Here is a 55,813-nt window from a genome sequence, read left to right on the forward strand (position 1 = left end):
AGATAGACGACCTCGCTCGTCACCTTGCCGTCGACGACGCGCCGGTACGGGCTCTCGATGAAGCCGTACTTGTTGACGCGGGCAAAGGTCGCCAGCGAGTTGATGAGACCGATGTTCGGGCCTTCCGGCGTCTCGATCGGGCAGATGCGGCCGTAATGCGTCGGATGCACGTCGCGCACTTCGAAGCCGGCACGCTCGCGGGTCAGACCGCCCGGTCCAAGCGCCGAGAGACGGCGCTTGTGGGTGATCTCCGAGAGCGGGTTCGTCTGGTCCATGAACTGCGAGAGCTGCGAGGACCCGAAGAACTCACGCACGGCGGCTGCCGCAGGCTTGGCGTTGATCAGATCCTGCGGCATGACCGTGTCGATCTCGACGCTAGACATGCGCTCCTTGATCGCGCGTTCCATGCGAAGCAGGCCGACGCGGTACTGGTTCTCCATCAGCTCGCCGACCGAACGCACACGGCGGTTGCCGAGATTGTCGATGTCGTCGATCTCGCCGCGGCCGTCGCGCAGGTCCACCAGCGTCTTGACGACGGCGATGATATCTTCCTTGCGCAGAACGCGGACGGTGTCCTCGGCCTGAACGTCGAGACGCATGTTCATCTTCACGCGGCCAACGGCCGAAAGATCGTAGCGCTCGGCGTCGAAGAACAACGACTGGAACATGGCCTCGGCCGTTTCCATCGTCGGCGGCTCACCCGGACGCATCACGCGGTAGATGTCGAAGAGCGCGTCCTGACGGCTCTCGTTCTTGTCCACCGCCAGCGTGTTGCGGATGTAGGAGCCGATGTTGACGTGGTCGACATCGAGAACCTGGAAGCTCTCGTAGCCGGCGTCGATCAGCACCTGGAGCGTCTTCTCGTCCAGCTCGTCTCCGGCTTCGAGATAGACCTCGCCCGTCTCGAAGTTGACGATATCTTCAGCGAGATAGTTGCCGTAGATATCCTCTTCAGAGACGCGGAACGCCTTGACGCCCTGCTCGGCGAGCTTGCGGGCCTGACGCGCTGTGACCTTCTTGCCGGCCTCGACCAGGACTTCGCCGGAATCGGCGTCGACCAGATCGGTGATCATGCCCTGATTGCGCACGCGCTCGACCGAGAACGGCGCACGCCAGCCCTGCTTGTCCTTCTTGAACTCGACGAAGTTGTAGAAGGTCGAGAGAATTTCCTCGCCATCCATGCCGAGCGCCATCAAAAGGCTCGTCGCAGGGATCTTACGGCGCCGGTCGATACGCGCATGGACAACGTCCTTGGCGTCGAACTCGATGTCGAGCCAGGAGCCGCGATAGGGGATCACGCGACCGGCGAAGAGCAGCTTTCCGGACGAGTGGGTCTTTCCCTTGTCGTGGTCGAAGAAGACGCCCGGCGAGCGGTGCATCTGCGAGACGATCACACGCTCGGTGCCGTTCACGATGAACGTACCATTGCCGGTCATGACCGGCATGTCGCCCATGTAGACGTCCTGCTCCTTGATGTCCTTGATGGACTTGGAACCGGTGTCCTCGTCGACATCGAACACGATCAGGCGCAATGTCACCTTCAGCGGAACGGCATAGGTGAGGTCGCGCTGACGGCACTCTTCAACATCGAACTTCGGCGGTTCGAACTCGTATTTCACGAATTCGAGCATCGCCTGTCCGGAGAAATCCTGGATCGGGAAAACCGACTTGAAGACGGCCTGGAGGCCATCGTCGGTACGTCCGCCTTCCGGCTCCTCGATCATGAGAAACTGATCGTAGGAGGCCTTCTGGACCTCGATCAGGTTCGGCATCTCGGCAACTTCGGGAATGTGACCGAAAACCTTGCGTACGCGTCTGCGACCGCTGAACGTCGTCGTCTGTGACATCGTCGCTCCTCTCGTAACATATCGCCCTTGACCAGAGGGCTTTCAATTGCATCTCCCGTCGAAGGGAGAGACCCGCGCGCCGGCAAATCGCGCGGGGCAAACGTCAAGGCGAACCTCAATGCGCCCGAGGTTCCCGCGTTTCCTCACGGCTCATCGAAGAGACGTCAGGAAACGCGCCTGGAGCCCTGTATCGCCGGACCTTCACCCACGTTCGAAGCGCGCGACTTTCGCGAAACCTCTTTTCAGCACGGAAGGCGGAACGGCATTTTGCCGTCCCGCCCACGTTGAAACGCGATTGTTTCAGCGCGGCAAGAGCCGCACTTACTTGAGCTCGACCTTGGCACCAGCCTTTTCGAGCTGTTCCTTGATCTTGTTGGCCTCGTCCTTGTCGACGCCTTCCTTGATCGGCTTCGGCGCGTTGTCGACGAGATCCTTCGCCTCTTTCAGGCCGAGACCCGTAAGGGCACGGACTTCCTTGATGACGTTGATCTTCGAAGAGCCGGCGTCCGCGAGAACGACCGTGAACTCGGTCTGCTCTTCTTCGGCTTCGGCAGCAGCACCACCAGCAGCGGCACCGGCAACGGCGACCGGAGCAGCGGCGGAGACGCCCCACTTTTCTTCGAGCATCTTCGACAGCTCAGCCGCCTCGAGGACGGTCAGGGCCGACAGGTCTTCAACGATCTTGGCGAGATCAGCCATGTTTCTTTTCCTTTACGATTCGAACTTGAGTTGGAGCAGCGAGGAACCTGAACCTCACGCCGCTTCGTCCTTCGTGGCATACGCATTGAGAACCCGGGCGAGCTGGCCCGCCGGGGCCTGAACGACGCCTGCGATACGGGTAGCCGGGGTCTGGATCATACCCACAAGCTTGCCGCGCAGTTCGTCCAGCGACGGCAGGTCGGCCAAAGCCTTCACACCGTTCGCATCGAGCGTGGTGGCACCCAACGCGCCGCCGAGAATCACGAGCTTGTCGTTCTTCTTGGCGAAATCGTTGGAAACCTTGGCCGCCGCGACCGGATCGCTCGAATAAGCGATCAGCGTCTGGCCCTCGAACAAGTTCGAGATGCCTTCGGCGTCCGTGCCCTGAAGAGCGATCTTGGCAAGGCGGTTCTTCGCGACTTTGACCGTCCCTCCGGCCGCGCGCATCTGTGAACGAAGATCGTTCATGTTCGCGACCGTGAGACCGGCATAGTGGGCCACGACAACGACGCCAGCGTCCTGGAACGACTGGTTGAGCTGCGTGACGAATTCGCGCTTTTCCGCTCTTTCCACTGCCTCTCTCCTGTTTGGCTTCAGGTCTTCATGCGAAGATTCCGAAAGCCGGTTGCCATACGCACCGCTTGCAAAGGCTGGACCTTCGAAGCCGTGCTCGGAGATCCTGTCCCCTTGCTTCGGACCACCGTGACATTCCGAATGGAACCGGCAGCCGGCGCAAGGCATTCAGAGGTTCGAACCGAAGCTGCAGGACCTTGCGGCCCTGAAAAATTCGGACATCACCCCGTCTCATGAAGGCTATCTGACGATTATGGGCACCCCGGAGGGGCCCGCCTCACAGTCTCGGACAGGCATTAAGGAGGCGATCGAAACCACCTCCCCTTGTCATCCGGGTCGCCCCGGAATTCGTTGTGACGGGTGAGCACCGCATATGGGCGCGAAATTCACCCGCTTAAAGATCAGGCGCTCGCCGGGGCCGACATGGTCGACGGATCGACCTTCACGCCCGGACCCATGGTCGAGGTGAGAGCGATGCGCTTCACGTAGTTACCCTTGGCACCCGAGGGCTTGGCCTTATTCACCGCATCCGCGAAGGCGCGAATGTTCTCGGTGATCTTGTCGGCACCGAAGCTCGCCTTGCCAACGCCGGCATGAACGATACCGGCTTTCTCCACGCGGAACTCCACGGCACCGCCCTTGGATGCCTTGACGGCGGCCGTAACGTCCGGTGTCACGGTTCCGACGCGCGGGTTCGGCATCAGGCCGCGGGGACCAAGCACCTTACCGAGACGACCGACGAGGGCCATCATATCTGGCGTCGCGATCGCACGATCGAAATCGATCTGACCGCCCTGGACCTGCTCGACGAGGTCTTCCGCGCCGACGATATCGGCACCGGCTGCCTTCGCCTCTTCAGCCTTGTCACCACGGGCGAAGACAGCGACGCGAACGTCGCGGCCCGTGCCGTTCGGCAGGTTGACGACGCCGCGAACCATCTGGTCCGCGTGGCGCGGATCGACGCCGAGATTGATCGCGATCTCGACCGTTTCGTCGAACTTGGTGTTCGACGCACGATCCTTGATCATGCCGACGGCCTCTTCGAGACCGTAGAGCTTGGTGCGGTCGATGCCCTCGCGGGCTGCGCGGATGCGCTTTCCTTGCTTCTTGGCCATCGTATTAACCCGTCACCTCGAGACCCATGGACCGCGCCGAACCCTCGACCATCGCCATTGCGGCGTCGACGTCGTTCGCGTTCAGGTCCTGCAACTTCTTCTCAGCAATCTCGCGCACCTGATCGCGCGTGATCTTGCCGGCGCTTTCCTTGCCCGGGAGCTTGGAGCCGCTCTTCAGATTCGCTGCCTTCTTGAGGAAGTAGCTGACCGGAGGGGTCTTCATCGCGAAGGTGAAGGACTTGTCCTGGTAGTAAGTGATGACCACCGGGATCGGGGAGCCCTTTTCCTGCTCCTGGGTCTGCGCGTTGAACGACTTGCAGAACTCCATGATATTGATACCACGCTGACCGAGCGCCGGACCGATCGGCGGCGACGGGGTCGCCGAACCGGCCGGGACCTGCAGCTTCAGCTGGCCCGCAACTTTCTTAGCCATTCTCTCTGCCTTCTATTCGTGATCCCGAAGACTTCGAGCTTCGGGGTTTCGCAGTTCGCGGTGCGGTCCAAGGGGCTTGGCTTGAGTATCCCCTTTCGCCTCCCGCGAGAATACGGAAGCGTCTGGCGCTTCCTATTCCGATCAGACCTTTTCGACCTGACCGAATTCCAGATCGACGGGCGTTGCGCGCCCGAAGATCGAAACTTCCACCTTGAGCCGTGAGCGCTCGTCGTCGACTTCCTGGACGATCCCGTTGAAAGAGGCGAACGGGCCGTCCGAAACGCGGATCTGCTCGCCAATGTCGAAGGAGATCGTCGGCTTCGGACGATCGACACCTTCCTGAATGTGATTCAGGATCTGATCGGCTTCCTTCTCGGTGATCGGCACAGGGCGATTGTCGGGCCCAAGAAAGCCCGTCACCTTCGGCGTGTTCTTGATCATCGAGAACACCTTGTCGGTGAGCTCGGCCTTCACCAGCACATAACCGGGGAAGAACTTGCGCTCGGCATTCACCTTGCGCCCGCGCCGCACCTCAACGACGTTCTCGGTCGGCACAAGAATCTTCTCGAACTTATCGGACAGACCCTTCTGCCGGGCCTGCTCCTCGATCGATTCGGCGACCTTCTTCTCGAAGTTCGAATATGCGTGGACGATGTACCAGCGAGCGGCCATTAAATTCCAGAAACTCCCGATGTCGCTTTTTCAAAAAGCGCGCGCTTGAAAAGACGAAACCCTTAAGCGCCCGCGTTCATGATCAGGCCGACGACGTAGCCGAGGACCTGATCTGCCGCGAACAGAAAGATCGAGGCCAGCGTGACCATGATGAAGACCATGATGGTCGAAATCATCGTCTCGCGCCGCGACGGCCAGGTGACCTTCGAGGTTTCGCTGCGCACCTGCTGAAGGAACGTGAAAGGATTGGTTTTGGCCATGCTCACTCGACTTGGTGTTCGTCCGACAATTAGTCACGAACAAAGCGCGTGCCGGCCACAATCGGCCTCACGCGCAATCAGTTTCAAAATCATTTAAACCCCTTGACTGTGATTCACAAGGGGGAAATCCGCGTTCATGGAACTCTCGTGCGGGCGTGAAGTCAGTCCCGCCTGTCCCAAACGCTTTATGGCAGGGGCAGAGGGGCTCGAACCCCCGACCTGCGGTTTTGGAGACCGCCGCTCTACCAACTGAGCTATACCCCTGTATGCGCGATGCTCTTTATGTCAGCAAAAGCGGGAAATCAACACATCTCCCCGTCTCGGCAATCATTATCCTTCAGGCGGGCGCGCGACGCCCCTCACCTCTTCAGGGTTCGCGCGAGACATAAGCTTTGCACGAGCCGCGGGTTTGCGCGATGCCGGTCGTAGCCTGTCGATCAAGCGCGACATCGCCAGCGACGGCTTGATCGACCGCAGCACCAGATCGACCATTCGGTTCGTCGCATCAAGCCGCCAGGATAAAACTTGCGCCGACGCTTTGGCGAAATCGCTATCTCCGATTTCCGGAAATTCCGAGCGAAAACGTGCCAGCGGCCAAGAGCTGCGCTCGGAGCTGATGTGCGCTGTATCGAGCAGGCCCGCGGTCGTCAGCATGTGGAGAACGGTCTGCTCCCATGTCCAGTCGTGCACCGCGAGCACCCGCTGCGAGATCGAGCGGGTTCCGGTGAAGCCAAGGAGATAGATCGGGATACCCGGCCGCGCCTGAGCGAGCCAGACAGCGAGAGCAAAACCCGAACTTGGAAGGCGGTCCGCTGAATAGAGGCTCTTCAGGCGTGATGTGAGATCGAGCGCGGCGCTGTCGCTCAAACCGAAGTCCGAATCTGGGTTTAGAAGCTCATCTGGCCCAGCCTTCAGATTGACGATGCCGTGGAAGCCCCGGCCGTCAAGACTGTCGATTGCACGGCCGATCTCGCCCTTGTAGACAAGGCCAGAGCCTGTCGGAGTAGCGCGGGTGACAAGGATGCAGTCGCGCTCAAACCGGGTTTTGAGGATCGAAAAGACCCGGTTGAAGAAAACGAAGAGCGGCTTTCTCCCGAAGCGATCGGATTCTAGCGCTGCGGCGGCCTCCTGGCTGTTGGCGACGAGGACGACACTTGTGTAATCCCCGAGATAATCCTTCGGATTCTCGACGAATTGCTTCAGCGAATGGCCGTCGGAGGGCACATCGTGACTGACCATGCGAATGCGCACTCCTTTCGGCGAACCACCGGCGACTTCTGGATCTCCCAGTATGCCCAGAACGATCGGTCAGTCGCCGAGACGATGTGGACAGGGACCGGAGGCTCTCGTATTGCCACCGAAGAAAGTTTTGATGCAAGTCTGCAGCGCGCCCGGTTTCGAGCTTTGAATCCGGCGGCTGAGGCGAGGCTTGCAGTACCATCCGGCACGGACTGTGGCGGCCCGCATTTCGAGAACCGGCGCAGCGCGGTGCCCGCAAATTGAGCTCATCCGGGCCGATCCGCCACGAAGGACCTGTATGCGCTTCGTTCTTGCGATATCCGAACTCTCGGGCAACGGGCCCTCCGGCAGCCGGCTGAGAATTGCCGCAGGCTTGGCCGAGCGTGGGCATGAAGTCGAGGTCCTATCGCTTACCCGGCGGTGCGACCGCGAAATCCCTCCATCCGTCCGCGTCACCCGCCTTCCCGGTGCGCCGTCCGTCTATCCTGCTCATTACGCGACGAGACTGCAGCTAGCCCTGAAACTGCGCCGCTGGTTCGCTCGCGAGAACGACCGCAAGCGCATCGATTTCGTGTCGTCGTCCTTGACGACGACCGATCGTATCGTGCGCATGGCCGGGATCGAGGGTGCCCATCACTGGATCCACATCGCGACCTCACAAGTTCTTGCAGACTCGCGATCGGAGAGGCGGCGAAAGAGACGAGCACGCTTCTTCCGCAATCTGTATGATGGCCGGAAGGTCATCGGCGTTTCACAGGGCGTCGTCGACGACCTCGCGCTGCTCGGCGCAGTGCCCGAGCAATCTCGAATAATCTATAATGCCTACGACATCGAAGCAATTCGGTCGAAGCGGGCGGATATACCGTCCGATCTGCCGAACGGGCCGTTCATCCTGCATGTCGGCAGATTTGCGCCGGCGAAGCGCTACGACGTCCTTTTCGACGCATATCGGCGTTCCGGCCGGCCGGAAAAACTCGTACTCCTTACGCCGCCATCGCCCGAACTCCAGAAGATGATCGCCGACCGTACGAGCGAATCGCGGGTCGTTGTCGCAGGTTTCCGGGAGAACCCGTTCCCGTTCATGGCCGCTGCGTCGGCCCTCATTCTCAGCTCGGACCGCGAGGGGTTTCCGAACGTCCTCCCAGAAGCACTCATCTGCGGAACGCCGGTCGTTTCGACCGATTGCCCGGCGGGCCCCAGCGAAATTCTTACCGGCCCCTATGCGCGCTGGCTCTCTCGGACTGGCGATGCGGAAGCCCTCGCAAAAAACCTCAAAGACGTCCTCGAAACACCCTACGAAACGGCACCCCTCGTGGACGAACGCTTTACCCTCAGCTACGCTCTTGAGGGGATCGAGGAGATCGCGGCGTCATCGGGGGCTCCCTTCCTTGGAAAACCGCGGTTTTTCGTCTGAATGTCCAACGCTCCCTTCCTCACCCTCTTCACACCGACCTTCAATCGCTCGGATTTGTTGCCGCGCACCTACGAGAGCATACGGCGGCAGAGATTCCGCGACTTCGAATGGATCATCGTCGACGATGGCTCGACCGATGATACACCGCATCTGATCGCGCGATGGAAGAAGGAGGCGAACTTCGAAATTCGAGCGTTCAGTCAACCCAACAGCGGACGGCACATCGCCATTGATCGCGGTGTCGCGGAAGCTAGAGCACCGCTCTTCATGATCCTTGATTCCGACGATTGGCTCGTCGAAGATGCTCTGCTTGCCGCGCACGATCTGTGGCAAGCTGTTCCCGAAGACAAAATGAGCAATACTGCCGGTCTCTGGGCCTTGTGCGCCAAACCCGACGGGAGCTTAGCCTGCACGCCCTATCCGAGCGACGTCTTCGACGGCAACACGATCGAGATCAAATCCAAGCACGGCTTTGCCGGTGAGTCCTGCCACCTTATTCGGACCGATGTTCGACGGCTCTTTCCGTTTGCCGATTTCGGCGAGAAGTATTGCCCTCCGAGCCTCGTCTGGAACCGGATCGCCCAGGAGTACGAAATGCGCTTCGTCAATCGCGTGTTGCAGTACAAGGAATATCAGGCATCCGGCCTTACGCTCGCGGGCGACCGGAAGATGCGGACTAGTCCACTCGGCATCCGGCAGATGAACCTCGAACTGACCGAAACGAAAGTTCGCTTCGTATCCGAAGATATGAGGCGGAAGGCCATGCGGCGATACGTGCAAGCCTCACTTCACGCAGGCATAGGACTGGGGAAGCAATTTCGTGAAGTGAAAGAAAAGCTGCTCTGGCTTCGTTGCGTCAACCATGGCTTCCGGCGATACCGACAGAACACGCAGTGACCAGCATGGACGAGACGGCAGTGAACCGGCGAGATATCCCTTGAAGATCATCCATCTCATGATCGATGGCGGGCTTGGCGGCGCCGAGACGTTTCTGCTGCGCCTCGCGAACGCCTTGCAGAGGCGTGGACACCCGCAGCTCGTCGTCCTCACACCGAAAGCAGAACACGAGGCCTATCTTGCGGAACATGGTATACCGTTCCGAACAATGCGCTTCGACACCATCTCGAAGCTCCTGACGCTTCCCCGCCTCAGATATCTATTCATGAGGGAAAAACCTGACGCAGCGGTGGCGTGGATGAACCGAGCCGGCCGCAATTTGCCTGGCGGCAGGCATCTGACCGTCGGCCGGATTGGCAATCCCTATAACCTGAAGAACTTCCGCCGGTGCGACATGGTTATCGCCAATTCGCCGGACCTCGTCGAACACGCCGTCAAGGCGAACCGGCCGGACGCGCGCATGATCGCGAACTTCATCGACCTGCCGGAATTCCGTCCTGTCGACCGCAGTGCGATAACCCGGCCTCTGCTCTTCGCATCGGGACGACTCAATCCGATCAAGGGTTTCGACGTCCTGATCCGCAGCCTGAAAGCTGTCGATGCGCATCTCTGGATCGCTGGTGTAGGACCGGAGCTTTCCTCGCTCCAGGACCTCGCGCGAACGGAAGGCGTAGCGGATCGCGTCGAATTTCTCGGCTGGCGACGCGATATTCCGGCACTTCTCGCCGCCTCCGATATCTTCGTCTTACCGTCCCGCGGCGAGGGCACGAGTAATTCACTTTTGGAAGCAGCAGCGGCCGGGAAACCAATCGTCACCACCGACGGCCGAAGCGTCAGCTGGTTCCTGACCGACGATGTCGATTCCCTCATTGTGCCGGTCAATGATGTTGCCGCTCTATCCGATGCGGTCGGTCGTCTTGTATCGAACCGCAGCGACGCTGAGCGCATCGGGTCAGCCGCCCAGCGCCTCTATCAGGAGCTTTTTTCGGAGGACGCTATCTGCGATCAGTGGCTGACCGCGCTCCGTGAGGGAATTACCGAAAAAACCGGCCGCTCACCCACCTGATTCAGGGTTAGGCGGAACGCCCTCCGCTATAATATCCGCGATACCATTCGACGAATTTGGCGATCCCGTCCTCGATTGACGTACGTGGCCGAAAGCCGGTCAATCTTTCGAGACGCCGGATATCGGCAAAGGTCGCAGGCACGTCGCCGGGCTGCATGGGAAGGTAATTACGCTCCGCCTTCACCGACAATGCGGTTTCAATCGCCTCGACGAAGCGTGAAAGTTCTACCGGCTTATTGTTACCGATATTGTAGATAGCATGAGGTGCCCCACCGCTATCGAGAGGTGCAGCCTCGTTGCTTCCCGGCGGATATTCGACGAGCCGCAGGATGCCCTCGATCACGTCGTCGACATACGTGAAATCGCGCAGCATCTGGCCGTTGTTGAAGAGGTTTATTGGCCGTCCTTCGGTAATCGCCTTCGTGAAGCCGAAATATGCCATATCGGGACGGCCAAAAGGTCCGTACACCGTGAAGAACCGCAGTCCCGAAATCGGAATCCGATAGAGATGCGCGTATGTGCGTGCCATCATCTCGTTGGCGCGCTTGGTCGCCGCATAGAGCGAGACGGGCTCGAGAACCGGGTCATCCTCGCTGAAGGGCACCTTCTTGTTCGTGCCGTAGACGGAACTGGAGGAGGCATAGACCAAGTGTTGAACGGGCGTAGCGCGACAGGCTTCCAGTACCGACAAAAAGCCGACTAGGTTCGACTGTGCATAGACGCCAGGATTGTCGATGGAATAGCGAACGCCCGCCTGAGCGGCGAGATGGATGACGACTTCCGGCTTCGTCTTTGCAACAAGCGCCGCAACGGCATCGGCGTTGGCAAGATCGAGCCGTTCGAACCGGAAACTTTCGAACTGTAAGAGTTCGCTCAGCCGGGCTTCCTTGAGGCCGACATCGTAATAGTCGTTCAGATTGTCTAGGCCGACGACGCTTCCGCCGCTTTGGATTATCGCTTTTGCGAGATGGAAGCCGACGAACCCAGCAACACCAGTTACAACGGTGGGTTTGAGCTGCATCTAATAACTCTCCCGCGCTCTAATACGCTTGTACAAGCGAGGCCAGACTCAACGCATTCGCAGGAATGTTTGCGGTCGGTCAATGCAGAAAGCGGGTCGCAAAGGACCCGCTCTCGCCTAACTGGATGTTTGCCGAAAGCTGTCGGCACCGACCGCACAACGGGTTTTAAGACCCGTTGTGATCATGTCTATTTGCTGCTGACAGCTTCAGGCGTCTCTCGATCGTCTTACTCGACGATGCTCGCGACGATGCCTGCGCCGACGGTGCGGCCGCCTTCGCGGATCGCGAAGCGCAGCTTTTCTTCCATCGCGATCGGAACGATCAGCGTCACGTCCATCGTCACATTGTCGCCCGGCATCACCATCTCGGTGCCTTCAGGCAGCGTGCACACGCCCGTCACGTCCGTCGTGCGGAAGTAGAACTGCGGACGGTAGTTCGTGAAGAACGGCGTATGACGGCCGCCCTCGTCCTTGGTGAGGATGTAGGCCTCGGCCTTGAACTTCGTGTGCGGCTTCACCGAACCCGGCTTGCACAGAACCTGACCACGCTCGACGCCCTCACGGTCGATACCGCGGATGAGAGCACCGATGTTGTCGCCAGCCTGGCCCTGATCGAGCAGCTTGCGGAACATCTCGACGCCGGTCACCGTCGTCTTGCGCGTGTCCTTGATGCCGACGATCTCGACTTCCTCGCCGACCTTCACGACACCGCGCTCGACGCGGCCCGTCACAACCGTGCCGCGGCCCGAGATCGAGAACACGTCCTCGATCGGCATCAGGAACGGCTGGTCGATCGGACGCGCAGGCGTCGGGATGTAGGCGTCGACCTCCTTCATCAGCTCGCGAACCGCGTTCTCACCGATCTCCTTATTGGAGTCTTCGAGAGCCGCGAGAGCCGAACCCTTGACGATCGGAATGTCGTCGCCCGGGAATTCGTAGGACGACAGAAGCTCGCGAACCTCGAGCTCGACCAGCTCCAGAAGCTCCTCGTCGTCGACCTGGTCGACCTTGTTGAGGAAGACCACGATCGCCGGAACGCCGACCTGGCGGGCGAGAAGGATGTGCTCGCGGGTCTGCGGCATCGGGCCGTCGGCCGCCGAGCAGACGAGGATCGCGCCGTCCATCTGGGCAGCGCCCGTGATCATGTTCTTCACGTAGTCGGCGTGGCCCGGGCAGTCGACGTGGGCATAGTGACGGCTCTCCGTCTCGTACTCAACGTGCGCCGTCGAGATCGTGATGCCGCGCGCCTTCTCCTCGGGAGCCGCGTCGATCTGGTCATAGGCGCGGTAGTCGCCGAAGTACTTCGTGATCGCTGCCGTCAGGGACGTCTTGCCATGGTCAACGTGACCAATCGTGCCGATGTTAACATGCGGCTTGTTGCGCTCGAATTTGCTCTTGGCCATTAGCCTCTCCGCTGCCTTCTTTCCTGATTGGCGGGATCAAAGTTCCGGCGCGATTTAAGGCCACGGCGCCAAAAGGGCAAGGGGATCGACGAAGCTTGCGGTCAGACGCGCGGCCGTCGCCGACGAGTGGGCACGCCCACCGGCACGCGCACCCACGAACGGTGTTGCCGGAGCTTGTCAGACGGCCGACAAGCCGTCCGAGCCGATATAGGCGATCCGCAGCATGTTCGTCGCCCCGGGCTGGCGTAGCGGGACGCCGGCTGTGACGATCAGTTTCTCGCCGGCCACGGCATAATCCTGCTCGACCGCGATACGGCAGGCCTTGTCGACCATGTCGTCGAGATCCTGGGCATCTTCCGTCACCACGCAATGCAGCCCCCAAGCCAGCGAGAGCCGCCGGGCGGTACGGGTGATCGGCGAAAGAGCGAGCAGCGGGATACGCGGGCGTTCGCGGGCGGCTCGCAGACCGGTCGTACCGGTCGCGGTGTAGGTAACGATGACGGCTACATCGAGCGTTTCGGCCATCTGCCGCGCCGCGAGTGAGACGGCGTCGGCCCCCGTCGCCTCCGGCTCCGGCCGCTGGGCGAAGATGATGCCCGGATAGAGCGGGTCCTTTTCAACCTGAACCGCGATCCGGTCCATGGTCGCGACCGCCTCGGTCGGATACTTGCCGGCAGCCGATTCGGCTGAGAGCATCACCGCGTCTGCGCCCTCGAAGACCGCGATCGAAACGTCGGATACCTCGGCGCGGGTCGGCACCGGGGCCGAAATCATCGATTCGAGCATCTGCGTCGCGACGACCACGGGCTTGCCGGCGCGGCGGCAGGCGCGCGTGATGCGCTTCTGGATGCCGGGCACTTCTTCGAGCGGCAGCTCGACGCCGAGATCGCCCCGCGCGACCATGATCGCGTCGGAGAGTTCGATGATCTCGTCGAGCCGCTCCACCGCCTGAGGTTTCTCGATCTTCGCCATCAGGAGCGCGCGGCCACGAGCGATCTTGCGAGCCTCGGCGACATCGCTCGGGCGCTGGATGAACGAGAGAGCGACCCAGTCCACATCGGCTTCGAGCACTGCGTCGAGGTCCGAGCGATCCTTCTCGGTCAATGCACCGGTCTTCAGCGTCGTATCGGGAAGCGAGACGCCCTTTCGGTCGGAAATCTTTGTGCCGGCAACGACCCGTGTCTTCACCATCCGCCCGTCGGTCTCGATGCATTCGAGAAAGAGACGGCCGTCGTCGATCAGCAGGCGATGGCCCACCTCGACCGCTTCGAGAATTTCCGGATGCGGAAGATGGACACGCGTGTTGTCGCCCGGCTCGTCGTTGTCGTCGAGGGTGAATTCCTGGCCGATGTCGAGCTCGACCGAACCGTCCTTGAACTTGCCGACGCGCAGTTTCGGGCCCTGAATATCGGCAAGAATGCCGATCGGGCGGCCGAGATCGGATTCCACCTTACGGATCCGCGCCACCAACTCGCGCATCAGATCATGGCTCGAATGGCTCATATTGATGCGGAAGACATCCGCGCCGGCCTTGTGCAGCTCGGCGATCTGGTGCTCTTCCGAGGAGGCCGGCCCGAGGGTCGCGAGGATCTTTACGCTTCGGTTCCGTCTCATTCAGTCTCCGTATTATTGCGCGGCGGTTCGGTCAGCTGGACCATCCAGCTTTCCTGTTCGCCCGTGTCGAATTCGCGAAAGCCCATGCGCTGATAGCCGCGCTTGAGGCATTCGCTGACCCCGGCGATCCTGAACTCGTTTTCCGCCACGCACAGATTGATCTCACCGGCCCAGCGAGCTTCGCCGTTCGCATCTTCGGCGTAGAGATAGTAGTAGCGCGACTTCAGTTGTCCGGTGATCAGCGGCTTGCAGCTCTCGGCCGGGATACGCCACCAGCCCTCGCTGGTCCACCCGGCCTCGGCGCGATAACCGATGGCGACGCCGACGAGGTTCGACGTCCCGTTGCAGACGCGAAAATCGGCCTTCGCCTCGCCTGCTCCCAGGAATGCGGAGGCGCCAAGCGTCAGCGCGCCCAAAAGAAGCGCCCGCGTCGCGCCGAAGGTTTTCGGCACAGCGTCAGCGGTCGAGGCCTCTGGCATATGGTTTGCGCCTTCATCCGGTGTGGTCGTGGTATGCGACGTTGGCATAGCGTGGAATCCTGTCAAAACGATCACAGGGCGAACGAATCCCATCCTTTCCTAGCCGCGGCCTGACCCTTCGGCGCGGCGCGGCTCGCCGCAAACCTTGAAGCCGCAGCGTCCGAAAGCGATATGGCGCGATAGAGAGCCAGCACGCAAGGGGTACACGCCAATGTCCGCCACCGAAAATCAATCTGATGACGCCCGCCGCATCGAACTGGAGGCCGCCGCCTTCCGCGCACTTCGCGATCATCTGCGCGAACGCACCGATGTCCAGAACATCGATCTGATGAATATGGCTGGCTTCTGCCGAAATTGCATGTCGCGCTGGTATCAGGAGGCGGCCAACGCCCGCGGCGACGACCTCACGAAGGACGAGGCCCGAGAGATCGTCTACGGCATGCCCTACGACGAATGGCGCGAAAAGCACCAGCGCGAGGCGTCGGCCGAGAGCCAGACCACATTCGAAACCAGCAAGCCGCAGCACTGACGCCGCAGCCGCGAATTGCTCCGCCAGCGGTTTGAGGCTAATCGCTTGTTAACCCTGTGATGCCACCTGTTGGCAGGAACCGGCCGCGCGGCTAGACCTCGCGGCAAGTTTCCTCGCGCGGCATGCCCAGCGCTCACCCGTGTCCCTATTGCTCACTTTTTTCTGGAGATTTTTTCAGATGTCCGACGTTACCGCCGTTGCCGGCGACCACCTCCGCTCCTTCGTCGAGCGCATCGAGCGGCTGGAGGAAGAAAAGAAGACAATCGCTGACGACATCAAGGACGTCTATGCCGAAGCAAAAGGCACCGGCTTCGATACCAAGGTGCTGCGCAAGATCATCTCGATCCGCAAGCAGGATCAGAACGAGCGGCAGGAGCAGGAGGCGATCCTCGACCTCTATCTGCAGGCCCTCGGCATGCAGCCCGGCGATTCCGGCGAATAAGCCCCGCCCGAACTCTTCCAGCCTTCGAAATGTTGACCCGCCGTTGATTGCGCTGCATTGAGCGCGTCAACCAGCGTGGGTGCGCCCTCCCCCTTTCCGCGCCCGAAACATGATTTCGAAGGATCGACCCCATGGGTTTCAGATGCGGCATCGTCGGCCTGCCGAATGTCGGCAAGTCGACGCTTTTCAACGCGCTTACCAAGACCGCAGCCGCACAGGCCGCGAACTATCCGTTCTGCACCATCGAGCCGAACACCGGCGACGTCGCGGTACCCGATCCGCGCCTTAGGAACATCGCCGGCGTTGCGAAGTCGGCAAATATCATCCCGACGCGCATCACCTTCGTCGACATCGCCGGCCTTGTGCGCGGTGCGTCCAAGGGGGAAGGCCTCGGCAACCAGTTCCTCGCCAATATCCGCGAGGTCGACGCCATCGTCCACGTGCTGCGCTGTTTCGAGGACGAGGACATCACCCATGTGGAAGGCAAGATCGACCCCGTAGCCGACGCCGAGACGGTCGAGACCGAGTTGATGATCTCCGATCTCGAAAGCCTCGAACGCCGCGTCGTCAACACCCGCAAGAAGGCCACCGGCAAGGACAAGGAGGCGCTCGCCCAGCTTCCTGTGATGGAAAAGGCGCTTGAAGCCCTGAACGAGGGCAAACCCGTTCGTACGATCGTGGAAAACCTCGATCCGGAGGATCGGCGGACGCTTCGCGCCCTCAATCTCCTCACTTCGAAGCCCGTCCTCTATGTCTGCAACGTTGCTGAGAGCGACGCTGCCACCGGCAATCACCACGCCGCCGACGTCGCCAAGATGGCCGAATCCCAGGGTGCGGGTGCGGTCGTCATCTCGGCCGCCATCGAGGCCGAGATCGCCCAGCTCGACGAGGCGGAGACCGGCGAATTCCTAGAGACCATGGGCCTCACCGAACCCGGCCTCGACCGTCTCATCCGCGCCGGCTACGATCTCCTCGACCTCATCACCTATTTCACCGCGGGCCCGAAGGAAACACGCGCCTGGACGGTCCACAAGGGCGCGAAAGCCCCGCAGGCGGCCGGCGTGATCCATACGGACTTCGAAAAAGGCTTCATCCGCGCCCAGACCATTGCTTATGACGACTACGTCACCCTCGGCGGCGAAGTCCCCGCCAAGGACGCCGGCAAGGCCCGCGACGAAGGCAAGGAATATGTGGTGGCCGACGGCGACGTGATGCTGTTCAAGTTCAACGTCTGAGCGGAGAAAAGCGGCGCGTCGAGATTGCGCCCGGTTTCGGCCGGACGCAGGATGCGCGCGGACAAGACCGGAACCAGTCAGGAACCACGCGATGCCTGGTTCGTCGGCTTGGGCAATATCCTGACGCTCGGCGTCTGCGTGGGGAACGACCAAGGCTCGCCCATGAAGGGCGAAACCGGTAGCTCCCTGCCAGCGAAGATTAGGCGGGCTTTCATGTTGGACGCGGGTAAGGCGGAGGGAGAGCGACTCGGATACCGTCGCGGCCATGCCCTCAACTATGAAAACTTATCCCCACTCTGACGCGATCCCCCATACTCCCCTCACCGCGGCCCCGAACGGGCTGGAACGATCGCCGGGATCGCTCTGGGGCTGTGGACGGCGTCCGCGGCGCGTGCCTCTTCCGGAGAGGTGTGGCGACTCGGACGGCCCGTGGCTCCGTTGGCTCCTCGCCCACTATGAGGCGGGCGCGGATTGGTCCGCTTGAACGCTGGTCTCCGGCGTGAAACGCCAACAGCCACCGCGAAAGAATGGACGAAGCGCTGTCCGCGCCGTTCCGCAATCCCGCCTCGTCCGCTTTGGACGCGTCGCGGGTTTCGTTGCGGGGCGATGCCGGTCGGATCTTCGAGAGCCGATGGCGATTATTGGCGCAAGCCGGCTTCCCATCGCGCCCGCCCCGCAATCGGGGTTCCGCTCTTTCAGGTGAAACGGGTTCCGCAAAACGCCGTGCGGCTGCGCCGGAGGCGAGCCAGACTATACTACCTTTTCGGAGGTTCGCCTCCGGCGCAGCGCAAGCCCGTCACCGAAGACGGCGCGCGATGACGAGGATCCGACACCGCGAGGCCCGGCCGCGAAACGTGGCGCGGGAGCGTCGGCGCGCGCCCGACAGAGAGCTGCAAATCGAGTTTGTCGGCCGGCATTCTCGCATCGCCTCGCGCCGAAAGCGCCTGCCCGCCCTTGATAAATTCCCACCATACGACTTTTACAGGACCCGTCTGAATCGGGGAGCTGAGGGCGATGGCCGATATCATCATCGAGGAAACCGTCTGGATCGCCATGCGCGACGGTATACGCCTTGCCGCGAAGATCTGGCGGCCGGAAGAGAGCGGGCGCGTTCCGGCGATCCTCGAAATGATCCCCTATCGCCGGCGCGACAACAAGCGGGTGCGCGATCACGAGATGCACGCCCATTTTGCAGCGCATGGCTATGCTGGCATCCGGGTCGATCTGCGCGGCTCGGGTGACAGCGAAGGCGTCCTCACCGACGAATATCTTCCTCAGGAGATGACCGACGGGCTCGACGTTCTCGCCTGGATCGAGGCGCAGGACTGGTCGAATGGCAAGGTCGGCATGTACGGGCTTTCCTGGGGCGGATTCAACGGACTCCAGCTCGCCGCGCTCCGCCCGCCGCAGATCGGGGCCGTCGTCACCGTCTGCTCCTCAGACGACCGCTATTCCGACGACGTCCACTACATGGGCGGATGTCTTTTGACGGACAATCTGTCCTGGGCCTCGAACATGTTCGCCTTCAACTCCTGCCCGCCGGACCCGGAGATCGTCGGCGAAAAGTGGCGCGAGATGTGGCTTCAACGGCTGGAGGGCTCGGGCCTCTGGCTGAAGGAATGGATGAGCCATCCGCACCGCGATGCCTATTGGAAATCCGGTTCGGTCTGCGAGGACTATTCGCGAATCGACGTGCCGGTCATGGCCGTCTCCGGCTGGCGCGACGGCTACACCAATCCGGTGTTCCGCCTGATGCAGAAACTCGATGTGCCGCGCCGGGCGATTGTCGGATCCTGGGGGCACAAATATCCGCATCAGGGCGGACCCGGCCCGGCGATCGATTTCCTCGGCGAAACCATGCGCTGGTTCGACCGCTGGCTGAAGGGCGACGAGAACGGCATCGAGGACGAACCGATGCTGCGCGCCTGGATGGCGGAGCCTTCCTCGCCCATGACGCCGTCCGCCCCAGGCCGCTGGGTCGGCGAGGACGTCTGGCCCTCGCCGCTCGTCGAGGAGCGCGCCTTCCATCCCACCGGCAATGGCTGGCTCTTCCAGAGCCGCGAGGACCGACGCAACCTCGAAACCCTCTCGATCTCCTCGCCGCTCTCGGTCGGGCTCTTCGCCGGCAAATGGTGCTCTTACGCCGAAGACACCGATCTTCCCTGGGACCAGCGCATGGAGGATGGCGGCGCGATCCTCTTCGACACCGAGCCGCTGGAGGACGATCTGGAAATCCTCGGCGCGCCGCGCGCCGAACTGGAGATTGTGGTCGATCGCCCGGTAGCGCAGGTCGCGGTGCGGCTTTGCGCCGTCGCGCCCGACGATCGCTCGGCCCGCGTCTCCTTCGGCATCCTCAATCTTTGCCATTACGAAAGCCACGAATACCCGACGCCGTTAGAGCCGGGTAAGCGTTATCGGGTTACCGTCGACCTCAACAACATCGCCCAGCGCTTTCCGAAGGGCCATCGTATTCGGCTCGCGGTCTCGACCTCCTATTGGCCGCTCGCCTGGCCTGCGCCCGAGCCGGCGCGTCTCACGCTCTATCCAGAGCACAGCCGGCTGGTCCTGCCCGTCCGCGAACCGAAGGAGGAGACTTTGCGCGATCTCGGCGAGCCGGCGAATGCGGAAGGACCGCCAGCCACGATGCTCGCGCCGGCGGACCGCAGTTGGAACGTCACGCTCGGAATGGGCACGAACCGCGTGGAAGCGGAGATCGTCAATATCGATCCGCTTCAGCGTTTCGAGGATATCGATCTGACGGTGCGCAGGGAGGCGCGCGAGACCTACACCTATACCGGGACCGACTATGCCTCCATTCGCGGAACGGTCGTTCAGAAGCGTGGCTTCGAACGGGGCAAATGGCAGATCGAGACCGTCACACGCACGACACTGACGGCAACGAAGGATGCTTTTCTCATCCGCGCTTCGCTAGACGCCTATGAGGGAGAGGCGCGTGTCTTCGCACGCTCCTGGGACGAGACAATCCCGCGCAAGCTGGTTTGACATGGTCTTCCTGCGCCGCAATTGAAAATAGAGGGAGGACTTCATGACCAAACGCCAAATCTTCCTCGTCGGTCTCGACGAGTTCAATCTGGAAACGCTGAAAGCACTGCCGCACGCGAGCGAGTTCGACTTCGTGCCGGCCCTGACTTATGGCGAGATGCGTGACGATCCCGACGCGGACATTTCGGCCCTGATCGAACTCGCCGCCTCCCGCATGGCGGAAGCCCCCGGCGGTCCGGCTGGTGTCACGTCCTTCTGGGACTTTCCCGGCACGATGATCGCAGCGATTCTTGCCGAGCGCTTCGAGCTTCCCGGCCCGCCGGTCGAGGCGATGTTCAAGTGCGAGCACAAATACTGGTCGCGCATGGAGCAGCAGAAGGTCGTGCCGGATGCAATTCCGAATTTTCACGCCTTCGACCCACACGACCCAGAGGCATATGGCAAGCTCGGTCTGATGCCGCCGTTCTGGATCAAGCCGGTCAAGTCGTTCCGCTCCTATCTCGCCTATCAGATCACCGACGAGCGCCAGTTCAACGAGACGATGGAGATCTGCCGCGAAAAGGGCCGCGCCATTACGGATCCGTTCGTCGAGACGATGCGCGCCTTCGACATGCCGGACGAACTGACGGGGATGCGTGAGAACTTCATCGCCGAAAGCTCGATCGGCGGGGCCCAGTGCACGCTGGAAGGTTATGCGTTCGATGGTCGGGTCGCGGTCTATGGCGTCGTCGATTCAGTGCGCGAGACGGGTTCGTCATCCTTCGCGCGCTACGAATATCCCTCGCAGTTGCCGCTCGAAATCCAGCATCGGATGATCGACGTGACGCGGCAGGTCATCCAGCAGATCGGCTATACGCATGGGCCATTCAACGTCGAATTCTTCTACGATCAATCGAACGACGTCGTCTGGCTTCTGGAGATCAATCCGCGCGCTTCGCAGTCCCATGCCGACCTCTTCCACAAGGTGCACGGGCGCTCCCACTTCGCCACGGTTCTCGATCTTGCGCTCGGCCGCAAGCCGAAGCCGCTGGAGCGCGGCGGTTCGTGGAACGTGGCCGGCCACTTCTTCAAGCGCGCCTTCGATCCCGGGCTCGTCACCTATGTGCCGGCCCGCAATGCGTTGGATCGCATCCAGTCCAGGCAGAAGGACACCCGTGTTCAGATCATGGTGAAGAAGGGCGACGACCTGGGCCAACTCGCCAATCAGGACAGCTACAGCTTCGAACTCGCCAACGTCTATATCGGCGGGCGGGATCGCATGGAGTTGCTCGACAAGTACGATCAGGTTCTCGATACGTTGCAATTCGAGATCGAGCGGCCGGCCGGGATGGAGTAAGGTCACGCATCGCGGTCGAATGTGAAACAAGGATCGCTGGCAACGCCTATTCGCGGCTTCCCCTCGTCGCAGCAATCCATTCCGCCGTTCGCGCCTCTGGATCGGCATTTCGCGTAATGTCGGTGACCACGGCTGCGATATCGGCGCCGTTGGCGAAGACCTGCGGCAGGCGTTCGACCGTGACGCCGCCGATGGCGACCAGCGGAATATCGCCCACCTCCCGGCGCCAGAGGTTGAGCTTTTCGGGCGTCTGTGGCGCCCACTTCATGGATTTCAGGATCGTCGGCCAGATCGGCCCGAGGGCGACGTAATCCGGATCTGCTGCGAGCGCCGTTGAAAGCTCGGTCTCGTCGTGGGTCGAGACGCCAAGTTTGAGACCGGCCTTTCGAATGGCAGATAGGTCCGCGCCGGCGAGGTCCTCCTGACCGAGATGGACGAAGTCGCAACCTTCGTCCATCGCGAGTTCCCAGTAGTCGTTGACGATCAGCTGGCAGCCGTAAGCGTCACATGTGGCTTTGGCCCGCCGGATGTGGGCCCGCAGGGTCGCTTCGGGTTCATCCTTCACGCGCAGCTGCACCAGCCGCACACCGAGAGGAACGAGCCGATCGATCCAGTCGGCGCTGTCGACGATGAGATAGAACGGATCGAGGCGCATCAGGCAAAACTCGCAAGGCCGAGAACCGGCGTCGAGGGCTCGGCCATGTCGCGCGGCTGGAGGGGATCGGCCTCGAAGGCGAGCCGGCCGGCCTCGACCGAAAGACGGAAGGCTCGGGCCATGGCGACCGGATCGCCGGCGAGCGCGACGGCCGAGGACAGAAGCACGCCATCATAGCCGAGTTCCATAGCCTGCGCGGCATGGGATGGAACGCCGATACCGGCATCGACGAGAAGCGTTGCCTCGGGAAAGCGCGCCCGCATCGCTCGCAGTCCATAGACATTGTTGAGCCCCCGCGCCGAGCCGATCGGCGACCCCCAAGGCATCAGTACGCGGCAACCGGCTTCGACCAGACGGTCGGCGGCAACAAGATCCTCGGTCGTATAGGCGAGCACCTGAAAGCCCTCGTCGCTGAGAATACGGGTCGCCTCGACGAGCCCGAAGAGATCCGGCTGAAGCGTATCGGCATCGCCGATCACCTCGAGCTTGACCCAATTCGTGCCGAAAACCTCGCGCGCCATCTGAGCGGTCATCACTGCCTCGCGAACCGAGTGGCAGCCGGCCGTGTTGGGAAGGACCCGGACGCCAGTTTCGCGGATCAGGTTCCAGAAGGCCTGCCCTGCCCGCTCGTTCGCGGATTCGCGGCGAAGGGAAACCGTGACGATCTCCGCACCCGAAGCGGTGATCGACTGCTTCAGGATGTCGGGCGAAGGATAGCGTGCCGTGCCGAGCATCAGTCGGCTGGCGAAGGTTTCTCCATAGATATCCATGGCGTCACCCTCCCTTCATCGGAGCGATGATCTCGATGCGGTCGTCTTCCGCGATGTGTGTCTCACTGCGCATGGGCTTGGGCACGAAGTCGCTGTTGAGTGCGGTCGCAACCACCGCATCGCCATAGCCCAGTTCGTCGAGCGCCCGGTCCAGGGTATCGGCTTGGATTTCGGCAGGCGCGCCGTTGAGAACGATCCTCATGCCGTATTCTCCTTCTGATCCATTCGATCGAAGATGAGGTCCGCCGCCTTCTGCGCGCAAGAGGGTGCTAGGAGAAAGCCGTGGCGGTAGAGGCCGTTGATCGAAACGATCCGACCAGATCGCGTGACCCGAGGCAGATTGTCAGAGAACGACGGCCGAAGTCCCGCGCTCATTTCTTCGACCTCAGCCTCGGCGAAAGCCGGATGGATCGCATAGGCCGCGTTCATGAGTTCCACCGCAGAGCGGAGCGTCATCCCTGCGATCGAACCGCTTTCCAACATCGTGGCTCCGACCATGAAGCGCCCCTCGGCCCGCGGCACGACATAGACCGGCATGCGCGGATGGAGCAGGCGGACAGGACGGGAAAGCGTGATCTCGCCTGTCCGCAAGATCAGCATTTCGCCGCGCACGGGGCGGAGTTCGTTTTGCTCAGACGCGATGCCCCGGGAGTCGATGACGACATCTCCTTCGGCGTCGGTCGGCTCGAGCTGCGAGGCGAACCGTATCTCGCCGCCAACATCGCGCAGCCGCACCGCCAATGCTTCCAGCGCAGAACGTGGATCGAGGTGGGCCTCGTCGCCATAGAACAGCCCTTGCCGGAAGCGCCCGGCTAGGTCCGGCTCCAGCGCATCGACCGCCTCGGCGTCGAGACGCGTGCCTTGATCGCCGATCCGTCGCGCGAAACGGCTGAGTTCGTTCGCATCGCGGGCCGGCGCGACAACGAGCGTGCCGGTGCGCCGCACGTCCGGCACACGCTCGGCCCACCAGTCGATCGCGGCAAGACCCGGATCGACGATGCCGCGGTCGGCGCTTTCGGTCTCGCACCAGGGCGCCAGCATGCCGCCGGCGAGCCAGGATGCCGCCTGAGCACCGAGCGCATCTGCCTTTTCGTGGACTGTCACGCGGGCCCCACGTTCGGCGAGGGTCACGGCGGCGCAGAGCCCCGCGACCCCTGCTCCGATGACGGATATCCGCATGAGACTACTCCGCAGGTTTCGTCTTCGCCGCGGCCTCGTCAGCCGGCATATAGAGGTCGCCGCCCTGGCGATATTTCTGCGCCATCTTCTCCATACCCTCCTTCTGGGCCTCTGAGCGGATGTCGTGGGAAATCCGCATGGAGCAGAATTTCGGGCCGCACATGGAGCAGAAGTGCGCCGTCTTGTGCGCCTCCTTCGGCAAGGTCTCGTCGTGATAGAGCCGCGCCGTGTCGGGATCGAGTGAAAGGTTGAACTGATCCTCCCAACGGAACTCGAAGCGGGCACGGGACAAGGCGTCGTCCCGCACCTGCGCCGCCGGATGGCCCTTGGCGAGGTCCGACGCATGCGCCGCGATCTTGTAGGTGATGACGCCGGTCTTCACGTCATCGCGGTCCGGCAGTCCCAGATGCTCCTTCGGGGTCACGTAGCAGAGCATCGCCGTGCCGAACCAGCCGATCATCGCCGCGCCGATGCCTGACGTGATGTGGTCGTATCCCGGTGCGATGTCGGTGACGAGCGGCCCGAGCGTATAGAACGGGGCATCGCCGCAGAGCTTCTGCTGTTTTTCGACGTTCACCTTGATCTTGTGCATCGGCACGTGGCCGGGGCCTTCGATCATCACCTGGCAGTCTTTCGCCCGGGCGATTTTCGTCAGTTCGCCGAGGGTTTCGAGTTCGGCGAACTGGGCGCGATCGTTGGCGTCTGCGATGGAGCCGGGGCGCAGGCCATCGCCGAGCGAGAACGAGACATCATAGGCGCGGCAGATGTCGCAGATCTCGTCGAAATGCTCGTAGAGGAACGACTCGCGGTGATGGTGCAGGCACCACTTCGCCATGATCGAGCCACCTCGGCTGACGATGCCGGTGACGCGATCGACGGTGAGCGGAATATGATGCAAGCGAACGCCGGCATGGATGGTGAAGTAGTCGACGCCCTGCTCGGCCTGCTCGATCAGCGTATCGCGGAAAACCTCCCAGGTGAGATTCTCGGCGATGCCGTCGACCTTCTCCAACGCCTGATAGATCGGCACTGTGCCGATAGGCACAGGGGCGTTGCGGATGATCCAGTCGCGGATGTTGTGGATGTTGCGGCCCGTCGACAGGTCCATCACCGTATCCGCGCCCCAGCGGATAGCCCAGACCATCTTCTCGACCTCTTCCGCCATGGAGGAGGTAACGGCCGAATTGCCGATATTGGCGTTGATCTTTGTCAGGAAGTTCCGGCCGATCGCCATCGGTTCGAGTTCCGGATGGTTAATGTTGGCGGGGATGATCGCGCGGCCCGACGCGACCTCGTCGCGCACCCATTCGGGCGTGATGAAATCAGGGATCTCGGCCTCGAAGGGCTCACCGTCGCGTGCCAGCGCCTCCTTCAACGAAGCACGGCCCAAATTCTCGCGTATTGCGACGAATTCCATTTCGGGCGTCACGACCCCGGCGCGGGCATAGGCGAGCTGCGTCACGGCCTTGCCGTCCTTGGCGCGCAGCGGTTTGTGAACAATGGGAAAGGCCGGTGTGATCTTGTCTTCAGGCAGATTACCGTTGTCTTCCGGCCGCAAGGCCCTGCCCTTGTATTCCTCCGTATCGCCGCTGCCTCTCGCCCATTCGGCGCGGTTGCGCGGCAGGCCCCTCGCGATATCGATCGCGGCATTCGGATCGGTGTAAGGGCCGGAAGAATCATAGACCGTCACGGGCGGCTCGCCAGCCGTCGGGTGGACGGCAATCTCACGAAGCGGAACGGCAATGTCCGGATAGGCTGTGCCGGACAGATAGATCTTGCGCGATGCCTGGAGCGGCCCCGCGGTGACCGTCGGCGTGATGGCATTCATGTAGTGGCTCTCCTTTTGCGGACCGGTGAGGGTCGAAGCGTTGGAGATCCAGTGCTGTCATCGGTGATCGAAAAGCTGCCGCGAAATGCCTTCGGAAACGAGGCTGAGACTTGACCCGCGGCCTTCTTCCATCCCTACGCCAGTACGAACTGGATCAGGTTCTACGGGTCGCCGCGCGTTGATAGCGGCCTCTCAGTTCCTCTGCCGGAACTCCCCTTGGACAATTCCAAAGATATCAGTCGGATGAGCCGGCTTCAAGCGCGGAAGCGGATCACGTTCGTCAGCCGACATCACATTCAGGTGGCCCGCTCGTCTTTAGGTGATCCCATCACGACATAAGAGGTGATGGCGCTGACATTCGCCTGTGTGCCGAGAATCTCGGTGTGGAAGCGCTTGTAGCTGGCGAGATCGGCGCTCTCGACCCGCATGAGATATTCGAAGGCACCGGCGATGTTGTGGCATTCGACCACACCGCGCGCACCAGCCATCGCGCGCTCGAACCCCTCCTGCGCCGCCTTGGTATGCAGCGACAGACCGACCGTGACATAGGCAACGAAGCCGCGACCCATACGCTCCGGGTCGAGGACGGCGCGATACCCGCGTATCACGCCCATGCGTTCGAGCTCCTGCACCCGGCGCAGACAGGCCGACGGCGAGAGGCCGATACGCTGGGCAAGCTGTACATTGCTCAGTCGGCCGTCGCGAACAAGTTCGCGCAATATTCGGTCGCTGATTGGATCGATTGTCGTCATTTATTGCGAATTTTGAAGCTTGATGAGCTCAATTGACGGCACATTGCGACTTTGCAGCTCTAGAATTGCGCCGAATTCCACAGAGAGGCAAGCCGAGATGATGAACCCGGCCGTTTTGATAGCTCTTCTGGGCTTTACGTTCGCCGCGACGATCACGCCGGGGCCAAACAATCTGATGCTGATGGCCTCGGGCGCCAATTTCGGCTTCCGACGCACAATCCCGCATATGATGGGCATCCTGATCGGATTCTCCGTGATGATCTTTCTGGTCGGAATGGGCTTGATGGCATTGTTCGATGCTGCGCCCATTCTCAATACTGTTCTGAAGATCGTATCAGTTGCCTATCTCCTCTGGCTCGCCTGGAAAATCGCCAACGCGTCGCCGCCGGAAAAGATGGACGTTGAAAGCCGACCGATGACATTCCTTCAGGCAGCGGCGTTCCAGTGGGTCAATCCCAAGGCATGGGCCATGGGCCTGTCGGCAATCACGCTCTATGCGCCCGACCGCTCACTCCTCTCGGTCGCAATCGTCGCGGCGGCCTTCGCCCTCGTCTGCTTCCCTGCGATCTCCCTTTGGGCCTGGGTCGGGACGGTGGTCCGGCGATGGTTGTCGAACGCCCGACGTCTGAAAATCTTCAACGTGACGATGGCGCTCTTTCTGATTGCCTCGCTCTACCCGGTCCTTGGCATCGGCTCCTGACGGGACCTTCGGCGGTCAGACTAGGCAGGGAAATCTGCGGACGCATCTGCCATCCTTCAGCAGGTTCACGTCCGTTGCCGCTACGGCCGCTATCCTTCGCCGTTTTAGCTGCCGAGCGATCGAGTGGTTGTTGGCGTTTTTCGCAGGCGATAGAAAATACGAGGGAAAAGCTGCGGCGACACTGGCACAACAAGAGAATTCGGGAGGACAGGCACGAATGTCGAAACTCTATCAGGAGTGCCACCGGCGCATCCAGGAAACGCAGGGAACCGAGCCGCTGGCAAACCGGCTGGACGAAATGATCGTCCATGACGCGCTGAACGAGGACGATATCGCCTTCATTCAGTCGCTGGATTACTTCTTCCTTTCAACCGTCGACCCGACCGGCCAACCGACCGTATCCTACAAGGCGGGTCCGAAGGGCTTCGTCCGCGAGAAGGACGGATTGCTGACATTCCCCTTCTACGATGGGAACGGCATGTTCCTCTCCGCAGGAAACATCGACGGGTCGGGCAAGATCGGCATGCTCTTCATCGATCTCGAAACCCCGCGGCGCTTGCGGATTAATGGCACAGCGCGCTTGCGGCCCGCGAATGCGGACGACGGATATCCGGGAGCGAAGCTTTTTGCAGAGGTCGAACCGAAGGCGATCTTCGTCAATTGCCCGCGTTATATCCACAAATTCCAAAGGGTCGAAACTGCAAGGCACGTGCCCGACGAGAAGGGCGAGGCTCCGCTCGCGCGATGGAAGCGTCTCGATGCGGTCAACGACGTCATCCCGGAGAAAGACAGGTCGAAAGTCGATGAGGCCGGTACGATCGGTCTGGAGGAGCTGCAAGAGGATTTCGAGGCCGGACGCGCCTGAGTTCGCAGAGGCGCCGGACCGGCAGTGGTTCGCTTTCCGGCGCGCGCTCCCATAATAGGGTCGGACCGATCCAGTGGGACGAGGAGCCGATGTCGAAATACGTTCTGGAAGATTTCACCGATGGCCGGGTCTTTGATCTCGACCCCTACGAGGTGACGAAGCAAGAGATTATCGAATTCGCGGGCGAATGGGATCCGCAGCCCTTCCATCTCGACGAGGAAGCAGGAACGGCATCGATGCTAGGCGGCCTTTCGGCCTCTGGCTGGCATCTTTGCGGCATGATGATGCGCATGATCTGCGACACCTATCTGCTCGACTCCACGTCGCAAGGCTCCGGTGGCGTCGAATATATGGACTGGAAGACACCTGTCCGGCCGGGCGATACGCTGACCGGCACGTCCACCGTGCTCTCCTCGCGCGCCTCGTCCAAGAAGCCGCATCTCGGCATCGTGACGATCAGAACCGAAGTCTCGAACCAGCACGGTAAAACGGCGGGGGTCTGCGAGCATCTGCTCCTCTGCCTCACCCGGAAGGGCTATGAAGAGGGAGCGGCGGCATGAGCTTCTGGGATACGATCGAAGAAGGCGTCACCTACGAGCTCGGCAGCCATCATTTTTCCGCGCGCGAGATTCTGGATTTCGCAGCGAAATACGATCCGCAGCGTTTCCACCTCGATCCGGACCTCGCCAAGAAGACGCTCTTTGGAGGTCATTGCGCCTCCGGCTGGCATACGACGGCGGCCTATATGAAGCTGAACGTTGCCTGGAGGAAGGAGATGCTCAAGGATTGGCTTGCTGACGGCAATCCGATGCCGAACTTCGGCCCTTCGCCCGGCGTGAAGAACATCCGCTGGACGCGGCCCGTCTACGCCGGAGACACGATCGCTTATCGGCATCAGATCACCGAGAAGCGGGTGTCCAAGTCGAAGCCCGGTTGGGGGATCATCGCCTTCGGTGTCGAAGCCACGAATCAGGACGGCGTTTCCGTGATGACCTTCGACGGGGCAGCCTTCATCGCAACCAGCGAATGAGGCGGAGAGTTCAGCGGCGCAGGATGGATTGCTCCTCGCGCCGCGCCTGCCAGCCAACGCGTTCGAGCTCGGGCACGTCGTCTTCCTGCTCGGGATAGCCGATGCAGAGATAGGCGACGAGAGTCCAGTTCGCTGGTACGTCGAGCGCCTTAGTCACGGTCTCCGGCTCCAGAATCGAAACCCAGCCGACGCCAATTCCATGGGCGCGGGCGAAAAGCAAAAACATGGCCACCGCTCCGGCAGCGGAATAAGCGAGCGTCTCCGGCATGGTACGCCGACCAAGACCGTGGCCCTGCTCCGGTTCGGCGTCGCAGAAAACGGCGAGCTGGATCGGCGCTTCTCTCAGCCCCTCGAGCTTCAGCCGCGCGTAGAGGTCCGCCTTCTCCGGCTCGGTCGCTTCGAGGGCGGCTGCATTGCACCGCGCGAAACTTGTGCGAACGACAGTGCGCGCCTTCTCACTTTCGACGAGCACGAGGCGCCAGGGCTGGCTGTTGCCGACCGACGGCGCGAGATCGAAGGCACGGAGTGCCGTCTCGAACGCTCCTTCGTCGACGGACTCCGTTCGAAAGCGCCGCACGTCCCGACGCCAGACGAGAAGCTGTTCGAGCCTTTCGCAGAACCCTTGGTCGAATGCGGGCGGCTGGTCCTTCACGCTCCGCGCTCAGTCGCCTTCGAACTCGCAAAGGCAGCGCACATCGACGCCCATCTCGCGAAGCTTCTTGGAGCCGCCGAGATCCGGCAGATCGACGAGGAAGCAGGCCGCGACGATTTCAGCTCCGAGATCACGGAGCAATTTCACGCCCCCGACCGCGGTACCGCCCGTGGCGATCAGGTCGTCGGTGAGGAGGATTCGCTCGCCCGGACGGATGGCATCCCGATGAAGTTCCATCTCATCCTCACCGTATTCCAGCTCATAGGTGACGGAGACTGTCTCGCGCGGCAGCTTGCCCTTCTTGCGAATGGGGATGAAACCTGCGGTGAGCTGATGGGCAAGAGCGCCGCCGAGAATGAAGCCTCTCGCCTCGATCCCGACCACATGCCGGATCTTTTTGTCGGCATAGGGTGCGACGAGAGCATCGACGGAGGCTCGGAAGGCGGCCGGTTCGCTGAGCAGCGTGGTGATGTCGCGGAACTGGATACCCGGCTTCGGATAGTCCGGGATCGTCCGGATCGCGGCTTTGAAGTCAATCACGCGGAGCCTCCGTCATATGTTGCAGCCCGCCTTCCTGAGCGGACCTGTGATCATCGGTCAGTCGTTCTGGCCGATGGTCTGGATCACCTCGAAACCTTCGAATTCCGGATGACCCTGATAGAGCGGTTTGGTCGAGCCCGCGCCGCCATGGGATTTTCGGAAGGCTTCAGATTTCGTCCAGGCCTCGAAGGCGGAATAATCTTTCCAGACGGTGTGGGACGAATAGAGCTGGTGGTCGTCGCGCTTCGGCCCGCGCAGCATGTGGAATTCGACGAATCCCGGAACGGACTGGAGCTGCGATTCGCGGTTGAGCCAGAGCTCTTCGAAATCCTTCTCAGCGTTCGGCAGCACCTTGAAGCGGTTCATCGCGATGTACATCAGCTGGCCTCTTTCGTTTCGGCGTGAGTGGCTGTTCTCAAACAAAAAGGGAGCCGAAGCTCCCTTTTCAAACTTCAGGACGGCGATGTGATCGACCGTCAGTGCGGCGTACCGGCCCAGACGCGGCGTTTGACGAGGAACATCAGCACCGCGAAGATGATGAGGAAGATCATCGTCACGAAGCCGGTCGCTTTGCGCTCCGCCAGATGCGGCTCGGCAGCCCACATCAGGAAGGCGGTCACATCGCGCGAGTACTGCTCGACGGTCTGCGGCGCGCCATCGGGATAATCCACCTGATCCTCGTAAATCGGTTGCGGCATCGCGAGCGCCGACGACGAGATGAAGTACGGGTTGTAGTAGGTGCCGCTCATGATGTTCGCATCTTCCGGCGGCTCTTCTCCATAGCCGGTCAGGAGCGCGTGAATGTAGTCCGGTCCAGCCTCACTGTATTGCGTGAAGATATCGAAGACGAAGGTCGGGAAACCGCGTTCGACAGCACGAGCCTTCGCGATCAGCGACAGATCGGGCGGTACCGCACCATTGTTGGCAGCAGCTGCCGCCTGGGGATTCGGATAAGGCGCCGGGAAGTAATCGGAGCCCGTCGCGGGACGATCGAACATCTCACCCGTATCGTCGGGACCATCCTGAACGGTGAACTCGGCGGCGAGCGTCGAGACCTGCTCTTCGCTGTAGCCAAGGTCCTCAAGATTGCGGAACGCCACGAAGTTCATCGAGTGACAGGCCGCACAGACCTCACGATAGACCTTGTAGCCGCGCTGGAGCTGGGCGAGGTCCCAATGACCGAACGGCCCCGCAAAGGACCAGTTCAGCTCTTCCGGCCGCTTCAAGGGATAATGCGGCGTTTCGGAGTGCCCTTCTTCGGCCTCTTCGGCGGGCGCGTCGGCGTTTTCAGCCGCCGCCTGCTCTTCCTGAGCGGAGTTCTCGTTCGGACCCTCACCATCCTGTGCGAAGGAGGCGAGCGGCGCGAACGCGATGCCGGCTGCGAGGATAACGGATAGCGTCTTTTTCATCAGTCTTTTCTCCGAAGCTTTCCGTCAGCCTTTGGTTTCCGGCGAAGCTGTCGCCCCCGCAGGCGAACCGCCTCCGACCTCGCTCTTCTGTTTGCCGAGCACAGCTTCGGTAATCGAATTCGGCAGCTTCTTTGGTGTCTCGAACAGACCGAGGACCGGCAAAACGATGAGGAAGTGCGCGAAGTAGTAGATCGTGCCAAGCAGCGCCAGCAGTGGGTAGACGCCTTCAGCCGGTTTCGCTCCGAGCCAGCCGAGGAAGATGCAGTCCGCGACAAAGAACCAGAAGAAGAACTTGTAGACCGGGCGGAAGGCCGTGGACCGGACGCGACTGGTATCAAGCCAAGGCAGGAAGAACAGGATGATGATCGAACCGAACATCACCAGGACACCGCCGAGCTTGGAGTCGATCGGGCCAATGTTGAAGGTGATTGCCCGAAGCATCGCATAGAAGGGCAGGAAGTACCATTCCGGCACGATGTGCGACGGCGTCGCCAGCGAATTCGCCTCGATGTAGTTGTCCGGGTGACCGAGGAAATTCGGAAGATAGAAGACGAAATAGGCAAAGACCGCGAGGAACACCACCATGGCAAGGCCGTCCTTGACGGTCGCATGGGGCGTGAACGGGACTGTGTCTTTCGACGACTTAACCTCGACGCCGGTGGGGTTGGTCTGGCCGGTCACATGCAGCGCCCAGACGTGGAGAATGACAACGCCCGCAATCATGAACGGCAGGAGATAATGCAGAGAGAAGAAGCGGTTCAGCGTCGGATTGTCCACCGAGAAGCCGCCAAGGAGGAGCGTCTGGATCGGCTCGCCGATCAAGGGAAACGCCGTGAAGAAGTTGGTGATCACCGTCGCGCCCCAGAAGGACATCTGGCCCCAGGGAAGGACGTAGCCCATGAAGGCAGTCGCCATCATGAGGAGGAAGATCACGACACCGAGGATCCACAGCACCTCGCGGGGTGCCTTGTAGGACCCGTAATAGAGGCCGCGGGCGATATGCAAGTAGACCGCGATGAAGAAGAACGAGGCGCCGTTCGCATGCATGTAGCGCAGCAGCCAGCCCCAGTTGACGTCACGCATGATCTTCTCGACCGATTCGAAGGCGAGAGAAGATGCGGCGGCATAGTGCATGGCGAGCACGATGCCGGTCAGCATTTGGATGGCGAGGAAGATCGCCAGGATACCGCCGAAGGTATAGGCGTAGTTCAGATTACGCGGAACCGGGTATGCGACGAACGAATCGTACATCATCCGAGGAAGCGGCAGGCGGGCGTCGAGCCAGCGCATGATGCCGTTCGACGGGACGTAGGATGAATGACCACTCATAGCTTGCGAGTTTCCTTGGGTTCCGATCAACCGATGGTGATGGTCGTGTCGTCAGAGAAAGAGAACGGCGGAATCGCCATATTCTCCGGCGCCGGGCCGCTGCGGATGCGGCCTGCCGTGTCGTAGTGCGAGCCGTGGCACGGACAAAAATAGCCGTCGTAATTGCCAGCCTGGCCGAGCGGGATGCAGCCGAGGTGCGTGCAGACGCCGACCATGACGAGCCATGCTTCTTTGTCAGGAGCGGCACGATTTTCGTCGGTCGCCTCTGCGTCGCCAGCAAGATTCGCGTTCCTCGCCATCGGATCCTTCAGTTCCGAAAGATCGACGGATTTCGCTTCTTCGATCTCCTGAGCCGTGCGCTGGCGGATGAAGATCGGCTTGCCGCGCCATTTGGCTGTGATCGACTGGCCTTCCGCAACCTGGCTGACATCGACGTCGATCGAAGCGAGCGCGAGGGTCGCTGCATCCGGATTCATCTGGTCGATAAAGGGCCAAGCGACGGCGGCAGCGCCGACAGCGCCAAACGCGCCCGTTGCAATATAGAGAAAGTCGCGGCGGTTTGGTTCGGCGCTCTCGTTTACGCTCACGGCGTGGCCTTTCCTGTCACTCATCTACCCGGATGGTACGGGTTTCTGCGAAATTTACACGACCGCGGCAAGAGGACGAACTGTCGCCAGCAGTCGCACTTGGCCCGTCGGACCGTGGTCTTTGGAGGGCTTCTAAGCCAATCGGGTCGGCGATGTCTAGTTCGCCGAAGGGCGCAAACGCCGCTGTAGGCAAGGTTTTCGCATCACTCATCCCACCGAGTTTCCACCGAAAAACGAATGGTGCAAAAATATCAAGGAAACGCCCGAAAAGCCGCGGCTCTTGACTAGCGAACGTCTGCAACCCTTGCGTTACGTCTTGTCGCGCGCGCCACTCTCTCCGGGTTACACAGCACCCTCAGACGACCGCCCTTGCAACGGCCACGAATCCAGCACCGAATACGACGACCGCGATCAGCGGCAGCCGAAATGCGAGAAGCCCGCAAAAGACGAGCGCGATCCGCTCCGGCCAGTCTCCGCTGATCATCACGGGCGCGAAGATCGTGGTGAGGACTGCCGCCGGCACGGCGTCGAGTGCCGCTTCGAGGCGCGGCGGCAGCGCACCGATTACTTTGATCAGGAGATGCCCACCGATCCGGGTTAGATAGGTGAGCAACCCCGCCAGGATGATGATCAGCCAGATATCACTCACCGCATCGACTCCCCTGCCCGCTCATCCTCCTTGGCGTTCGCCGCAGACCGTGTCCGGACAGGCATCAGCGCGGCAACGGCGACGCCGGTCAGGGCGCCCAGCGTTACATGCCAGGGCGGGCCGATCATCGCATAGATGACGATCGAAGCTGCGGCACTTGCTCCAGCCACGGGCCAGAAGCTCGCTCGCTGGCGAAAGGTCATCACCAGAGCGAGAAAATAGACTGGCAGGACAAAATCGATGCCGTAGGCCGCCGGGTCCTCGATCAACGAACCGAAGATCGCTCCGAGGCCTGAGGAGAGAAGCCAGAAGAGATAGAGCGAGAGGGCGTAGACAAAATAATAGCGCGTGGTCAGTTCGCCGCGCGCGGCTTTCGCTTCGGCCGCACCGAATGTCGGATCGACGAGAAGGAAAAAGGCGAGTGCTTTTGCCGGCCTCGAAAAATGCCGGATATGTCGCCCGACGGAGGCCGAATAGAGAACGTGCCGGAAGTTCAGCGCAAAGACCGCGAGAAGCACAGACCAGACCGGAGCGCCGATGCCGATGAGCTGCAATGCCGCCAGCTGCGAGGCACCGGCATAGACCGACGCCGAAAAGCCGAGCGTCTGAAGCAGCGTCAGGCCCTCGCCCGCCGCGACGGTGCCGTAGACCATGCCGAAGGGCACGATCGCCAGGATGATCGGCAAAACGTCGCGAAAGGCCGACGAAGCAGCGGAGTCGGCCTTGGTGGCGGGAATCATGGGTTGTCTCTTTCGTCGCGGGCTCGCGAGTCGCTCAGGGCGCTTCGGCGATTACCTCGCGGGAAAATTCGGCGAGAGCAATGGTCCACTGGCTGAAGATATAGTCGAGTTGCTCGCGCACGAAGCCGCCCTCCGCCGGAAGATTCATCTCGATCACGGGGCGATTCTCTTCGGTAAGATAGGCCTTGTTGAAAGGCGACGACCGGTTCCAAACGTTGAGCGCACCGACCGAAACGGTGGGCACATCCCAGATCGCATAGAAATTCAAAGCGCCGCAGTTCTTGCCGTCCTCGCACTCGAGGAAGAACAGCTGGTACGCCGTGCCGTTGATATCCCCGACAATCGCCGGATCGCCGTTATCGAGAGCCACGACGCGCGCGTCACCATAACCTTCGGCAAGCTCTCGAATCGCATCGACCTGGTCGGCCGAGACGATGACAGGTACCGCCGACTCCTCGCCCGATTCACCGACCGCAAGCGCCTGCGGAGCGCCAAGGCTCAAGAATAAGGTCGCGAGAACAAGGAATTGGCTGAATGCTGACATGACGCGCCTCTCACAGGTCTGGAGGCTATTTGTCAAACTCAAGGTGCGATGCGCAAGCACGTTCGGGCGGGTTACGGGGAAGTGAAGATAATCGGCTACAACCGCTGCCGCGACCTTTCACGCCCGGCTATCTGGGATGGCGATAGAGCTTCAACTCCGACGAGGCTGGAAGCCGCTCGCCCAACGAGATCGCGACGGGTGCAACGCCCTGGAACGTTGTCGGATAGCGCTATAGATCCGCCCCCTGCGTATAAGTCCTGGGCGCGCAGGATGGTACCGCAATCAGACCAAGACGATTTTTTGAAAGTGGTGCCCGAGGGCGGATTCGAACCACCGACACAGCGATTTTCAGTCGCTTGCTCTACCAACTGAGCTACTCGGGCATCTCGCGTATAACGCCGGCAAGTCTCGAATTTCTCGACATGACGCCTCGCGAATGCCGGCCTTATAGAGAAGCGGAATCGGCCTGTCCAGCACTTGTCGCGGAGCTTTTTTCAGCGCGGTTTCATCTATTTTGGCGCCACGTGATTGAAGTCGCTAAGAGATTGGCGCGAAAGGCCTTTCGGACATCCTCCCTCTTTGCCCGCGCTCGTCGGACCGAGAGCGCGCTCGCGGGCAAAAGCATCTTCGAGCGGACTTCTTCCGTAGCTCATGGCGAAACGCAGCGATGACGCCGCGTTCCCGCGAACAGGGGAGGACCCTCATGAAAACTCTATTGAAGACCGCACTGATCGCTGCCTCGCTCGGTCTCGCCTCCGCGCCGGCCGCGCTCGCACAGAACCCGACGGTCGGCGGAGCCGCGATGCCGTCGAATCAGAACATCGTCGAGAATGCGTCCAATTCTCCGATCCATACGACGCTGGTTTCTGCCGTCAAACAGGCGGGACTGGTGGATACGCTAGCATCGCCCGGCCCGTTCACAGTCTTCGCGCCGACGGATGCCGCATTTGGAAAAGTGCCCTCGAGCACTGTCTCAATGCTGATGGACCCCGCGAACAAAGATCAGCTCACCAAGGTTCTGACGGCCCATGTCGTCGCAGGTGATATGTCGGCTGGTAAGATCCTGGCGCGCGCCAACGCCAATGGCGGGCAGTATGCCATGCAGACAGTGTCCGGCGATACGATCACTGCAATGCCCGAGGGCCAGGGCCTTGCCATCGTCGACGAAAACGGCGGCAAGGCAATCGTTACGATCGCGGACGTCGATCAGTCGAACGGTGTCATCCACGTCGTGAACAATGTGCTTGTACCGCAATAAGGTTCGCTGAAAACGATAGACCATATAAAACGGCCCGGAAGCTCAATGCTTCCGGGCCGTTTATGTTGAAACAGGAAAACGCGAGCCGCTGTTCTCAGATGTCCAGATTCGCGACCGTCAGCGCGTTGTCCTGGATGAATTCCCGGCGCGGAGCCACCTCGTCGCCCATCAGCTGCGCGAAGAGATTGTCGGCATCCGTCGCGTCCTGAACCTTGACGCGCACCAGCGTGCGGGCATCCGGATCGAGAGTCGTCTCCCAGAGCTGGTCGGAGTTCATCTCGCCGAGGCCTTTGTAGCGCTGGGTCGTGATGCCTTTGCGGCCAACCTCGAAGACAGTGATCAGCAGCTGGAGCGGGCCCGCGATATCGCGGACCGTATCCTTACGGGCGAGCGTCGGAACGCCGCCATCATAGACATCCTTCAGACGGGGTGCGTAGCGCATGAGCGCCAGGGCATCGCCGGACTGAAGCAGGGCCGCATCGAGGTTCTGGACCTCGGTGACGCCGCGAACGGTTCGCATGAAGCGGTAACCGCCATCGACTGCCTCGCCCGTCCAGCCGCGTTCTGTTTCCTCGGCTATGAGGTCGAGGCGCTCGGCGATACGCTTTGCCGTCGCAGGACCATCCTGCGGATGATCGGCAACTTCGGGCGCGAGCGCGCCAAGGATGGCCGCCTGCTCGACGACTGAGCGATCGTAACGCGAATGGAGGCCGTTCAGAACGTTCCGCACCGCCAGTGCGTCGTCGACGACGGTACGCAGGTCACGCGCAGTCCTGACTTCGCCCGATGGGAGGGTGAGCGATGCGTCGTCGAGACCGCCCTCGATCAGATAGTTCTCCAGCGCCTTCTCATCCTTCAGATACTGGCTCTGCTTGCCGCGCGTCACCTTGTAGAGCGGCGGCTGGGCGATGAAGATGTGGCCGCGCTCGATGAGTTCCGGCATCTGCCGGAAGAAGAAGGTCAGCAGCAGGGTACGGATATGAGCGCCGTCGACGTCGGCGTCCGTCATGATGATGATCTTGTGGTAGCGCAGCTTGTCGGCGTTGAACTCGTCCTTGCCGATCGAGGTGCCAAGCGCCGTGATCAGCGTGCCGATCTGGTCGGAGCCCAACATGCGGTCAAAGCGGGCGCGTTCGACGTTGAGGATCTTGCCGCGTAGGGGCAGAATCGCCTGATTCTGGCGCGAGCGCCCGCCCTTCGCGGAGCCACCGGCCGAATCACCCTCGACGATGAAGATTTCGGACTTGGCCGGATCGCGCTCCTGGCAGTCGGCGAGCTTGCCGGGCAGGGATGTGATATCCAGCGCACCCTTGCGGCGTGTGAGTTCGCGGGCCTTGCGAGCCGCGTCGCGGGCGGCAGCGGCTTCCACCACTTTCGAAATGACGATCTTGGCTTCCTGGGGGTTCTCCTCGAACCATTCCGAAAGGCCCTGATTGACGAGATTCTCCACGACCGGGCGGACCTCCGAGGAGACCAGCTTGTCCTTGGTCTGAGAGGAGAATTTCGGGTCCGGCACCTTCACCGAGAGGATGCAGGATAACCCTTCACGGCAGTCGTCGCCGGTAAGCGTGACCTTTTCTTTCTTCAAAAGGCCGGACGCCTCGGCATAACCCGAGACCTGCCGCGTCAGCGCCCCGCGGAAGCCGGCCAGATGTGTGCCGCCATCGCGCTGGGGGATGTTGTTGGTGAAGCAGAGGACGTTCTCGTTATAGGCGTCGTTCCACCACATGGCGACTTCGACGGTAATGCCCTCTTTCTCACCGGTCAGCGCGATGGGAGCGGAGATGATCGGCTTCTTGGCGCGGTCGACATAACGCACGAAGGCTTCAAGACCGCCCTCGTAGAACAGCTCGATCTTCTTTTCGTCCGCCGGACGCTTGTCCGTGAGGATGATGCGAACGCCGGAATTGAGGAAGGCGAGTTCGCGCAGGCGGTGTTCGAGGGTCGCGTAGTCAAAGTCCGTCACGCCCCTGAAGGTGTCATGCGACGGCATGAAGGTGATCTCGGTGCCGGTCGCCTCGCCAGCATCGCCGACGACTGCGAGCGGTCCATCAGCAACGCCGTGGGTGAAGGCCATCTCGAAGATGCTACCCTTCTGCTTTACCTTCAGCTTCAGCCAGACCGAGAGCGCATTGACGACGGAAACACCCACACCGTGCAGGCCGCCGGAGACCTTGTATGAGTTCTGGTCGAACTTTCCGCCCGCATGGAGCTGGGTCATGATGACCTCGGCCGCCGAAACGCCCTCGCCGCTGTGGATACCGGTCGGGATGCCGCGCCCGTTGTCGGAGACCGAGCAGGAACCGTCCGCGTTGAGGGTGACGGTCACGTAGTCGGCATGGCCGGCGAGCGCTTCGTCGATCGCGTTGTCGACCACCTCGTAGACCATGTGATGCAGGCCCGAGCCGTCGTCGGTGTCACCGATATACATGCCGGGGCGCTTGCGAACCGCATCGAGGCCCTTGAGCACCTTGATGGAGTCGGCACCGTATTCGGCCGAGAGACCGGCGGACAGATCGTTGGCAGCGGACATGGTTTTCCTTGCATGCTTCCAAAGGGCGGGCGCGAAAGACCTCACCCCCGGCGACGAATCGCCGTGAGAGATGCCTTGTATATAAAGACTAAGGGCATGGTATGAAAGCCGCGAAGGCGTATGGCTTCAAGCCGTCCACGGATCGATGAGCTCGGCGCCGCACTTCTCGACATCACGGATGCTCCGGGTGGCGATCACCGCACCTAAGGACTGGCGCGGCGATTTGCGCAGGCATTACCCGAGCCCGGGCGGTCGACGCTCTGCCGTGGCCTGCCCATGTTGATGCCAGCATCCAATTCAAATCGACAATGGGCGAACTCTTTTGATGAGCAATGCAGCCGCAACACCAGACGTCTTCGACAAACGGATTGAGCAGCCATTGCCGTTCCGCGCGCCGGCTCCGGTTCCCCATTCCGAACCGCTCGGCTTTTTCGATTTCCTGAAGACCGCGTCCCGCAACCCGATCGAGATCTGGGGCACACGGGCGTTCAAGGAGCCGTATATCGAGGGCCGGTGGCTGGGCGTTCCGAACATCGTTGTCAACGAGCCCAAGGCAGTTCGCCATCTCCTCGTCGAGAACTCGAAGAACTACGTCATGCAGCCACTGCGACAGCGGATACTGCGCCCCTTGCTCAGAGACGGGCTGCTGACCGCGGAGGGCCAGCTCTGGAGACGAACGAGGAAAGCGATCGCGCCAATTTTCACTCCGAGGCACATCGCCGGCTTCACCGAACCGATGGCGGCCCGTTCCGAGAACGCGCGCGAACGTCTTGCGGGAATGGCCGGAAAAACGATCGACATCAGCCACGAGACGACGCTGCTGACCTTCGACATTCTGCAGGCGACGCTGTTCTCGGACGACATCGCGTCGGAACCGAACGAATTCGCGCGATCGACCAGCGATTTCCTTGGTTCGATGGGGCGGGTCGACCCGCTCGATCTTCTTGGTGCGCCGAATTTCCTGCCGCGCATCCGGCGCCTGCGTGGACGCAAGTCGATGCTTTATTTCCGCCAGCTGATCGGCGACACGATCGAGAAGCGCAAGGACCAGCTGGACCGCGATCCGGATGGCGTTCCCGCTGATCTCCTCACGCTGCTTCTCAAAGCGGACGGGCTCTCGCGCGATGAGATCGAGGACAATATCATCACCTTCATCGGTGCCGGTCATGAAACGACCGCGCGTTCACTGGCGTGGACGCTTTATCTTCTCAGTCAGGCGCCCGAGGAACGCAGGAAGGTCGAGGACGAGATCGACACCGTCCTTCCGACACTCGATCATCCAAGCCAATATCTGGATTCACTTCCCCGCACACGGTCGGCCTTCGAGGAGGCCATGCGCCTCTATCCGCCGGCGCCATCGCTGAACCGGACCGCGCTCCAGGCAGACCAGGTTGGTAATCTGAAAATCCCGGCTGGGTCGACAGTTCTCGTCATGCCTTGGCTCATCCATCGGCACGAAATGCTCTGGGACCGTCCGGATCACTTTATTCCGGACCGATTCATGCCGGAGAACCGGGAGGCGATAGACCGCTATCAGTATCTGCCCTTCGGCGTAGGCCCACGCGTCTGTATCGGAGCAAGCTTCGCACTTCAGGAAGCGGTCATTGCGCTTGCCATTCTCATGCGATCGCTGCGCTTCGACTACGCCGGCACTGAGCAGCCTTCAGTGGTCCAGCGGATCACCGTTCAACCGGAAAATGGTCTGCCGATGCATATCGCTCGGCGGTGATCGATGAAGGTCGCCAACGCCTATTTCATCAGTTTCGCGGGGCGACTTTTCGGAATGACCTTGTGTTCCTGGCAAGAAAGGCTCATATTATGCTGATCGGGATTTATGAGCCCGGGGTTTGGCTGCCGTTCCTCTCGCTTTTCCAAGAGCGAATCTGCCGTGACTTTCCCGTCGCAGCCGTTTGAACCACTCCTTTCGCCCATTCTTGTGAACGTCCGAACGAATGGCGCTGCACGTCGTAGTGTCAAATAACCTATTGCATCGTGCTGATTGCATGTTTGCAAGCCGTATCGACGATTCGGCGAAACTCTTCAGAAAGGGCTCCCTATGAGCCAGACCGGTACCATCAAATTCTTCAACGAGAGCAAGGGCTTCGGCTTTGTGACGCCTGACGGCGGCTCGAAGGACGTTTTCCTGCACATCTCCGCGCTCGAGCGCGCCGGCATCTCTTCGGTTCAGGAAGGTGACAAGATCACGTTCGAAACCGAGCCGGATCCGCGCGGTAAAGGCCCCAAGGCTGTGAACATCCAGCTCGCCTGATCAAAAGAGTGGCGAGCCGTTCGAACGGAAGGGCTCGCATTCTCCACGAGTTGGCAACTCTAAGCGCGCGGCAAATACGGATCGTAGCTCGGTCACGTTGGACGCGCGTTTCAATTCATGAGATAAGGACCTCAGGCCATGGAAAATTCTCGTAGCGCACGCGAAAAGGCTGAGGTCGCTCTGACAGGAGCTCAGGCTCCACACCGCTCGGAGAAAGGCACCGCCGGAATTATCATTGCGGCGGAGAATGCCGAAAGACAGGCGAAAACAGAACGTCTTAAAGCGGCAAGGCTTGCTCGCCTCGAAAGCGAGGAAGTCGCAACACCGGAGCCGACTTCCAAGCGCCCCCGCCGGGCAGCTGGCGCCAAACCGGTGAAAGCCAAGACGGTTAAGAAGGCAGCTTCTTCCACGCGAAAGAAGAAAGTTGCCGTTTGAACCTTCGGGTGTCTATGGCCGTTTTGTCGTATCGCTCCGCATTTTGTTTCCGGAATGCGGCATTAAACACGAAGATTGAAACGAAGGAGACGTTTTGAAAGTCGACGTTAGAGACAACAATGTTGATCAGGCCCTGCGCGCGCTGAAGAAGAAGCTGCAGCGCGAGGGTGTTTTTCGTGAAATGAAAGCCCGCCGCTCCTACGAGAAGCCCTCGGAAGAGCGCGCTCGCCGCAAGCAGGAAGCGATCCGCCGCTCTCGCAAGCTCGCCCGCAAACAGGCCCAGCGCGAGGGACTTCTGCCGAAAACCGGCCGCGCGCGCTGATATCGCTGTAGGTCTGTCGCAGGCCGCAACAATTTTGTGGGCGGATCACCGCCCCCTTTCGACGGCGCCCTCGCGGCGCCGTTTTTTATGGCCGATGGAAAAGTGCACAGGCTCTGCGGCAGAGCCAAAAGTGCTCCGCCCTTGCCAGCAGCGGTCATTCCACCGTGACGGATTTCGCCAGATTACGCGGCTGATCAACATCCGTCCCCATCTGCACGGCCGTGTGGTAGGCAAGCAGCTGAAGCGGGATCGAATAAACGATCGGCGTGAGAATTTCTGGCATTTCCGGCATGACGATGGTGTGCGCATCGTCGACCACCTTGGCTTCCGCACCTTTCCGATCGGTCAGCAGGATGATGTCTCCGCCTCTCGCAGCCACCTCCTGCATGTTCGACGCCGTCTTCTCGAAGCTACGATCATGCGGCGCGATCACGACGACTGGCATAGTGTCGTCGATGAGCGCGATCGGACCGTGCTTCAGTTCACCCGCCGCATAACCTTCGGCGTGTATGTAGCTGATTTCCTTGAGCTTTAAGGCTCCCTCGAGCGCCAATGGATAGGAAAAGCCACGTCCCAGGAAGAGCGCATGCTTCTTGGTCGACATCGTGCGCGCCAGTTGATCGATCTGGTCTTCCAGATGCAGCGCGTCGTTGACGAGGCGCGGTGCTTCCTGAAGCGTTTTGGTGAACTCCAGCTCCTGCGGATCGGAAATCCGACCACGCGCGACCCCAGCCCGGATCGCGAGCGCCGCCAGAGCCATCAGCTGGCAGGTGAAGGCCTTCGTCGAGGCAACGCCGATCTCCGGCCCAGCCAGTGTCGGAAGAACGTGATCCGACTCGCGCGCGATGGTGGACTCGTCGACATTGACGATGGCGGCGGTCTGCAAGCCTTCCGCTTTGGCGTGGCGCAGCGAGGCCAATGTGTCGGCGGTCTCGCCCGACTGGGACACAAATAGCGTCAGATCGACGTCGTCGAGAGGACTTTCCCGATAGCGGAACTCGGAGGCCACATCGAGATCGCATGCGATTCGCGCGTAACGCTCGAAGTAGTACCGGCCGACTAGAGCCGCATAAAAGCCGGTGCCACAGGCCGACAGCGCCATGCGTTTGACGGTCGAAAAATCGATCGAGGCGCTCGACGGCAGTCTTGTCTTGCCGGTTGTCAGATCGACGAAAGAACCGAGCGTGTGACCGATGACCTCCGGCTGCTCGTAAATCTCCTTCAGCATGAAATGCCGATAATTTCCCTTATCGACATAGAAGCTCTTGCCGGAGGAGCGCTTCACCGGCCGATCGACGGGATTGCCGAGTTCGTCGAAGACGGAAATGCCTTCCTTGGTGAGAACGGCGAGATCGCCCTCCTCGAGATAGCGGATGCGATCGGTGAATGGCGAAAGCGCGATGGCATCGGAGCCGAGGAAGGTCTCGCCATTTCCGTCGCCCACGACCAGCGGAGAGCCACGCCTCGCGCCGATCAGCTGCTTGTCGTCACCGTCGAAGAGAAAGGCTAGAGAGAACGCGCCTTCGAGGCGTGCGAGCGCTTGCTGGACCGCGTCTTTCGGCGCCTGACCACGCCGAATTTCTCGCGTAACGAGATGAGCGACTGTCTCGGTGTCCGTCTGGCTTTCAAAGACTGCGCCATCGGCTTGGAGCTCGTCACGAAGCTCGCGGTAATTCTCGATGATCCCGTTGTGAACGACCGAAAGCAATTCCGTCTGATGCGGATGGGCATTCGTCTCGCTGGGGGCCCCGTGGGTCGCCCAGCGCGTGTGGCCAATGCCGATCGTCCCGGAACGCGGATCGCCGGCAAGCTTGTTCGTCAGGTTGATCAGCTTGCCTTCGGCCCGCAGTCGGGAGAGCGAACCGTCCTCGATTGTCGCGATGCCGGCGGAGTCGTAACCGCGATATTCGAGGCGCTTCAGGCTGTCGATCAGCCGTTCCGCGACTGGTTCGGAGCTGACGATACCGATGATGCCGCACATGAAGACCAACCACAGTTCGTGTTTTTCATCGAGGCAAAACGCGCCACCGGCGTGCCTCGCTTCCTGAGACTCAATAGAGCAAAGCCTGAAATCCGCACGTCACAAAGAATGAACTCGCATTACAGGGTTAAGAGCGAGCGGTGCGGGAGCCGCGCCTGTTGCCGAGAGCGCTTGGGGAGATCAGCTTTGGCTCTTCTTCGCAGCCTTAGCCGCCGCGTTTCGCTCGGCGATGCGCTTGCCGAGCCCCGGCTTGTTGACCTGCCGGCCACGTCCGAGCCCCAGCGCGTCGTCCTCGACATCATCGGTGATGACGCTGCCCGAACCGATATAGGCGCCTGTTCCGATCTTCACCGGGGCGACGAGGGCGGAATTGGAGCCGATGAAAGCATTGGCGCCGATCTCGGTCAGGTGTTTCAGGGCGCCGTCGTAATTGCAGGTGATCGTGCCCGCACCGATATTCGCGTCAGCCCCGACCTTTGCGTCGCCGATATAGCTGAGGTGATTGATCTTCGCGCCAGCCGCAATTTCCGCCTGCTTCACCTCGCAGAAATTGCCCACCTTTGACTTTTCTCCCAGATCCGCGCCGGGCCGAAGCCGCGCGAATGGGCCGATCAAAGCGCCGGATCTGATGCGCGCGCCCTCGATATGTGAAAAGCCATGGATCGCGGCATTTGCCTCGACGCGGACGCCGGGCCCGAAAATGACGTTCGGCTCAATTGTCACGTCTTCGCCGATCTCGGTATCGAAGGCGAAGTGAACACTTTTCGGGTCGATCAACGTCACACCGCTGATCATCGCGCGCTCACGTGCGACGGCCTGCCAGAGCGCTTCGACCTCGGCGAGCTCGGACCGGTTGTTGACGCCGATCGTCTCGGCCACCGGCGCCTCGATCGCGGTCACGCGGTGTCCGTGAGACCGGGCTATCGCGACGAGATCGGTCAGGTAATATTCGCCCTTTGCGTTGTCGTTTCCGATAGCGTCGAGCATTTGGAGCGCATTCGAGCCTGCAAAGGCCATGATGCCCGCATTGCAAAAGCCGATCGCCCGCTCGGCCTCGCTGGCATCCTTGTGCTCGCGGATCGCGACGAGTTCGCCGTTCTCCTCTATCAGCCGGCCATAGCCGGTCGGGTCGCTCGGCCGGAAACCGATCACGCAGACACTGGCGCCACCTGCAAGCTCCGTGCGGGCGCGTTTCAGCGTTTCGTCCGTCAGAAGCGGTGTATCGCCGAACAGGACGACGATATCGTCGAAGCCTTCGGCGATCGCCTCGCGCGCCGCCAGCACCGCATGGCCGGTTCCAAGGCGCTCGACCTGTTCGAAGGGACGCGCGTCCGGCGCATCCTTGCGCACCGCTTCGGCAACCGTCTCCCCGTCACGTCCGACGACAACGGCAAGCCGTTCGGCGCCGGCCGCGAGTGCTGCACGCGCCACATGGCGAACGAGCGGCAGATGGCCGACTTCATGCAGGACCTTCGAGCGGGACGAGCGCATGCGCGTGCCCTCTCCAGCCGCGAGGATGATCGTGAGACAGGTGCGAGACATTGAGGTTCCGAACCGAGGAGATGAGCAAACCGGCGCCGCAGCGCCGCGCGTGGCTTCTCTCACGAAGCGGGCACTCTTGTGAAGATGAAAGCCGTCAACCGATGGTCTGAAGGGTCGGGAAGGTTTCGAGCAACCAGAACGACATCCACTGGATGCCGCCGGTGAGGAACAGGAAGCCCGTCACAACGAGAAGCCCGCCCATCGTCCGCTCGACGGCCTTGAGGTGACGACGAAACCCGCCGAGCCAGTTGAGAAAGGCGCCGGAAAAGGTCGCGGCCAGAATGAACGGGATGCCGAGCCCCGCCGAATAGACCGCCAGCATCATCGCGCCTTCGCCCACCGTATCGCGCGCGCCAGCAAGGCCGAGAATCGCACCGAGAACCGGGCCGATGCACGGCGTCCAGCCGAAGGCGAAGGCGAGGCCCATAAGATAGGCGCCGACTACGCCCGCCGGGCTGTCAGGGCCGCGAAAGCGCTTTTCTCGGGCAAGGAACGAGAGGCGAAAGACACCGAGGAAATTCAGCCCCATGACGATGATGACGACGCCGGCGACGATGCCGAGCCAGCTGAGGTTCTGCCGCAGCAGGCCGCCGATCGTGCTTGCGCCCGCACCGAGCGCGACGAAAACCGTGGTAAAACCGAGAACGAAGACGACGCTTGCGAGAAGAAGCCGGGCCTGATGGGCCGTCTCGCCCTTGGAGCCGGCCCTCAGATCATCCGCCGAGACACCGGCCATGTAGCAGAGATAGGGTGGCACGAGCGGCAGGACGCAGGGCGAGAGAAAGGACAAAGCCCCCGCCAGCAATGCGGTCGGATAAGAGAGTTCGCTCAGCACGTCACGCAGCTTTCGTTCTTCACAGGCCCGTCTGGTTCACGGCTCAGGCTGATCTTCGACGCCGAAAGCCGGAGCGTTACCTCGAGGCTGCACTCTCGGCGCTGTCCAGTCGGGTCATTCGATCGGACTTGCCGCTCTTAAACCATCGCCTCGCACGGCACCAAACGGTAAAAGCGTCGCGCCGGGCCGATTGCCGGTTGACCTTGTCAGACAGCGTTTTTATGAAGCGCCCAGAAGGCTGGGTTTCGTCCGGCCCTTCGGGCGCGTAGCTCAGTTGGTAGAGCAACGGACTTTTAATCTGTAGGTCCAGGGTTCGAGTCCCTGCGCGCCCACCAACCTTTTCAAGCACTTATCGGCTCTTTCCTGCAAAGCCATGTCGCATCCATGTTGCAGCGACTTCCCTTGATTTGCAGGGGTTTCCCTGTACCCTCGGCTGCTCCACGCGACATGGGGTGCGACATGAGAAGCACGAGATGACAACCGATCGAATCGTTGCGACAAATCTCGAAAAAATCGATATCGACAGCGAGACTGGAACACTGACGTTCAGTTTCGAAACTGACGACGGGATCAGTGAGGTATCAATCCCTGTATGGATCATTGGCCCTCTTGGGCTTAACCTGACCTCAATAAGCAACTATCTCGCGACAGAGACTGAACTTCTTCCGGAGGCCGATCGCGGTAGCCGCCAAGCATTTCCCGTTTCAACCATGTCGGTTCGGATATCGAAAAAACCACCATTTGACGTGGTTCTGGACATGTTTGTTCGGAACGTCGGGCGATCGAGCTACACCGTACCTCCAGAGAAATTTCCCGGTCTTGTAGAATTATTCGAAACACGGCTGAAAGACCTCCAAGAACGTATGCAGTTGTGGGAAGCAGAGCCCCCGACGAAGCAGTAGCGCCACGCTCTATGGCGCTACACGGCACCGCGCCAACCGTACGCCCGGATCGTACGGTTCATTGGGTTTGCTGCGATATGAGGCAAACCCTCAGGTATGGTCGAAATGGCCATACCCTGTTGCCATGATGGCAATGCCTTCAGATCAGCCTGGGCCGCCACGACTCTTCAAGCGCCTGCCAGTCGACCGGTTCGGGCTCGACCCCGCAGTTCGTCGGTGACGCCATCGCGTTGGAGGCATATTGGATCTTCGCCTTGTCGACCGGCCGCAGCCGATTGAACCGACGCCTTCGTAGCGTAGCGCAGCAAGACGTCGACGCTGCACGTTCCTGCGCAGGCAAGGTTCGACCGGGCTAGGGGGGGGGAGCCCGGTCTTAAGCCTTTGGGGCTTCAGCATCGAGGGGGAAGAGATGCTGATCTCTGCACTGTATATATTCCCCAGCGGAAAACAATCGGCACGTTTCTGTTTTCGATTAAATTCTTTCGCAGGCAGAATAATTTTTCTATAATAATCGGTTATCCGCGGATTTTTTCTTTAATGTATACACCGAAAAACTTTGAAACTCTGGGAAGCACCGCTATGTCTAGCTTTGCGCGATCCAGTAATGCCCTTCTTGGGTCGTGGCGTGGCCCGGTCGGCTTCAGGACTGATTCAGGCCGGGTCATTTTTGTCGTAAAACAAAGACGCGTTGGGAGTGGAGAATTGCTGTGCAGAAATTGAATAGTGCAGACTACCAGAATCGAGCTGATGCGATGGCGAAAGAGATCGAAGGAGAGCCACTCGCATCAGTGAAGCGAAAGCTGGTTGAATGTCGCGACTCGTGGGGACGGCTCGCTGAGTTGGCTCGCGAGCGCGAGGAAGAACACCAGACGAATTTTTCAAAAGTACGATAACCGATCGGAGCCGTTTTAAAGAATTTGATCGAACTCACACAGAGAGCTGAGACCTTGCTCAGGCTCTTCGCATCGCACCCCCAAAATTGGACCACCTCGAGGGAAATCGAAGAGTTGCGAACAAGCGGACTAATTCAGAAGCGTGAAGGGCAATGGCACTTAACGCTCGAAGGCCAAGAGTTCCTTGTTCGGAAGGACTGAGCCGGCTTGCGATAAAAACCCTGTTCATCCTCATTTGCGGTGACCAATGGCAGGAAGAGAACATCGATCTTTATGGTGATGGCTTCAGGCTTTCTGAAGGCGTCTACCTCATCGAGAGTGAACTTACCCGCTCGAAGCTTTATGATCGACTCAAATGGCAGATGACGCCGGGCGCATGGCTTCTCCTGGCGCCGCTTCGTGACCATTCGAAATTTATCTATAGGTCCAGGGTTCGAGTCCCTGCGCGCCCACCAAATTTTCCAGAGAAAACCGCTTCTTCCGGTGACTTACCGAGGTGGTTATGAGATAGCACGCAAACGGGCACCCAGTCTGGCGCTATCCTTGACGCATGAGTTCGTGCCGAGGCCTCAGCTGTTCGGGCTCAAGCAGCGACGCTGATTGCGAAGCTGCGGAAGACGGATGCAGAGCCTTGACGGTCGGCTTTCGCTGCAGCGGCGGCGCAACGCCTTCACGATGTCGCTCCAACCGCTCAAAGCATCGACACGAAAATTTGCTCATTCGCGACGATCTCTCCATCTTGCCTAAACACCATGAAGAGGAGCAGCTATCCTGCTCACCTTAACTCTCTTCTTGGAGCTTCCACCGATGCGCCTGCCCCTCGTTCTTTCCGGTTTCGCAGGTGTTATCTTCGCGACCGCCGCCTTCGCCGATTCGACCGGAGGCACTGTCGCGGCCTTTGACCGCGTCGACAGCATTATCGTTCTCACAGACAAATCGATCTGGGACGTGTCGTCGCTGAAGGATAATCTGCCCGAAAATCTGAAAGCCGGCGACAAGATCACCATCGTCTACCAATCCGCCGGAGATAGCGGCGTCGGAAAGCTCGTTTCGATCAAGCGATAGGCGGCGCTCCAAACTCTCGCTGATCCGCAGGAGACCGGCCTTGTATCTCGACGAGAAGAATGAATGGCGGCAGCCGGAGCGGCCTTCACATCCGGACCGGCCGGAGATCACGGAACGCCAACGCAAGGTCCTTGGCTGGCTGATCCTGGTGAACATGATTGCAATGCTTGTTGCACCGATCGGAGGCGCGAGCATCGTTCATGCCTTGACCTATTGGATGGCCGGCTGACGATGTTCGATGCCGCCTTGGCGGCGACGCTTTTCTGATTTCCGAGGCCCACGGGCAGACCGCGCAATTCATGCGCGAAGACTGAGGCCCTGTGAGCGCTTCGCGGATCGGCGATAGCCGGCAGGTTTCGGTCGACAGCAACAACGTTCAGCCGATCACGATGAAGGCGATCGGCGACAGCAACCCGCCGATGTTCAGGAACGGCAACACCAACATCATCTTTCCTTCCGGAAATATGCGCCGTGTGGGGAGCAGATTACCCGGATATCAGGGCGACATCTGCACGCCATCGTAACTGCTCAGCTCGGCAGGTAGCCCGCGCCGATACCGAAAAAGGCGGAAACGAGAAGCGTCTAGATCCCGGATCCGGACTCTTCCAGAAAATCGCTTTCGCGGGCGGGTGCCACCGCCCCTGAGCTTGAGACCCCGCGATCGGAGGTCGGCAAGGGAAGCGGCATCCAGGCTACGAGATCGTCGTCCTCATAGGTGACCTGTGCTTCCGGTGCGCTATCCGTCGCGATCCAGCATTTGTCGTGGCCGTCGCGCGGCATGCCCCAGCGCACTGTGTCCACCTCCGGTGAGCCCTGCTCGCCGCCACGAACCGTGACGAGAATTCTCGCCCCGCTGCGGTCCGCCCCGTTCATCGGGCTCCATCCGCCTTTGTCGTCAGCCGCCATTTCATTCCTCCCATGATGCCGAGAGATTGGGTGATGCCAGCCGGATTGAAAAGTCCGGCCGGTCAAATCTTCGCTAGCGGATGCCCCAGCGACGGTCGGCAAACCTTGCTCCGCTCGCCCCACCAAAGCGTCAGCCGAAAACGCGTGTCAGCGCTTCGTCGACCGCCTGGGTGATGCCGTCGATATCGCTTTCGGTCGCGATCAGGGCGGGCGCGAACAGAAGTGCGTTGTTCATGCCGTCGGCAAGCGAGCGGTTCTGCGCTCCGATAATGACACCATTTGCCATGCAGTCGGCAACGACAGCCTTCACCTTCGCCTCGGGTGCCGGTTCACGCGTCTCACGATCGGCAACGAGTTCGGCACCAGCGAAAAGCCCCTGCCCCCGGACTTCGCCGATGACGGCATGCTTCTCCATCAGCGCCTGAAGATTGCCGATGAGCCGCTCGCCCATGCGCGCGCTGTTATCGAGAAGGTTTTCGTCCTCCAGAATGCGCATGTTTTCGAGTGCTGCGGCCGGGCCGGATGTGCAGCCACCGAAGGTCGAGATATCGCGGAAGAAGCCGAGCGGGTCGTCCGCATCGTCCTTGAAGTGGTCGAAGACGGCCTCGGTGGTCACCGTACAGGAGATCGCCGCGTAGCCTGAGGCGACGCCCTTTGCCAAAGTCACGAAATCCGGCTCGATGCCGTAGTGCTGGTAGCCGAACCAGGTGCCCGTGCGGCCCATGCCGCAGACGACCTCGTCGATATGGAGGAGAATTTCGTATTTGCGGCAGAGCTCCTGCACGCGCTCCCAATAGCCCTTGGGCGGCGTGATGATGCCGCCACCGGCGGTGATCGGCTCAAGGCAAAGGCCGCCGATGGTATCCGGGCCCTCCCTCAAGATGACCTCCTCGATCGCTTCCGCGGCGCGCTTACCGTAGTTGTCGACCGGACCCCATTGGCTGCGATATTCGAGGCAGTGCGGCACTTCCACAAAGCCCGGCATAAAGGGGCCGTATTGGGCATTTCGCTGGGCCTGCCCGCCAGCTGCAAGTGCACCGAAGGTGGTGCCGTGATAGTCACGCTCTCGGTAGAGGATCTTCGATTTCCGCCCGCCATGCTGGCGATGGGAAATCTGGCGAATCATCTTCCAGACCTTCTCGTTCGCCTCCGAGCCCGAGTTCGAATAGTAGACCCGGCTCATGCCCGGCATCTTCTCTATCAACCGCTCGGCGAAGAGCGCGCCCGGCACCGAGCCGCTCGCACCGGCGAAATAGTTGAGCTTCAGCACCTGCTCGCGGATGACATCTGCCATCGTTTCGCGGCCGTAGCCGATATTGACGGTCCAGACCCCACCGGACACCGCGTCGAGATGTTCCTTCCCGGTCGCATCCCAGACCCGCATACCCTTGCCCTCGATCATAACGCGCGGGTCGGTCGTCTCATAGGGTTTATGCTGGACGAGATGATGCCAGACATGCCGGCGATCGGCTTCGATCACACCGGACATGTCGTTGAGATTTGCCTGCTTGTTCACGCCGCTGTTCCTCTGTCGCCGGCCAATGTAATGAAACCGACGCTATCACCACTTGAGCTCGACGGCACGCCCCCCCCGCTCACTCGCAAATGAGATGGCATGGCTGGAGCTCGTCGAAGTGTCGTCTGACGATCATCAGCGCCGTCGCATAAGACGAAGAAGGACCAACAATCAGCGGTAACGGGCGATGGTATTCGACGGCATCACGGGCTTCGCCCTCATCGCGGCGCTCTTGGTGGTCTCTCCCGGGCCGAACGGCGTTCTCATCGCAAAGACCGTTCCGACCTCCGGACCGCTAGCGGGTTTCGCCAATATCGCCGGCTTCGTCACGGCCTTCTATCTGCACGGTACGCTGTCGATCCTCGGCATATCAGCGCTTCTTCTGCGCTCGGCCGAACTCTTCACGATCGTGAAGTTCGTCGGCGCCGCCTATCTCGTCTGGATCGGCATCAAGGCACTTCGCGACGCGGGGCACAGCCGACCGATCGTTCCGAACGTGAAGCCCGCCTCGCGGCAGCACTCCCTGTTCACGCCCTATGGCGAGGGCTTCCTCACCAATGCACTGAACCCGAAGGTGTCGATGTTCTATCTCGCCGCCTTCCCGCAATTCGTCCCGCACTCATATGATGCAGTGCCAATCGCGTTCGGCCTCGTGACGCTCCACGCGGCGATCAACCTCCTGTGGTTCTCGGCGATGATCGCGCTGTTCTCACGAATGGTTACGGCCGCGCGCAACGACCGGGTTCAACGTCTGCTGAAGGCGCTCACCGGGGCGGTCTTCGTCGCCTTCGGGATCAAGCTCGCTATGACGCGTGCATGAGTTGGCTCCGAGCACACCACCAGGGACGTCGTGCGCTCGTTCCGCGGTCAATGCGACCCGCATCCCGACCGCACCAATCTCCAGCACACGGAAAGTACGCTCAGCGCAGCGCCAATCCCTTGCCGTCGAAACGGTGGATCTTGTCCTGCTGCGGCGTCATGTAGACCGTGTCACCTGCATGGACCGGAAATTCGCCGCCTGCACGCACGGTTAGGGGCTCCTGGTGGTCTTTGGTCTGGACATGCAGGAACGTATCCGAGCCGAGGTGCTCAGAGACCTTCACCTCACCTTTCCACTGCCCATCCGACTGGGAAAGATCGATATGTTCAGGCCGCACGCCGATCGTTTCGGCATCGTGATTCCTGGCGTCGGAGCCGCCCATCAGGTTCATTTTCGGTGAGCCGATGAAGCCGGCGACGAACGTGTTTCGCGGCTGGCTGTATAGCTCGAGCGGTGAGCCGACCTGCTCGATATTGCCGGCGCGCAGGACGACAATCTTGTCAGCCATGGTCATCGCCTCGACCTGATCATGGGTGACGTAGATCATGGTCGTCTTGAGCCGCTGGTGCAGCTCTGAGATTTCGAGCCGCATGCCGACGCGTAGCGCCGCGTCTAGGTTCGACAGCGGCTCGTCGAACAGGAAGGCCGCCGGCTCGCGCACGATCGCCCGGCCGATCGCGACACGCTGGCGCTGGCCGCCCGAAAGCTGGCCCGGTCGCCGGTCGATATAGTCGGAGAGGTTCAGGATCTTCGCCGCGTTATCGACGCGCTTGTCGATCTCCTGCTTGTCCATTCCCGCCATCTTCAGCGGAAAGGCGATGTTCTTCCTGACGCTCATATGCGGGTAGAGCGCGTAGGACTGGAACACCATCGCAAGTCGGCGCTGGGCCGGCGGAAGGTTGGTCGCGTCCTTGCCGTCGATCACGATCGTGCCCGAGGTCGTGTCTTCCAGACCCGCGATCAGCCGCAGCAGCGTTGACTTGCCGCAGCCCGAAGGCCCGACGAAGACGACGAACTCGCCATCTTCGATATCGAGATCGAGATCCGGGATGACCTTCACGCCGCCAAACGCCTTGGTGACGCTTTTCAGTTGAATTTTGCCCATTGGTCTGATCCTTTACTTGACGGCACCGAAGGTGAGGCCGCGGACGAGCTGTTTCTGGCTGAACCAGCCGACCACGAGGATCGGCGCGATCGCCAGCATCGAGGCAGCGGAAAGCTTGGCGTAGAAGTTGCCCTGAGGCGATGAATAAGAGGCGATGAACGCGGTCAGCGGCGCCGCGTCAGTGGTCGTCAGATTCAGCGTCCAGAACGCCTCGTTCCAGGCGAGGATGACGTTGAGCAGAACCGTCGATGCGATGCCCGGCACTGCCATCGGCGTCAGCACCTGGGTGATTTCCTGCCTGAGCGACGCTCCGTCCATGCGGGCAGCTTCCAGGATGTCGACCGGAATTTCCTTGAAATAGGTATAGAGCATCCAGACCATGATCGGCAGATTGATCAGGAAGAGCACGATGATCAGGCCGAAGCGCGAGTCGAGGAGGCCCAGATTGATGAAGAGCAGATAGATCGGGATGTAGACGCCAACCGCCGGAAGCATCTTGGTGGACAGCATCCAGAGGAGGATGTCCTTGGTGCGGGGCGTTGGCGAAAAGGCCATCGCCCAGGCCGCCGGAATGGCGAAAAGCAGGCCAAGAAGCGTCGATCCGAGCGCCAGATAGATGGAATTGGCCATGAAATGGAAGTAGTTCGCCTGGCTGTTGATCGTCTCGTAATTCTCCGTCGTCCAATCGAAGAGCAGGAACTGCGGCGGGGTCGAGATGGCCGCAAGTTCGGTCTTGAACGAGGTCAGGAACGTCCAGAGGATCGGGAAGAAGATCAGGAGGCCGACGGCCCATGCGAGGACGGTCATGCCGATCTTGCGTTGCTTGGAAACTTGGCGCGCCATGACGATGCTCCTCCCTTACGCGTCGAGGTTCTTGCCGATCGCCTTGATCAAGAAGATCGCGACGATGTTGGCGAGGATGACGGCGACGATACCGCCGGCGGATGCGGCGCCGATGTCGCCGAAGGAGATCGCCTGCTGATAGACGAGATAAGTGATGTTGGTGGACTGCGATCCAGGCCCGCCATTCGTCGTCACGAGAATTTCCGCGAAGATCGAGAGCAGGAAGATCGTCTGGATGAGGATCACAACGGTGATCGCGCGGCTCATATGAGGCAGCGTGATGTACCAGAAGATCGAGAAGGCCCCTGCCCCATCCATCTCCGCCGCCTCCTTCTGATCGGCAGAGAGCGATTGCAGAGAGGTGAGCAGGATGAGGGTCGCGAAGGGTAGCCACTGCCATGCGACGATGATGATGATCGAAGTGAGCGGCACGTCCGTCATCCAGTCGACCGGCGTCAGCCCGATGCCCGACATCACCTGCCCGATCACACCGTAGACCGGGTTCATCATCATGTTCTTCCAGACAAGCGCGGCGACCGTCGGCATGACGAAGAAGGGCGCAATGACGAGAAGGCGCACGACATTGACGCCGTAGATATCCTGATCGAGCAAAAGCGCGATCAGGATACCGCCTCCGACCGTGATGATCAGCACGCCGATAACGAGGACCAAGGTGTTGGTCAGTGCCGCGACAAAGGTCGGGTCAGTGAGGAAGTAGGTGTAGTTGTCGAAGCCGACGAAGGGCGTCGAAATCGGATTGTAGAGGCTGTACCCGAGCGTCGAGTAATACAGCGTCATCGCCAGCGGGACGATCATCCAGATGAGCAGCGCAATCACCGAGGGCGCCATCATCGCCCGCGCCAACTTGCTCGTATTGCGTGTCGCCATGATCTTCCCCCCGCGTCTCGGCGCCATTTTCGGTGCCGCTGGGTCCGGTGAATTTGCAGGGAGGTAAAGACGGTAAAGCCGGGACCGCGTAGGTTGAACCTGGCCGTGGTGGCGGGCCATCGACAGGATCGACCCGAATACATGCGGCACGCGTTCGCCTGGTCTTCGCACAGGCGTTCGAAATATGGCCTCGA

At 60.9% G+C, this 55,813-nt stretch carries 57 protein-coding genes, 4 tRNA genes and 1 riboswitch (1 of these 62 running past the window's edge); of the genes, 23 read left to right on the plus strand and 38 right to left on the minus strand.

Features of this window, described 5'->3' with window-relative positions; genetic code table 11:
• The 9 genes from rpoB to ABRA89_RS15060 all read right to left on the minus strand — a co-directional run.
• Window positions 1-1,847, minus strand: partial view of a DNA-directed RNA polymerase subunit beta gene (gene rpoB / locus ABRA89_RS15020; RefSeq protein WP_349942304.1) — the 5' portion only. 2,296 nt of this gene lie to the left of the window's left edge; 1,847 of the gene's 4,143 nt are visible here — the first part of the coding sequence; the start codon lies at window positions 1,845-1,847; its stop codon lies beyond the left edge, outside the window.
• Window positions 1,848-2,168: 321 nt separating this feature from the next.
• On the minus strand, window positions 2,169-2,546 hold the full coding sequence (gene rplL / locus ABRA89_RS15025; protein ID WP_349942305.1) for a 50S ribosomal protein L7/L12: 378 nt from the start codon (window positions 2,544-2,546) through the stop codon (window positions 2,169-2,171).
• 54 nt (window positions 2,547-2,600) lie between these two features.
• The gene (gene rplJ, locus ABRA89_RS15030) at window positions 2,601-3,119 is read right to left on the minus strand and encodes a 50S ribosomal protein L10 (protein ID WP_346218854.1); all 519 of its coding nucleotides are present in this window, start codon (window positions 3,117-3,119) and stop codon (window positions 2,601-2,603) included.
• 401 nt (window positions 3,120-3,520) lie between these two features.
• Window positions 3,521-4,234 carry a 50S ribosomal protein L1 gene (rplA, locus tag ABRA89_RS15035; protein WP_349942306.1) on the minus strand — a complete coding sequence of 238 codons (714 nt, stop codon included), beginning with the start codon at window positions 4,232-4,234 and terminating at the stop codon, window positions 3,521-3,523.
• Window positions 4,235-4,238: 4 nt separating this feature from the next.
• The gene (gene rplK / locus ABRA89_RS15040; RefSeq protein ID WP_349942307.1) at window positions 4,239-4,667 is read right to left on the minus strand and encodes a 50S ribosomal protein L11; all 429 of its coding nucleotides are present in this window, start codon (window positions 4,665-4,667) and stop codon (window positions 4,239-4,241) included.
• Window positions 4,668-4,808: 141 nt separating this feature from the next.
• Window positions 4,809-5,339: a transcription termination/antitermination protein NusG gene (nusG, locus tag ABRA89_RS15045; RefSeq protein WP_349942308.1), complete on the minus strand. Its 531-nt coding sequence runs from the start codon at window positions 5,337-5,339 to the stop codon at window positions 4,809-4,811.
• Window positions 5,340-5,401: 62 nt separating this feature from the next.
• Complete coding sequence (gene secE, locus ABRA89_RS15050; protein ID WP_349942309.1) at window positions 5,402-5,599, minus strand: preprotein translocase subunit SecE; 198 nt, start codon at window positions 5,597-5,599, stop codon at window positions 5,402-5,404.
• A gap of 188 nt (window positions 5,600-5,787) precedes the next feature.
• Window positions 5,788-5,863 (minus strand) — tRNA-Trp (locus tag ABRA89_RS15055).
• Window positions 5,864-5,929: 66 nt separating this feature from the next.
• The gene (locus ABRA89_RS15060; protein WP_349942310.1) at window positions 5,930-6,838 is read right to left on the minus strand and encodes a hypothetical protein; all 909 of its coding nucleotides are present in this window, start codon (window positions 6,836-6,838) and stop codon (window positions 5,930-5,932) included.
• A 298-nt stretch (window positions 6,839-7,136) separates the two neighbouring features.
• On the opposite strand from ABRA89_RS15060, the gene ABRA89_RS15065 reads away from it, so the two are divergent.
• The 3 genes from ABRA89_RS15065 to ABRA89_RS15075 are packed head-to-tail and all read left to right on the plus strand — an operon-like array spanning window position 7,137 to window position 10,215.
• On the plus strand, window positions 7,137-8,252 hold the full coding sequence (locus ABRA89_RS15065; protein ID WP_349942311.1) for a glycosyltransferase: 1,116 nt from the start codon (window positions 7,137-7,139) through the stop codon (window positions 8,250-8,252).
• Window positions 8,253-9,149: a glycosyltransferase family A protein gene (locus ABRA89_RS15070; RefSeq protein WP_349942312.1), complete on the plus strand. Its 897-nt coding sequence runs from the start codon at window positions 8,253-8,255 to the stop codon at window positions 9,147-9,149. It begins immediately after the preceding gene.
• Window positions 9,150-9,189: 40 nt separating this feature from the next.
• Entirely contained in the window at window positions 9,190-10,215 is a 1,026-nt protein-coding gene (locus tag ABRA89_RS15075; protein ID WP_349942313.1) for a glycosyltransferase, read from the plus strand.
• A gap of 7 nt (window positions 10,216-10,222) precedes the next feature.
• Here the strand turns inward: ABRA89_RS15075 and ABRA89_RS15080 are convergent, their stop codons facing one another.
• The 4 genes from ABRA89_RS15080 to ABRA89_RS15095 all read right to left on the minus strand — a co-directional run bounded on the left by ABRA89_RS15080 (window position 10,223) and on the right by ABRA89_RS15095 (window position 14,732).
• The gene (locus ABRA89_RS15080; RefSeq protein ID WP_349942314.1) at window positions 10,223-11,236 is read right to left on the minus strand and encodes an NAD-dependent epimerase/dehydratase family protein; all 1,014 of its coding nucleotides are present in this window, start codon (window positions 11,234-11,236) and stop codon (window positions 10,223-10,225) included.
• Window positions 11,237-11,463: 227 nt separating this feature from the next.
• Window positions 11,464-12,639 (minus strand): elongation factor Tu, encoded by a 1,176-nt coding sequence (gene tuf / locus ABRA89_RS15085; RefSeq protein ID WP_349942301.1) that lies wholly within the window; start codon window positions 12,637-12,639, stop codon window positions 11,464-11,466.
• A 177-nt stretch (window positions 12,640-12,816) separates the two neighbouring features.
• Window positions 12,817-14,253 carry a pyruvate kinase gene (gene pyk / locus ABRA89_RS15090; RefSeq protein ID WP_349942315.1) on the minus strand — a complete coding sequence of 479 codons (1,437 nt, stop codon included), beginning with the start codon at window positions 14,251-14,253 and terminating at the stop codon, window positions 12,817-12,819.
• A complete protein-coding gene (locus ABRA89_RS15095; RefSeq protein ID WP_349942376.1) occupies window positions 14,250-14,732 on the minus strand; it encodes a DUF1036 domain-containing protein in 483 nt (160 codons plus the stop codon). The genes pyk and ABRA89_RS15095 overlap by 4 nt, the downstream gene beginning before the upstream one ends.
• A 211-nt stretch (window positions 14,733-14,943) precedes the next feature.
• On the opposite strand from ABRA89_RS15095, the gene ABRA89_RS15100 reads away from it, so the two are divergent.
• The 5 genes from ABRA89_RS15100 (at window position 14,944) to ABRA89_RS15120 (ending at window position 21,277) form a co-directional block, all read left to right on the plus strand.
• Window positions 14,944-15,261, plus strand: a complete 318-nt coding sequence (locus ABRA89_RS15100; protein ID WP_349942316.1) for a DUF1244 domain-containing protein — start codon at window positions 14,944-14,946, stop codon at window positions 15,259-15,261.
• A gap of 178 nt (window positions 15,262-15,439) precedes the next feature.
• Window positions 15,440-15,703 carry a DUF2312 domain-containing protein gene (locus ABRA89_RS15105; RefSeq protein ID WP_346221635.1) on the plus strand — a complete coding sequence of 88 codons (264 nt, stop codon included), beginning with the start codon at window positions 15,440-15,442 and terminating at the stop codon, window positions 15,701-15,703.
• 131 nt (window positions 15,704-15,834) lie between these two features.
• On the plus strand, window positions 15,835-16,938 hold the full coding sequence (gene ychF / locus ABRA89_RS15110) for a redox-regulated ATPase YchF (RefSeq protein WP_349942317.1): 1,104 nt from the start codon (window positions 15,835-15,837) through the stop codon (window positions 16,936-16,938).
• A 1,014-nt stretch (window positions 16,939-17,952) separates the two neighbouring features.
• On the plus strand, window positions 17,953-19,941 hold the full coding sequence (locus ABRA89_RS15115; protein WP_349942318.1) for a CocE/NonD family hydrolase: 1,989 nt from the start codon (window positions 17,953-17,955) through the stop codon (window positions 19,939-19,941).
• Window positions 19,942-19,984: 43 nt separating this feature from the next.
• A complete protein-coding gene (locus tag ABRA89_RS15120) occupies window positions 19,985-21,277 on the plus strand; it encodes an ATP-grasp domain-containing protein (protein ID WP_349942319.1) in 1,293 nt (430 codons plus the stop codon).
• A gap of 46 nt (window positions 21,278-21,323) precedes the next feature.
• On the opposite strand, the gene ABRA89_RS15125 is transcribed toward ABRA89_RS15120, so the two are convergent.
• The 6 genes from ABRA89_RS15125 to ABRA89_RS15150 form a co-directional block, all read right to left on the minus strand.
• Entirely contained in the window at window positions 21,324-21,932 is a 609-nt protein-coding gene (locus ABRA89_RS15125) for a thiamine phosphate synthase (protein ID WP_349942320.1), read from the minus strand.
• Complete coding sequence (locus tag ABRA89_RS15130) at window positions 21,932-22,702, minus strand: thiazole synthase (protein ID WP_349942321.1); 771 nt, start codon at window positions 22,700-22,702, stop codon at window positions 21,932-21,934. Before ABRA89_RS15130 ends, ABRA89_RS15125 begins: the two co-directional genes overlap by 1 nt.
• Window positions 22,703-22,706: 4 nt before the next feature.
• Window positions 22,707-22,904 carry a sulfur carrier protein ThiS gene (gene thiS / locus ABRA89_RS15135; protein ID WP_349942322.1) on the minus strand — a complete coding sequence of 66 codons (198 nt, stop codon included), beginning with the start codon at window positions 22,902-22,904 and terminating at the stop codon, window positions 22,707-22,709.
• Window positions 22,901-23,881, minus strand: a complete 981-nt coding sequence (gene thiO / locus ABRA89_RS15140) for a glycine oxidase ThiO (protein WP_349942324.1) — start codon at window positions 23,879-23,881, stop codon at window positions 22,901-22,903. Before thiO ends, thiS begins: the two co-directional genes overlap by 4 nt.
• Window positions 23,882-23,885: 4 nt before the next feature.
• Window positions 23,886-25,709: a phosphomethylpyrimidine synthase ThiC gene (thiC, locus tag ABRA89_RS15145; protein ID WP_349942325.1), complete on the minus strand. Its 1,824-nt coding sequence runs from the start codon at window positions 25,707-25,709 to the stop codon at window positions 23,886-23,888.
• Window positions 25,710-25,823: 114 nt separating this feature from the next.
• Window positions 25,824-25,936, minus strand: a riboswitch (TPP riboswitch).
• Window positions 25,937-26,005: 69 nt separating this feature from the next.
• Complete coding sequence (locus tag ABRA89_RS15150) at window positions 26,006-26,461, minus strand: Lrp/AsnC family transcriptional regulator (protein ID WP_349942326.1); 456 nt, start codon at window positions 26,459-26,461, stop codon at window positions 26,006-26,008.
• 100 nt (window positions 26,462-26,561) lie between these two features.
• Here ABRA89_RS15150 and ABRA89_RS15155 point away from each other — a divergent pair, with 100 nt between their 5' ends.
• From ABRA89_RS15155 to ABRA89_RS15170, 4 genes are all read left to right on the plus strand, one after another.
• Window positions 26,562-27,161 (plus strand): LysE family translocator, encoded by a 600-nt coding sequence (locus ABRA89_RS15155; protein ID WP_349942377.1) that lies wholly within the window; start codon window positions 26,562-26,564, stop codon window positions 27,159-27,161.
• Between the two features lie 217 nt (window positions 27,162-27,378).
• Window positions 27,379-28,026: a pyridoxamine 5'-phosphate oxidase family protein gene (locus ABRA89_RS15160; RefSeq protein WP_349942327.1), complete on the plus strand. Its 648-nt coding sequence runs from the start codon at window positions 27,379-27,381 to the stop codon at window positions 28,024-28,026.
• A gap of 89 nt (window positions 28,027-28,115) precedes the next feature.
• Entirely contained in the window at window positions 28,116-28,586 is a 471-nt protein-coding gene (locus ABRA89_RS15165; protein ID WP_349942328.1) for a MaoC family dehydratase, read from the plus strand.
• Window positions 28,583-29,056 (plus strand): MaoC family dehydratase, encoded by a 474-nt coding sequence (locus tag ABRA89_RS15170; RefSeq protein WP_349942329.1) that lies wholly within the window; start codon window positions 28,583-28,585, stop codon window positions 29,054-29,056. The genes ABRA89_RS15165 and ABRA89_RS15170 overlap by 4 nt, the downstream gene beginning before the upstream one ends.
• A gap of 10 nt (window positions 29,057-29,066) precedes the next feature.
• Here the strand turns inward: ABRA89_RS15170 and bluB are convergent, their stop codons facing one another.
• The 10 genes from bluB to ABRA89_RS15220 all read right to left on the minus strand — a co-directional run bounded on the left by bluB (window position 29,067) and on the right by ABRA89_RS15220 (window position 35,889).
• The gene (bluB, locus tag ABRA89_RS15175; RefSeq protein WP_349942330.1) at window positions 29,067-29,708 is read right to left on the minus strand and encodes a 5,6-dimethylbenzimidazole synthase; all 642 of its coding nucleotides are present in this window, start codon (window positions 29,706-29,708) and stop codon (window positions 29,067-29,069) included.
• 9 nt (window positions 29,709-29,717) lie between these two features.
• Window positions 29,718-30,248 carry an adenine phosphoribosyltransferase gene (locus ABRA89_RS15180; protein WP_349942331.1) on the minus strand — a complete coding sequence of 177 codons (531 nt, stop codon included), beginning with the start codon at window positions 30,246-30,248 and terminating at the stop codon, window positions 29,718-29,720.
• 57 nt (window positions 30,249-30,305) lie between these two features.
• Window positions 30,306-30,626, minus strand: a complete 321-nt coding sequence (locus tag ABRA89_RS15185; protein ID WP_349942332.1) for an antibiotic biosynthesis monooxygenase family protein — start codon at window positions 30,624-30,626, stop codon at window positions 30,306-30,308.
• Between the two features lie 98 nt (window positions 30,627-30,724).
• Entirely contained in the window at window positions 30,725-31,657 is a 933-nt protein-coding gene (locus ABRA89_RS15190; protein WP_349942333.1) for a cytochrome c1, read from the minus strand.
• Window positions 31,658-31,681: 24 nt separating this feature from the next.
• Window positions 31,682-32,986 carry a cytochrome b gene (locus tag ABRA89_RS15195; protein ID WP_349942334.1) on the minus strand — a complete coding sequence of 435 codons (1,305 nt, stop codon included), beginning with the start codon at window positions 32,984-32,986 and terminating at the stop codon, window positions 31,682-31,684.
• Between the two features lie 26 nt (window positions 32,987-33,012).
• On the minus strand, window positions 33,013-33,597 hold the full coding sequence (gene petA / locus ABRA89_RS15200; protein ID WP_349942335.1) for a ubiquinol-cytochrome c reductase iron-sulfur subunit: 585 nt from the start codon (window positions 33,595-33,597) through the stop codon (window positions 33,013-33,015).
• A gap of 331 nt (window positions 33,598-33,928) precedes the next feature.
• The gene (locus tag ABRA89_RS15205; RefSeq protein WP_349942336.1) at window positions 33,929-34,222 is read right to left on the minus strand and encodes an AzlD family protein; all 294 of its coding nucleotides are present in this window, start codon (window positions 34,220-34,222) and stop codon (window positions 33,929-33,931) included.
• Window positions 34,219-34,962, minus strand: a complete 744-nt coding sequence (locus tag ABRA89_RS15210) for an AzlC family ABC transporter permease (protein WP_349942337.1) — start codon at window positions 34,960-34,962, stop codon at window positions 34,219-34,221. Before ABRA89_RS15210 ends, ABRA89_RS15205 begins: the two co-directional genes overlap by 4 nt.
• Before the next feature lie 34 nt (window positions 34,963-34,996).
• Window positions 34,997-35,506 (minus strand): YbjN domain-containing protein, encoded by a 510-nt coding sequence (locus ABRA89_RS15215; RefSeq protein ID WP_349942338.1) that lies wholly within the window; start codon window positions 35,504-35,506, stop codon window positions 34,997-34,999.
• Between the two features lie 307 nt (window positions 35,507-35,813).
• Window positions 35,814-35,889 (minus strand) — tRNA-Phe (locus tag ABRA89_RS15220).
• Between the two features lie 320 nt (window positions 35,890-36,209).
• Here ABRA89_RS15220 and ABRA89_RS15225 point away from each other — a divergent pair.
• Window positions 36,210-36,764: a fasciclin domain-containing protein gene (locus ABRA89_RS15225; protein WP_349942340.1), complete on the plus strand. Its 555-nt coding sequence runs from the start codon at window positions 36,210-36,212 to the stop codon at window positions 36,762-36,764.
• Window positions 36,765-36,858: 94 nt separating this feature from the next.
• On the opposite strand, the gene gyrB is transcribed toward ABRA89_RS15225, so the two are convergent.
• On the minus strand, window positions 36,859-39,297 hold the full coding sequence (gene gyrB, locus ABRA89_RS15230) for a DNA topoisomerase (ATP-hydrolyzing) subunit B (RefSeq protein WP_349942341.1): 2,439 nt from the start codon (window positions 39,295-39,297) through the stop codon (window positions 36,859-36,861).
• A gap of 325 nt (window positions 39,298-39,622) precedes the next feature.
• Between gyrB and ABRA89_RS15235 the strand changes: the two genes are divergently transcribed.
• The 3 genes from ABRA89_RS15235 to rpsU all read left to right on the plus strand — a co-directional run bounded on the left by ABRA89_RS15235 (window position 39,623) and on the right by rpsU (window position 42,323).
• Complete coding sequence (locus ABRA89_RS15235; RefSeq protein WP_349942342.1) at window positions 39,623-41,026, plus strand: cytochrome P450; 1,404 nt, start codon at window positions 39,623-39,625, stop codon at window positions 41,024-41,026.
• 327 nt (window positions 41,027-41,353) lie between these two features.
• Window positions 41,354-41,566 (plus strand): cold-shock protein, encoded by a 213-nt coding sequence (locus ABRA89_RS15240; protein ID WP_346220497.1) that lies wholly within the window; start codon window positions 41,354-41,356, stop codon window positions 41,564-41,566.
• Window positions 41,567-42,095: 529 nt separating this feature from the next.
• The gene (rpsU, locus tag ABRA89_RS15245; RefSeq protein WP_346220495.1) at window positions 42,096-42,323 is read left to right on the plus strand and encodes a 30S ribosomal protein S21; all 228 of its coding nucleotides are present in this window, start codon (window positions 42,096-42,098) and stop codon (window positions 42,321-42,323) included.
• 154 nt (window positions 42,324-42,477) lie between these two features.
• Here the strand turns inward: rpsU and glmS are convergent, their stop codons facing one another.
• From glmS to ABRA89_RS15260, 3 genes are all read right to left on the minus strand, one after another.
• Window positions 42,478-44,304, minus strand: a complete 1,827-nt coding sequence (glmS, locus tag ABRA89_RS15250; protein WP_349942343.1) for a glutamine--fructose-6-phosphate transaminase (isomerizing) — start codon at window positions 44,302-44,304, stop codon at window positions 42,478-42,480.
• A 180-nt stretch (window positions 44,305-44,484) separates the two neighbouring features.
• A complete protein-coding gene (gene glmU / locus ABRA89_RS15255; RefSeq protein ID WP_349942344.1) occupies window positions 44,485-45,846 on the minus strand; it encodes a bifunctional UDP-N-acetylglucosamine diphosphorylase/glucosamine-1-phosphate N-acetyltransferase GlmU in 1,362 nt (453 codons plus the stop codon).
• A 94-nt stretch (window positions 45,847-45,940) separates the two neighbouring features.
• Entirely contained in the window at window positions 45,941-46,681 is a 741-nt protein-coding gene (locus ABRA89_RS15260; protein ID WP_349942345.1) for a cytochrome c biogenesis CcdA family protein, read from the minus strand.
• Window positions 46,682-46,940: 259 nt separating this feature from the next.
• Here ABRA89_RS15260 and ABRA89_RS15265 point away from each other — a divergent pair.
• The 6 genes from ABRA89_RS15265 (at window position 46,941) to ABRA89_RS15290 (ending at window position 50,065) form a co-directional block, all read left to right on the plus strand.
• Window positions 46,941-47,016, plus strand: a tRNA-Lys gene (locus ABRA89_RS15265).
• Between the two features lie 138 nt (window positions 47,017-47,154).
• Entirely contained in the window at window positions 47,155-47,583 is a 429-nt protein-coding gene (locus ABRA89_RS15270; protein WP_349942346.1) for a hypothetical protein, read from the plus strand.
• 1,263 nt (window positions 47,584-48,846) lie between these two features.
• Window positions 48,847-48,931: transfer RNA gene (locus ABRA89_RS15275), tRNA-Ser, on the plus strand.
• 352 nt (window positions 48,932-49,283) lie between these two features.
• Window positions 49,284-49,541 (plus strand): hypothetical protein, encoded by a 258-nt coding sequence (locus ABRA89_RS15280; RefSeq protein ID WP_349942347.1) that lies wholly within the window; start codon window positions 49,284-49,286, stop codon window positions 49,539-49,541.
• Window positions 49,542-49,581: 40 nt separating this feature from the next.
• Entirely contained in the window at window positions 49,582-49,770 is a 189-nt protein-coding gene (locus ABRA89_RS15285) for a hypothetical protein (protein WP_349942348.1), read from the plus strand.
• A 91-nt stretch (window positions 49,771-49,861) separates the two neighbouring features.
• A complete protein-coding gene (locus tag ABRA89_RS15290) occupies window positions 49,862-50,065 on the plus strand; it encodes a hypothetical protein (protein ID WP_349942349.1) in 204 nt (67 codons plus the stop codon).
• Window positions 50,066-50,123: 58 nt separating this feature from the next.
• On the opposite strand, the gene ABRA89_RS15295 is transcribed toward ABRA89_RS15290, so the two are convergent.
• Window positions 50,124-50,447 (minus strand): hypothetical protein, encoded by a 324-nt coding sequence (locus ABRA89_RS15295; protein WP_349942350.1) that lies wholly within the window; start codon window positions 50,445-50,447, stop codon window positions 50,124-50,126.
• A gap of 130 nt (window positions 50,448-50,577) precedes the next feature.
• Window positions 50,578-51,963: an aminotransferase family protein gene (locus tag ABRA89_RS15300; RefSeq protein ID WP_463671305.1), complete on the minus strand. Its 1,386-nt coding sequence runs from the start codon at window positions 51,961-51,963 to the stop codon at window positions 50,578-50,580.
• A gap of 187 nt (window positions 51,964-52,150) precedes the next feature.
• On the opposite strand from ABRA89_RS15300, the gene ABRA89_RS15305 reads away from it, so the two are divergent.
• A complete protein-coding gene (locus ABRA89_RS15305) occupies window positions 52,151-52,783 on the plus strand; it encodes a LysE family translocator (RefSeq protein WP_349942351.1) in 633 nt (210 codons plus the stop codon).
• A gap of 100 nt (window positions 52,784-52,883) precedes the next feature.
• On the opposite strand, the gene ABRA89_RS15310 is transcribed toward ABRA89_RS15305, so the two are convergent.
• The 3 genes from ABRA89_RS15310 to ABRA89_RS15320 are packed head-to-tail and all read right to left on the minus strand — an operon-like array spanning window position 52,884 to window position 55,619.
• Window positions 52,884-53,888, minus strand: coding sequence for an ABC transporter ATP-binding protein (locus ABRA89_RS15310; protein ID WP_349942352.1), 1,005 nt, complete (start codon window positions 53,886-53,888; stop codon window positions 52,884-52,886).
• Window positions 53,889-53,900: 12 nt separating this feature from the next.
• Complete coding sequence (locus ABRA89_RS15315) at window positions 53,901-54,731, minus strand: carbohydrate ABC transporter permease (RefSeq protein WP_349942353.1); 831 nt, start codon at window positions 54,729-54,731, stop codon at window positions 53,901-53,903.
• Window positions 54,732-54,746: 15 nt separating this feature from the next.
• Window positions 54,747-55,619, minus strand: a complete 873-nt coding sequence (locus tag ABRA89_RS15320; RefSeq protein ID WP_349942354.1) for a carbohydrate ABC transporter permease — start codon at window positions 55,617-55,619, stop codon at window positions 54,747-54,749.
• Window positions 55,620-55,813 lie beyond the last annotated feature (194 nt).

The sequence above is a fragment of the Fulvimarina thalattae genome (genome assembly GCF_040239565.1).
GTDB lineage: Bacteria > Pseudomonadota > Alphaproteobacteria > Rhizobiales > Rhizobiaceae > Fulvimarina.

Bases quoted from the DNA above. Each gene is read 5' to 3' on its own strand.
- rplL (WP_349942305.1), bottom strand. From the start codon at position 2,546: ATGGCTGATCTCGCCAAGATCGTTGAAGACCTGTCGGCCCTGACCGTC.
- rplA (WP_349942306.1), bottom strand. From the start codon at position 4,234: ATGGCCAAGAAGCAAGGAAAGCGCATCCGCGCAGCCCGCGAGGGCATC.
- rplK (WP_349942307.1), bottom strand. From the start codon at position 4,667: ATGGCTAAGAAAGTTGCGGGCCAGCTGAAGCTGCAGGTCCCGGCCGGT.
- nusG (WP_349942308.1), bottom strand. From the start codon at position 5,339: ATGGCCGCTCGCTGGTACATCGTCCACGCATATTCGAACTTCGAGAAG.
- secE (WP_349942309.1), bottom strand. From the start codon at position 5,599: ATGGCCAAAACCAATCCTTTCACGTTCCTTCAGCAGGTGCGCAGCGAA.
- ABRA89_RS15060 (WP_349942310.1), bottom strand. From the start codon at position 6,838: ATGGTCAGTCACGATGTGCCCTCCGACGGCCATTCGCTGAAGCAATTC.
- ABRA89_RS15065 (WP_349942311.1), top strand. From the start codon at position 7,137: ATGCGCTTCGTTCTTGCGATATCCGAACTCTCGGGCAACGGGCCCTCC.
- ABRA89_RS15070 (WP_349942312.1), top strand. From the start codon at position 8,253: ATGTCCAACGCTCCCTTCCTCACCCTCTTCACACCGACCTTCAATCGC.
- ABRA89_RS15080 (WP_349942314.1), bottom strand. From the start codon at position 11,236: ATGCAGCTCAAACCCACCGTTGTAACTGGTGTTGCTGGGTTCGTCGGC.
- tuf (WP_349942301.1), bottom strand. From the start codon at position 12,639: ATGGCCAAGAGCAAATTCGAGCGCAACAAGCCGCATGTTAACATCGGC.
- pyk (WP_349942315.1), bottom strand. From the start codon at position 14,253: ATGAGACGGAACCGAAGCGTAAAGATCCTCGCGACCCTCGGGCCGGCC.
- ABRA89_RS15095 (WP_349942376.1), bottom strand. From the start codon at position 14,732: ATGCCAGAGGCCTCGACCGCTGACGCTGTGCCGAAAACCTTCGGCGCG.
- ABRA89_RS15100 (WP_349942316.1), top strand. From the start codon at position 14,944: ATGTCCGCCACCGAAAATCAATCTGATGACGCCCGCCGCATCGAACTG.
- ABRA89_RS15105 (WP_346221635.1), top strand. From the start codon at position 15,440: ATGTCCGACGTTACCGCCGTTGCCGGCGACCACCTCCGCTCCTTCGTC.
- ychF (WP_349942317.1), top strand. From the start codon at position 15,835: ATGGGTTTCAGATGCGGCATCGTCGGCCTGCCGAATGTCGGCAAGTCG.
- ABRA89_RS15115 (WP_349942318.1), top strand. From the start codon at position 17,953: ATGGCCGATATCATCATCGAGGAAACCGTCTGGATCGCCATGCGCGAC.
- ABRA89_RS15120 (WP_349942319.1), top strand. From the start codon at position 19,985: ATGACCAAACGCCAAATCTTCCTCGTCGGTCTCGACGAGTTCAATCTG.
- ABRA89_RS15125 (WP_349942320.1), bottom strand. From the start codon at position 21,932: ATGCGCCTCGATCCGTTCTATCTCATCGTCGACAGCGCCGACTGGATC.
- ABRA89_RS15130 (WP_349942321.1), bottom strand. From the start codon at position 22,702: ATGGATATCTATGGAGAAACCTTCGCCAGCCGACTGATGCTCGGCACG.
- thiS (WP_349942322.1), bottom strand. From the start codon at position 22,904: ATGAGGATCGTTCTCAACGGCGCGCCTGCCGAAATCCAAGCCGATACC.
- thiO (WP_349942324.1), bottom strand. From the start codon at position 23,881: ATGCGGATATCCGTCATCGGAGCAGGGGTCGCGGGGCTCTGCGCCGCC.
- thiC (WP_349942325.1), bottom strand. From the start codon at position 25,709: ATGAATGCCATCACGCCGACGGTCACCGCGGGGCCGCTCCAGGCATCG.
- ABRA89_RS15150 (WP_349942326.1), bottom strand. From the start codon at position 26,461: ATGACGACAATCGATCCAATCAGCGACCGAATATTGCGCGAACTTGTT.
- ABRA89_RS15155 (WP_349942377.1), top strand. From the start codon at position 26,562: ATGAACCCGGCCGTTTTGATAGCTCTTCTGGGCTTTACGTTCGCCGCG.
- ABRA89_RS15160 (WP_349942327.1), top strand. From the start codon at position 27,379: ATGTCGAAACTCTATCAGGAGTGCCACCGGCGCATCCAGGAAACGCAG.
- ABRA89_RS15165 (WP_349942328.1), top strand. From the start codon at position 28,116: ATGTCGAAATACGTTCTGGAAGATTTCACCGATGGCCGGGTCTTTGAT.
- ABRA89_RS15170 (WP_349942329.1), top strand. From the start codon at position 28,583: ATGAGCTTCTGGGATACGATCGAAGAAGGCGTCACCTACGAGCTCGGC.
- ABRA89_RS15185 (WP_349942332.1), bottom strand. From the start codon at position 30,626: ATGTACATCGCGATGAACCGCTTCAAGGTGCTGCCGAACGCTGAGAAG.
- ABRA89_RS15190 (WP_349942333.1), bottom strand. From the start codon at position 31,657: ATGAAAAAGACGCTATCCGTTATCCTCGCAGCCGGCATCGCGTTCGCG.
- ABRA89_RS15195 (WP_349942334.1), bottom strand. From the start codon at position 32,986: ATGAGTGGTCATTCATCCTACGTCCCGTCGAACGGCATCATGCGCTGG.
- petA (WP_349942335.1), bottom strand. From the start codon at position 33,597: ATGAGTGACAGGAAAGGCCACGCCGTGAGCGTAAACGAGAGCGCCGAA.
- ABRA89_RS15210 (WP_349942337.1), bottom strand. From the start codon at position 34,962: ATGATTCCCGCCACCAAGGCCGACTCCGCTGCTTCGTCGGCCTTTCGC.
- ABRA89_RS15215 (WP_349942338.1), bottom strand. From the start codon at position 35,506: ATGTCAGCATTCAGCCAATTCCTTGTTCTCGCGACCTTATTCTTGAGC.
- ABRA89_RS15225 (WP_349942340.1), top strand. From the start codon at position 36,210: ATGAAAACTCTATTGAAGACCGCACTGATCGCTGCCTCGCTCGGTCTC.
- gyrB (WP_349942341.1), bottom strand. From the start codon at position 39,297: ATGTCCGCTGCCAACGATCTGTCCGCCGGTCTCTCGGCCGAATACGGT.
- ABRA89_RS15235 (WP_349942342.1), top strand. From the start codon at position 39,623: ATGAGCAATGCAGCCGCAACACCAGACGTCTTCGACAAACGGATTGAG.
- ABRA89_RS15240 (WP_346220497.1), top strand. From the start codon at position 41,354: ATGAGCCAGACCGGTACCATCAAATTCTTCAACGAGAGCAAGGGCTTC.
- glmS (WP_349942343.1), bottom strand. From the start codon at position 44,304: ATGTGCGGCATCATCGGTATCGTCAGCTCCGAACCAGTCGCGGAACGG.
- glmU (WP_349942344.1), bottom strand. From the start codon at position 45,846: ATGTCTCGCACCTGTCTCACGATCATCCTCGCGGCTGGAGAGGGCACG.
- ABRA89_RS15270 (WP_349942346.1), top strand. From the start codon at position 47,155: ATGACAACCGATCGAATCGTTGCGACAAATCTCGAAAAAATCGATATC.
- ABRA89_RS15280 (WP_349942347.1), top strand. From the start codon at position 49,284: ATGCGCCTGCCCCTCGTTCTTTCCGGTTTCGCAGGTGTTATCTTCGCG.
- ABRA89_RS15295 (WP_349942350.1), bottom strand. From the start codon at position 50,447: ATGGCGGCTGACGACAAAGGCGGATGGAGCCCGATGAACGGGGCGGAC.
- ABRA89_RS15305 (WP_349942351.1), top strand. From the start codon at position 52,151: ATGGTATTCGACGGCATCACGGGCTTCGCCCTCATCGCGGCGCTCTTG.
- ABRA89_RS15310 (WP_349942352.1), bottom strand. From the start codon at position 53,888: ATGGGCAAAATTCAACTGAAAAGCGTCACCAAGGCGTTTGGCGGCGTG.
- ABRA89_RS15315 (WP_349942353.1), bottom strand. From the start codon at position 54,731: ATGGCGCGCCAAGTTTCCAAGCAACGCAAGATCGGCATGACCGTCCTC.
- ABRA89_RS15320 (WP_349942354.1), bottom strand. From the start codon at position 55,619: ATGGCGACACGCAATACGAGCAAGTTGGCGCGGGCGATGATGGCGCCC.